This is a genomic window from Streptomyces parvus (assembly GCF_014648875.1).
GTDB classification, from domain to species: domain Bacteria; phylum Actinomycetota; class Actinomycetes; order Streptomycetales; family Streptomycetaceae; genus Streptomyces; species Streptomyces parvus.
On the sequence record NZ_BMRY01000012.1, the window covers coordinates 57114 to 114784 of the forward strand.

At 71.3% G+C, this 57671-nt stretch carries 53 protein-coding genes (1 of these 53 only partly in view); 27 read left to right on the plus strand and 26 right to left on the minus strand.

Features of this window, described 5'->3' with window-relative positions:
- Positions 1-68 precede the first annotated feature (68 nt).
- From IE140_RS29945 to IE140_RS36700, 6 genes are all read right to left on the minus strand, one after another.
- The gene (locus IE140_RS29945) at positions 69-818 is read right to left on the minus strand and encodes a thioesterase II family protein (protein ID WP_141720310.1); all 750 of its coding nucleotides are present in this window, start codon (positions 816-818) and stop codon (positions 69-71) included.
- Positions 819-880: 62 nt separating this feature from the next.
- Entirely contained in the window at positions 881-2002 is a 1122-nt protein-coding gene (locus IE140_RS29950; protein WP_229826948.1) for an amidinotransferase, read from the minus strand.
- Between the two features lie 171 nt (positions 2003-2173).
- Positions 2174-3493: a carbamoyltransferase C-terminal domain-containing protein gene (locus tag IE140_RS29955; RefSeq protein ID WP_141720309.1), complete on the minus strand. Its 1320-nt coding sequence runs from the start codon at positions 3491-3493 to the stop codon at positions 2174-2176.
- A 10-nt stretch (positions 3494-3503) separates the two neighbouring features.
- Positions 3504-7949 (minus strand): non-ribosomal peptide synthetase, encoded by a 4446-nt coding sequence (locus IE140_RS29960; RefSeq protein WP_189460865.1) that lies wholly within the window; start codon positions 7947-7949, stop codon positions 3504-3506.
- Positions 7950-8324: 375 nt separating this feature from the next.
- A complete protein-coding gene (locus tag IE140_RS36270; protein WP_229826950.1) occupies positions 8325-8732 on the minus strand; it encodes a hypothetical protein in 408 nt (135 codons plus the stop codon).
- A gap of 254 nt (positions 8733-8986) precedes the next feature.
- Positions 8987-9106: a hypothetical protein gene (locus IE140_RS36700; protein ID WP_351767774.1), complete on the minus strand. Its 120-nt coding sequence runs from the start codon at positions 9104-9106 to the stop codon at positions 8987-8989.
- A gap of 211 nt (positions 9107-9317) precedes the next feature.
- Between IE140_RS36700 and IE140_RS29970 the strand changes: the two genes are divergently transcribed.
- The gene (locus IE140_RS29970) at positions 9318-10583 is read left to right on the plus strand and encodes an MFS transporter (protein WP_268252797.1); all 1266 of its coding nucleotides are present in this window, start codon (positions 9318-9320) and stop codon (positions 10581-10583) included.
- 744 nt (positions 10584-11327) lie between these two features.
- On the opposite strand, the gene IE140_RS29975 is transcribed toward IE140_RS29970, so the two are convergent.
- Positions 11328-11924 carry a transposase family protein gene (locus IE140_RS29975; RefSeq protein WP_189460867.1) on the minus strand — a complete coding sequence of 199 codons (597 nt, stop codon included), beginning with the start codon at positions 11922-11924 and terminating at the stop codon, positions 11328-11330.
- Positions 11925-12295: 371 nt separating this feature from the next.
- Between IE140_RS29975 and IE140_RS29980 the strand changes: the two genes are divergently transcribed.
- The 8 genes from IE140_RS29980 to IE140_RS30020 all read left to right on the plus strand — a co-directional run bounded on the left by IE140_RS29980 (position 12296) and on the right by IE140_RS30020 (position 20310).
- Positions 12296-13231 (plus strand): polyprenyl synthetase family protein, encoded by a 936-nt coding sequence (locus IE140_RS29980; protein WP_229826951.1) that lies wholly within the window; start codon positions 12296-12298, stop codon positions 13229-13231.
- A 952-nt stretch (positions 13232-14183) separates the two neighbouring features.
- Positions 14184-15065, plus strand: coding sequence for a HipA family kinase (locus IE140_RS29990; RefSeq protein ID WP_189460869.1), 882 nt, complete (start codon positions 14184-14186; stop codon positions 15063-15065).
- Entirely contained in the window at positions 15062-15445 is a 384-nt protein-coding gene (locus IE140_RS29995; RefSeq protein ID WP_150197898.1) for a DUF3037 domain-containing protein, read from the plus strand. Before IE140_RS29990 ends, IE140_RS29995 begins: the two co-directional genes overlap by 4 nt.
- 238 nt (positions 15446-15683) lie before the next feature.
- The gene (fabG, locus tag IE140_RS30000; protein ID WP_006122981.1) at positions 15684-16445 is read left to right on the plus strand and encodes a 3-oxoacyl-ACP reductase FabG; all 762 of its coding nucleotides are present in this window, start codon (positions 15684-15686) and stop codon (positions 16443-16445) included.
- A 20-nt stretch (positions 16446-16465) separates the two neighbouring features.
- Positions 16466-17221, plus strand: coding sequence for an SDR family oxidoreductase (locus IE140_RS30005; RefSeq protein ID WP_006122980.1), 756 nt, complete (start codon positions 16466-16468; stop codon positions 17219-17221).
- Positions 17222-17339: 118 nt separating this feature from the next.
- Positions 17340-18920: an ABC transporter substrate-binding protein gene (locus tag IE140_RS30010; protein WP_150197900.1), complete on the plus strand. Its 1581-nt coding sequence runs from the start codon at positions 17340-17342 to the stop codon at positions 18918-18920.
- A gap of 118 nt (positions 18921-19038) precedes the next feature.
- Positions 19039-19722 (plus strand): uracil-DNA glycosylase, encoded by a 684-nt coding sequence (locus IE140_RS30015; RefSeq protein ID WP_150197902.1) that lies wholly within the window; start codon positions 19039-19041, stop codon positions 19720-19722.
- Positions 19723-19836: 114 nt separating this feature from the next.
- Positions 19837-20310 carry a hypothetical protein gene (locus IE140_RS30020; protein WP_032765778.1) on the plus strand — a complete coding sequence of 158 codons (474 nt, stop codon included), beginning with the start codon at positions 19837-19839 and terminating at the stop codon, positions 20308-20310.
- Between the two features lie 36 nt (positions 20311-20346).
- Here the strand turns inward: IE140_RS30020 and IE140_RS30025 are convergent, their stop codons facing one another.
- Positions 20347-20841 carry a hypothetical protein gene (locus IE140_RS30025; protein WP_189460871.1) on the minus strand — a complete coding sequence of 165 codons (495 nt, stop codon included), beginning with the start codon at positions 20839-20841 and terminating at the stop codon, positions 20347-20349.
- A gap of 152 nt (positions 20842-20993) precedes the next feature.
- Positions 20994-21515 (minus strand): DinB family protein, encoded by a 522-nt coding sequence (locus tag IE140_RS30030; RefSeq protein WP_373296202.1) that lies wholly within the window; start codon positions 21513-21515, stop codon positions 20994-20996.
- A gap of 135 nt (positions 21516-21650) precedes the next feature.
- On the opposite strand from IE140_RS30030, the gene IE140_RS30035 reads away from it, so the two are divergent.
- Positions 21651-22556 carry a Gfo/Idh/MocA family protein gene (locus IE140_RS30035; protein WP_093441555.1) on the plus strand — a complete coding sequence of 302 codons (906 nt, stop codon included), beginning with the start codon at positions 21651-21653 and terminating at the stop codon, positions 22554-22556.
- Here IE140_RS30035 and lnt read toward each other — a convergent pair.
- The 4 genes from lnt to IE140_RS30055 all read right to left on the minus strand — a co-directional run bounded on the left by lnt (position 22480) and on the right by IE140_RS30055 (position 26864).
- The gene (lnt, locus tag IE140_RS30040) at positions 22480-24192 is read right to left on the minus strand and encodes an apolipoprotein N-acyltransferase (protein ID WP_150198181.1); all 1713 of its coding nucleotides are present in this window, start codon (positions 24190-24192) and stop codon (positions 22480-22482) included. The two genes, IE140_RS30035 and lnt, sit on opposite strands and share 77 nt — an antisense overlap.
- A gap of 128 nt (positions 24193-24320) precedes the next feature.
- Entirely contained in the window at positions 24321-24812 is a 492-nt protein-coding gene (locus IE140_RS30045) for a nuclear transport factor 2 family protein (RefSeq protein ID WP_093441550.1), read from the minus strand.
- A 94-nt stretch (positions 24813-24906) separates the two neighbouring features.
- Entirely contained in the window at positions 24907-25776 is an 870-nt protein-coding gene (locus tag IE140_RS30050) for a universal stress protein (RefSeq protein ID WP_150198184.1), read from the minus strand.
- A 74-nt stretch (positions 25777-25850) separates the two neighbouring features.
- Positions 25851-26864 carry a ferric reductase-like transmembrane domain-containing protein gene (locus IE140_RS30055; RefSeq protein ID WP_150198186.1) on the minus strand — a complete coding sequence of 338 codons (1014 nt, stop codon included), beginning with the start codon at positions 26862-26864 and terminating at the stop codon, positions 25851-25853.
- 231 nt (positions 26865-27095) lie between these two features.
- On the opposite strand from IE140_RS30055, the gene IE140_RS30060 reads away from it, so the two are divergent.
- Together IE140_RS30060 and IE140_RS30065 are read left to right on the plus strand one after the other, a co-directional pair.
- On the plus strand, positions 27096-27770 hold the full coding sequence (locus IE140_RS30060; protein ID WP_150198853.1) for a hypothetical protein: 675 nt from the start codon (positions 27096-27098) through the stop codon (positions 27768-27770).
- Between the two features lie 319 nt (positions 27771-28089).
- The gene (locus tag IE140_RS30065) at positions 28090-28719 is read left to right on the plus strand and encodes a sigma-70 family RNA polymerase sigma factor (protein WP_189460873.1); all 630 of its coding nucleotides are present in this window, start codon (positions 28090-28092) and stop codon (positions 28717-28719) included.
- 126 nt (positions 28720-28845) lie between these two features.
- On the opposite strand, the gene IE140_RS30070 is transcribed toward IE140_RS30065, so the two are convergent.
- Together IE140_RS30070 and IE140_RS30075 are read right to left on the minus strand one after the other, a co-directional pair.
- Positions 28846-29922 carry a pyridoxal-phosphate dependent enzyme gene (locus IE140_RS30070; RefSeq protein ID WP_150195452.1) on the minus strand — a complete coding sequence of 359 codons (1077 nt, stop codon included), beginning with the start codon at positions 29920-29922 and terminating at the stop codon, positions 28846-28848.
- Positions 29919-30245, minus strand: coding sequence for a hypothetical protein (locus tag IE140_RS30075; protein ID WP_229826952.1), 327 nt, complete (start codon positions 30243-30245; stop codon positions 29919-29921). Before IE140_RS30075 ends, IE140_RS30070 begins: the two co-directional genes overlap by 4 nt.
- A gap of 411 nt (positions 30246-30656) precedes the next feature.
- On the opposite strand from IE140_RS30075, the gene IE140_RS30080 reads away from it, so the two are divergent.
- Entirely contained in the window at positions 30657-34844 is a 4188-nt protein-coding gene (locus tag IE140_RS30080; protein ID WP_150195450.1) for a bifunctional nitrate reductase/sulfite reductase flavoprotein subunit alpha, read from the plus strand.
- A gap of 28 nt (positions 34845-34872) precedes the next feature.
- Positions 34873-35439 (plus strand): AAA family ATPase, encoded by a 567-nt coding sequence (locus IE140_RS30085; protein WP_150195447.1) that lies wholly within the window; start codon positions 34873-34875, stop codon positions 35437-35439.
- A 119-nt stretch (positions 35440-35558) separates the two neighbouring features.
- Here the strand turns inward: IE140_RS30085 and IE140_RS30090 are convergent, their stop codons facing one another.
- From IE140_RS30090 to IE140_RS30100, 3 genes are all read right to left on the minus strand, one after another.
- The gene (locus IE140_RS30090) at positions 35559-36146 is read right to left on the minus strand and encodes a DUF4352 domain-containing protein (RefSeq protein WP_150195445.1); all 588 of its coding nucleotides are present in this window, start codon (positions 36144-36146) and stop codon (positions 35559-35561) included.
- 172 nt (positions 36147-36318) lie between these two features.
- Entirely contained in the window at positions 36319-37191 is an 873-nt protein-coding gene (locus IE140_RS30095) for an undecaprenyl-diphosphate phosphatase (RefSeq protein WP_150195443.1), read from the minus strand.
- Between the two features lie 169 nt (positions 37192-37360).
- Positions 37361-38083, minus strand: coding sequence for a TVP38/TMEM64 family protein (locus IE140_RS30100; protein ID WP_032778538.1), 723 nt, complete (start codon positions 38081-38083; stop codon positions 37361-37363).
- 49 nt (positions 38084-38132) lie between these two features.
- On the opposite strand from IE140_RS30100, the gene IE140_RS30105 reads away from it, so the two are divergent.
- The 4 genes from IE140_RS30105 to IE140_RS30120 all read left to right on the plus strand — a co-directional run bounded on the left by IE140_RS30105 (position 38133) and on the right by IE140_RS30120 (position 41276).
- A complete protein-coding gene (locus IE140_RS30105; RefSeq protein WP_150195441.1) occupies positions 38133-38858 on the plus strand; it encodes a DNA alkylation repair protein in 726 nt (241 codons plus the stop codon).
- 68 nt (positions 38859-38926) lie between these two features.
- The gene (locus IE140_RS30110; RefSeq protein ID WP_167533503.1) at positions 38927-39091 is read left to right on the plus strand and encodes a hypothetical protein; all 165 of its coding nucleotides are present in this window, start codon (positions 38927-38929) and stop codon (positions 39089-39091) included.
- Between the two features lie 100 nt (positions 39092-39191).
- Entirely contained in the window at positions 39192-40367 is a 1176-nt protein-coding gene (gene tuf, locus IE140_RS30115; protein WP_006122947.1) for an elongation factor Tu, read from the plus strand.
- Between the two features lie 63 nt (positions 40368-40430).
- Complete coding sequence (locus tag IE140_RS30120) at positions 40431-41276, plus strand: spermidine synthase (protein ID WP_093437016.1); 846 nt, start codon at positions 40431-40433, stop codon at positions 41274-41276.
- Positions 41277-41333: 57 nt separating this feature from the next.
- Here the strand turns inward: IE140_RS30120 and IE140_RS30125 are convergent, their stop codons facing one another.
- On the minus strand, positions 41334-42431 hold the full coding sequence (locus IE140_RS30125) for a DUF8017 domain-containing protein (protein ID WP_093437013.1): 1098 nt from the start codon (positions 42429-42431) through the stop codon (positions 41334-41336).
- A gap of 121 nt (positions 42432-42552) precedes the next feature.
- Here IE140_RS30125 and IE140_RS30130 point away from each other — a divergent pair, with 121 nt between their 5' ends.
- Entirely contained in the window at positions 42553-42990 is a 438-nt protein-coding gene (locus IE140_RS30130; RefSeq protein WP_006122944.1) for a DUF4442 domain-containing protein, read from the plus strand.
- Between the two features lie 111 nt (positions 42991-43101).
- Here the strand turns inward: IE140_RS30130 and IE140_RS30135 are convergent, their stop codons facing one another.
- On the minus strand, positions 43102-43632 hold the full coding sequence (locus IE140_RS30135) for a gamma carbonic anhydrase family protein (protein WP_032765873.1): 531 nt from the start codon (positions 43630-43632) through the stop codon (positions 43102-43104).
- A 160-nt stretch (positions 43633-43792) separates the two neighbouring features.
- On the opposite strand from IE140_RS30135, the gene IE140_RS30140 reads away from it, so the two are divergent.
- From IE140_RS30140 to IE140_RS30150, 3 genes are all read left to right on the plus strand, one after another.
- Positions 43793-44551, plus strand: coding sequence for an acyltransferase (locus tag IE140_RS30140; RefSeq protein ID WP_150195439.1), 759 nt, complete (start codon positions 43793-43795; stop codon positions 44549-44551).
- Positions 44552-44676: 125 nt separating this feature from the next.
- Positions 44677-45249, plus strand: coding sequence for a helix-turn-helix domain-containing protein (locus IE140_RS30145; protein ID WP_075267463.1), 573 nt, complete (start codon positions 44677-44679; stop codon positions 45247-45249).
- An 88-nt stretch (positions 45250-45337) separates the two neighbouring features.
- A complete protein-coding gene (locus IE140_RS30150; protein ID WP_032778545.1) occupies positions 45338-45892 on the plus strand; it encodes a YbaK/EbsC family protein in 555 nt (184 codons plus the stop codon).
- A 37-nt stretch (positions 45893-45929) separates the two neighbouring features.
- On the opposite strand, the gene IE140_RS30155 is transcribed toward IE140_RS30150, so the two are convergent.
- Positions 45930-46748 carry an AAC(3) family N-acetyltransferase gene (locus tag IE140_RS30155; RefSeq protein ID WP_093437008.1) on the minus strand — a complete coding sequence of 273 codons (819 nt, stop codon included), beginning with the start codon at positions 46746-46748 and terminating at the stop codon, positions 45930-45932.
- A gap of 46 nt (positions 46749-46794) precedes the next feature.
- Positions 46795-47211: a CoA-binding protein gene (locus IE140_RS30160; protein ID WP_093437006.1), complete on the minus strand. Its 417-nt coding sequence runs from the start codon at positions 47209-47211 to the stop codon at positions 46795-46797.
- Positions 47212-47285: 74 nt separating this feature from the next.
- Here IE140_RS30160 and IE140_RS30165 point away from each other — a divergent pair, with 74 nt between their 5' ends.
- The 3 genes from IE140_RS30165 (at position 47286) to IE140_RS30175 (ending at position 52335) form a co-directional block, all read left to right on the plus strand.
- The gene (locus IE140_RS30165; protein WP_093437004.1) at positions 47286-47918 is read left to right on the plus strand and encodes a YigZ family protein; all 633 of its coding nucleotides are present in this window, start codon (positions 47286-47288) and stop codon (positions 47916-47918) included.
- A 206-nt stretch (positions 47919-48124) separates the two neighbouring features.
- Entirely contained in the window at positions 48125-49294 is a 1170-nt protein-coding gene (locus tag IE140_RS30170) for an exonuclease SbcCD subunit D (RefSeq protein WP_150195437.1), read from the plus strand.
- On the plus strand, positions 49291-52335 hold the full coding sequence (locus tag IE140_RS30175; RefSeq protein WP_150195435.1) for an AAA family ATPase: 3045 nt from the start codon (positions 49291-49293) through the stop codon (positions 52333-52335). Before IE140_RS30170 ends, IE140_RS30175 begins: the two co-directional genes overlap by 4 nt.
- 21 nt (positions 52336-52356) lie before the next feature.
- Here the strand turns inward: IE140_RS30175 and IE140_RS30180 are convergent, their stop codons facing one another.
- Positions 52357-52803 carry an Lrp/AsnC family transcriptional regulator gene (locus IE140_RS30180; protein WP_010070037.1) on the minus strand — a complete coding sequence of 149 codons (447 nt, stop codon included), beginning with the start codon at positions 52801-52803 and terminating at the stop codon, positions 52357-52359.
- Between the two features lie 88 nt (positions 52804-52891).
- Between IE140_RS30180 and IE140_RS30185 the strand changes: the two genes are divergently transcribed.
- Positions 52892-53386 (plus strand): rhodanese-like domain-containing protein, encoded by a 495-nt coding sequence (locus IE140_RS30185; protein ID WP_093436996.1) that lies wholly within the window; start codon positions 52892-52894, stop codon positions 53384-53386.
- A gap of 32 nt (positions 53387-53418) precedes the next feature.
- Here IE140_RS30185 and IE140_RS30190 read toward each other — a convergent pair whose 3' ends face one another.
- The 3 genes from IE140_RS30190 to IE140_RS30200 all read right to left on the minus strand — a co-directional run bounded on the left by IE140_RS30190 (position 53419) and on the right by IE140_RS30200 (position 56623).
- Complete coding sequence (locus tag IE140_RS30190; protein WP_150195433.1) at positions 53419-54300, minus strand: ATP-grasp domain-containing protein; 882 nt, start codon at positions 54298-54300, stop codon at positions 53419-53421.
- Between the two features lie 84 nt (positions 54301-54384).
- Positions 54385-56073, minus strand: a complete 1689-nt coding sequence (locus IE140_RS30195; RefSeq protein ID WP_150195431.1) for a DUF885 domain-containing protein — start codon at positions 56071-56073, stop codon at positions 54385-54387.
- Between the two features lie 70 nt (positions 56074-56143).
- Positions 56144-56623, minus strand: coding sequence for an Lrp/AsnC family transcriptional regulator (locus IE140_RS30200; protein ID WP_006122929.1), 480 nt, complete (start codon positions 56621-56623; stop codon positions 56144-56146).
- A gap of 59 nt (positions 56624-56682) precedes the next feature.
- On the opposite strand from IE140_RS30200, the gene IE140_RS30205 reads away from it, so the two are divergent.
- Positions 56683-57671, plus strand: the 5' portion of a protein-coding gene (locus IE140_RS30205) for a trans-sulfuration enzyme family protein (RefSeq protein ID WP_150195429.1). It continues 226 nt past the right edge of the window; 989 of the gene's 1215 nt are visible here — the first part of the coding sequence; it begins with the start codon at positions 56683-56685; the stop codon falls past the right edge of the window.

Here is a 57671-nt window from a genome sequence, read left to right on the forward strand (position 1 = left end):
GAACGGATTGCCCGATTCCAAGGTCACGCCAGCCCACTTTCCCGTTATGTGACATCGCAATGAGTAAGTCACAGCCCCATCAGGCTGCGCGCCGCCGTATCGACGATTGCCGTCACGCGTTTGACATTCGGTTCTAGAAAGAAATGATCGCCGTCGATCTCGACGCTCCGGAATCTCCCCGTCGTGAAGCGGGACCATTGCCGGACGTAACTCAGCGGAGTTCCCTCGTCCTGGCTCCCGTAGAGGCCGATCACCGGGATCGGCACTCCTCGCTCACGGATTCCCTGTGCCGCGTCCGACAGGTGCAGATCCGCCTTCAGCGCAGGCAGCATCATCTGTGCGAATGCCGGATCGGCCGCCAACTGCGCATGGAGGCCGCTCACGGATGCGAGCCGGCTGAGGAGTTCCGCGTCCGATAGGCCACGAGCGCTCGACCTCAGCGGGCCGCTCCACGGGGATCGCCGTCCGGAGACGAAGAGCACGGCATCGGATTCGCTCCGGTCGCCGAACAGTTCCTGCCCCACGCGGGCCGCCAGTGTCGCCCCGAGGCTGTGCCCGAACAGGACGGTCTTCTCGTCGGCCAGTGGTGCGATCGCCTCGACGAGTGCGCTCACCACCCGCTCGGCGTCCGCCTCGGCCGGCTCCGCGACGCGGTCCTCCCGGCCCGGAAGCTGGACCGCGTAGACATTGACCAGCCGCGACAGGTGGCGGGGCCAGTCCCGGAAGACCCTGGCCCCGCCACCCGCATAGGGAAGACAGATGAGATTGCACAGGGTCACGTGGCGATCCGGCGTAAGATTCTTGAGAATCTCACCCATCCTCCCCACCTCGCTCCGTGCGGTCGTTCCCTTTCGCGCGTGCAGTGTCCGGGATGTGCTGCTCAGTCAAGGTAGGACTCAAGCGTGCCCGTCCGGCGAACGTCCAAGGTGGCGCAGTGGAAAGAGCCGCCGAAGCTGTTGAAGTTCCGGAAGTTGCACGGAATCGGAGTGAATCCCCAGTTCTTGAACATCTGAATCATCGGTTCGTCCTGGGCTTCGACGATCACCCGCTTTTCGTCCAGCATGAGGATGTTCATGTTGATCCACTTGCTCGTCATGTACAGCGGGTGCGAGTCGGGGATCACCGGAGCCGGAGCGGCCATCACGTCCCAGCCCTTGAACATGGAGGGAACGTCGGGCACGCGCTCGGGGTTGATGAGCAGCTTGCCGGGCGCCAACGGCGCGATGGTTGCGTCGATGTGCATGGGGTGCGGGTCGTCGAACTCCACCACCCTGACGCGGTAATCGTCCCCCAGGCAGCGGCGGACCCACTCGATGCCGAACTCATTGGTGACGTTGCTCTTCTGCACGACGATGTCGCGCCCGAAGCGGAGGAAGTCGGCGGCGTCGAAGGTGGGCTCGAACTCGGTCACCACCAGACGCGTCGGCTCGCCTTCTGCCGGCTCGGTCCAGTCGAGGTCGTACTGGGCGTCCGTGAGCTCCGGCTTGGGGCCGGCGGTCCACCCCGCTCCGCTGTGGAAGTACTCCTTGAGCAGTGGCCGGTACGCCAGGGTCTCGTAGTAGCGCGACCGCCAGGCCATCGGGCACTCGATGATCTGGTCGCCCACGACCAGCAGGGCGTCGCGCGGCATCGCGGCGTACAACCCGGTGCTCGTCCACGCGCCGGTCGAGTAGGGCTGGGACTGCGGGATCGGCTCTGGGCGGCGCACGGTGACGCCCTCGCCCTCCAATATGCGGACGAACTCCTCCAGCTCCTCGCTGGCGGCCTTCACCTGGTCGGCCGGGAACGCGTGTCCCGCGTACTTCTGGAACGTGCCGTGCTGATTGGTGGGGAGAACCGGCGCCAGCGACGAGTGCCACGGCGGGAAATGAGCATCGTCCATGATGCCCACGATGACTTCTTCGAGCGGATCCCACTCCGTGTGGGACGAGACCTTGCTGCTCCTGGAGACATGCGGTGTGTACTCGTCGGGGCGGAGGGTTTCAGACATCAGGATGTTCATCCGTCCTAGTTACGTGTGCGGGATGTTCGCTGGTGGACCCGTGGACGACGACGGGAGCGTCAGTCGTAGATGTACGAGTCTTTCTTGGAGAGCCGCTTTGCTCGCCGCCGCCAGGCGAGGTACCGGCCCAGTGAGCGAAACGGGCTCGTCAATTTGCCTATAACGCTGAATCTAGAAGACATTGATCCCATATTTCTTCGTGAACATCTGAGCATCGTGGGCATTGTCGACCATCGGCTCGTCCTTGATGTTCAATGAGGTGTTGAGCAGCATCGGAACGCCAGTCTTTTCGTACCACTCCTCCAGTACCTGGCGAAGTACCGACGAGCTGTCTTTCCTGACTACCTGGACGCGTGCGGTGCCGTCCACGTGCGTGACGCTTGAATAGTCGTGCAGGGCCCGGCTGGTGAACTGCATGTACTCGTTCATGGGGCCTTCGAAGTACTCGCCTGCGAACTCTTCCAAGATCGCGGGCGCGAACGGGCGGAAGAGCTGCCGCCGCTTGATGCGGTTCACCGTGTCCTTGAGGTCGTACCGGCAGTCCGCCAGGAGGCTGCGGTTCCCCAGCGCGCGCGGCCCGAACTCCGCCCGCTCCGATGCCACGCCGCAGACCTTCTCGGCCAGGAGCTCCTCCACGATCGCAGACGGGTTGGCCCGTGGGAGCTCCGTCCCGAGATACGGATCTACCCACGTCAGCTTGGCGCGTCGAACCAGGGCCGCGGCACCGAGCGCGCTGCCCGCGTCACCGGGGTTGGGCATGATCCACAGGTTCTTGCCCTCGATGCGCGAGTTGGCGACGCAGTTGAGGGCGCATCCGCCCATGAGGACGAGGTTGACCTTCGGGCAGAGCTTGACGAGCTCCAGCAGCTTCTCCTCGAAGAGCAGCTGGACGGATGCGGCCAGGTCCTCGTTGCGCGCGTCGGGGTAGATGTCGTCGCAGCCCAGGTGCAGATTCCTTTCCAGTAGCGGGCTCAGGTCATAGCGGGGCTCCCCATAGGCGGCCATGCCCATCGTGATGTACTCGTCGGAATTCGGCTTGAGCCCGATGCGCTTGGTGATCGCGGAATAGAGCAGACCCAGCGAGTAGGGATAGCGCCAGCTGCGCACCTTCTTCATGTTGTCCCATATGGAAATGGTGTCCCATTCGCCGATCGCATCGACGACGAGGATGTTGCAGTCGTCAAAGGGCGCCGTGTAGTAGCCGGCTGCGGCATGAGACTCATGATGAGAGAAGGAAACGTCTGCACGGGTGCGCCGACGCGCCAGCTTCTGCCCCGAGTAGAGCCGCCGCGTGGCCTTGAGCCAGGGGCGCTCGTAATACGCGACGGTATCGGCCTTGCGCATCATCTCAAGCTGTGTGGGATGCAGCCAGCGGTCTCCCTTCTCCCGGGAGTAGCGCTCGCTGTGTGAGGCGTGAACGATGTTCGTGTCGTCCAGAAGACACAGTGCAGCGTCGTGAAAGCCTTCCGAAAACCCCGCAATGAGTGCCAATGTGAACTCCTTAGTCGGTGACTGCTTCACGTATCGGCCGGTCCGGAGCGGCCAACCCGCTGGCAAGGATGTTGTTCCACATGGCCAACATGTCGGCGATCTCCGCCTTCGAGTACAGCCCGTCACGACACAGGATCGACACCTCAAGGCCGTCCCCGACCGCGGTCACCTCCAACGAGAAGTCGTGGCGCACGCTGTCGCGGTCCTCCGCGTACTCGTCGACCGCAATCAAGGTGTCGCCCGCCACGCGGTCCGTGCTCTCTCCCTGGTTGAGCACGAACCAGACCTCCATGTACGGGGTTTGGTTGGGGCGGCGTGGGGGGCGGGTGGCGGCGATGAGGAGGTCGAAGGGGAGGTCTTGGTGGTCTTGTGCGTCGAGGACGGTTTCGCGTGTGCGGTGGGCGACGTCGCGGAAGGTGGGGTTTGCGCCGAGGTCGGTGCGCAGCACGAGGTTGTTGACGAAGAACCCGATGAGGTGGTCGAGGTGGGGGTGGTTGCGGCCTGCGACGGGGGTGGCGATGACGATGTCGGTCTGGCCGGTGAGTTGGTGCAGGAGGATGTTGTAGGCGGCGAGGAGGACCATGAAGGGGGTGAGGCCTTCGTCGCGTGCCAGGGTGCGCAGGTCGGTGGTGAGTTGGGGGTCGAGGGTGAAGCTGTGGGTGTCGCCTTCCCACCGCGGATCGGCCAGTGGCTGCCTGTCGTAGGGCAGTTGCATGTAGGCGGGGGCTCCGTCGAGCTTGTCGCGCCAGTACGTCTCCAGCGCCTGCCTGCGATCCGTGGTCAGCAGCACCTCCTGCTGCACCGCGTAGTCCGCGTACTGGAGGGGCAGCTCGGGAAGCGGCGAGGGCTCGCCCGCGCACAGCGCCGGGTAGATCGCCGCCAGTTCGTCCTGCAGGACGATGGCTGACCAGCCGTCGGTCACGATGTGGTGCATGTTGAGCACCAGGACGCTCTCCTGAACGCTGGTCACGATCAGCCGCGCGCGGAACAACGGGCCCCGGGCCAGGTGGAAGGGCGTGGTGAGCTCTTCCCGTATTGCAGCGTCCACGTCGTCCGGGCTGCCGTCGCGGCAGTCCACCACGGGCAGGGCGACCTCGTACGCCGGTCCGATCACCTGGACCGGGACCCCGCGCTCCGCCTCGAACACCGTCCGCAGCACCTCGTGCCGCGCAACGATGGCACTCAGAGACGCCTGCACCACGTCGGGGCGCACCGGACCGCGGAGCCGCAGGATCAGGGGCGTGGTGTACGCCAAGTTTCCCGGCGTCACCTGGTCGGCGAGCCACAGCCTGCGCTGGCCGTACGACAGCGGTACCCGGTCCGAGCCCGCAGGCCGCGGCACGGGCACGGGCCGCGGGCTCACTCCCCGCAGGCCTTCGATGTGAGAGACGAGGTCATGGACGGTCGCGTGGCGCAGGAACTCGGAGAAGTCGATCTGCACCGCGAAGTTCTGCTCCAGGCGCGCGATGATGCGCGTCGCGCCGAGGGAGTCGCCGCCGAGCTCGAAGTAGTTGTCCGACACTGAGATCGGGTTGATCCCCAGGACGTCCTCCCAGGTGTCGGCGACGATGCTCATGGCCTCGGACATCGCCTCCCGGTTGCCGCGCTCCACCTGCGGCGGATCGATCTCCAGGAGCTTGCGCCGGTCGACCTTTCCGTTGGTGGTCAGTGGGAAGGCATCGACGTACGTGATGGTGCGCGGGATCATGCTCTCCGGCAGGACTTTCCTGAGCTGCGAGCGCAGCAGCGCCTCGTCAGCCGGAGCAGCTGTCGAAGCCCTCACGTAGGCACGCAGGAGCGAGGCGCCGTGCTTGTCCTTGTCGGCGACGACGGAGCATTCGGCGACCCCTTCGACCGAGCTGATGGCCGTCTCGACCTCGGCCGGCTCCACGCGGACGCCGTGGATCTTCACCATGTCGTCGCAGCGCCCGACGAATTCCAACTCGCCGTTCGGCGTGATGCGACCCAGGTCGCGCGTGCGGTACAACCGATGACCGCGCCGGTCCGTGAACGGATTCGGCACGAAGCTCTCCGCCGTCAGGGCGGGCCGGCCCAAGTACTCCTGGCCGACGCCGACACCGCCGATGTAGATCTCGCCGACCTCCCCCTGCGGCACCGGCTGCATCGACTCCGACAGCAGGTAGATGTCCGTGTTCGGCAGCGGACGCCCCGCGAGGTTCGAGGGCGAGTCGGCGCCGAGGACGCCGATCGTCGAGGAGATGGACCCCTCGCTCGCCCCGTACACCTGGCCCACGTCGGCGTGCGGCAGCCACTTCTCGACCAGCGCGTCCTGGAGGGCGTCGCCGCCCAGGACCAGCTGGGTGATCAGCGGGACGTCCTCGGGCTCGATCACCGCGAGGGGCCCGGGCGTTCCCATGTACAGCGTGACCGCATCGCGCCGCAGCGCTGCACTGATGACCCGCGCACCGCGCCGCTCCTGCCGGGGGACGACGCTCAGCTGCGCGCCGTTCAGCAGCGCCATCCACACCTCGGCGGACATCACGTCGAAGGAGGTGGTGGCGAGCTGGGCGATGTTGGTCGCGGTGCCGATGTCCATGGCCGCGCCCATCCCGAGCGCCCAGTTGCACAGTCCGTCGTGCGTGATGACGACGCCCTTCGGATGCCCCGTGGACCCCGAGGTGTAGACGACGTACGCGGGCTGTTTGGCCGCGGGGGCGCCCGCGGCGGCCCACTGCGACGACTCCTCCACGGGCGTCAGCCGCTCATAGTCCAGGGACGACCAGTCGTTCGGAGCCGTGTCGTCCTTGTGGGAGACCAGGATGGAGCAGCGGGCGTCACGCGACAGCCAAGCATTGCGCTCGGCGGGCGCGGCCGTGTCCAGGCACAGGTAGACCGCACCGATCCGGACGGTGGCGACGATCGCTACGACCAGGGCGATTCCGGGCTCCAGCGACAGCCCCACGACATCGCCCGTGCCGACTCCCGCGGCGGTCAGCGCTGCGGACACCGCCTGGCTCGACGTGTCCAGCTCGGCGTACGTCAGGAGCTCGCCCATGCACAGGAGTGCCGGCGCATCTGCATGCCGGCTGACGACGCCGGCGATCTCGTCGACCAGATTGAGGTCCAGCAGGTCCCCTCGCTCGGGGCCGGCGAGCGACTCGCCCTCCTTGAGCTCGGGCAGGCTGTTGTGACCGGCGGTGATCGGAGTGCCGCCCCGGGACGTGCCGCGCCGCAGTACGTCGACGAACCGCTCGCTCAGCGACGCGATCGTGTTCGCGTCGAACAGGTCGCTGCGGTAGTTGACTTGGATCTGCATACTGCTGCCCTCGAAAACCTGGAAGGTCAGGTCCAGCGACGAGCCGGGCAGCGGCGCCTGCGTCGGGGTCGCCATGAGGTCACCGATGGCGTACTCGGAGACGGACTCCGGCTGGTAGACCAGCGACGTCTGCAAGTACGGGGTTTGGTTGGGGCGGCGTGGGGGGCGGGTGGCGGCGATGAGGAGGTCGAAGGGGAGGTCTTGGTGGTCTTGTGCGTCGAGGACGGTTTCGCGTGTGCGGTGGGTGACGTCGCGGAAGGTGGGGTTTGCGCCGAGGTCGGTGCGCAGCACGAGGTTGTTGACGAAGAACCCGATGAGGTGGTCGAGGTGGGGGTGGTTGCGGCCTGCGACGGGGGTGGCGATGACGATGTCGGTCTGGCCGGTGAGTTGGTGCAGGAGGATGTTGTAGGCGGCGAGGAGGACCATGAAGGGGGTGAGGCCTTCGTCGCGTGCCAGGGTGCGCAGGTCGGTGGTGAGTTGGGGGTCGAGGGTGAAGCTGTGGGTGTCGCCTTCCCATCGCGGATCGGCCAGTGGCTGCCTGTCGTAGGGCAGTTGCATGTAGGCGGGGGCTCCGTCGAGCTTGTCGCGCCAGTACGTCTCCAGCGCCTGCCTGCGATCCGTGGTCAGCAGCACCTCCTGCTGCACCGCGTAGTCCGCGTACTGGAGGGGTAGCTCGGGAAGCGGCGAGGGCTCGCCCGCGCACAGTGCCGGGTAGATCGCCGCCAGTTCGTCCTGCAGGACGATGGCTGACCAGCCGTCGGTCACGATGTGGTGCATGTTGAGCACCAGGACGCTCTCCTGAACGCTGGTCACGATCAGCCGCGCGCGGAACAACGGGCCCCGGGCCAGGTGGAAGGGCGTGGTGAGCTCTTCCCGTATTGCAGCGTCCACGTCGTCCGGGCTGCCGTCGCGGCAGTCCACCACGGGCAGGGCGACCTCGTACGCCGGTCCGATCACCTGGACCGGGACCCCGCGCTCCGCCGCGAACACCGTCCGCAGCACCTCGTGCCGCGCAACGATGGCGCTCAGAGACGCCTGCACCACGTCGGGGCGCACCGGACCGCGGAGCCGCAGGATCAGGGGCGTGGTGTACGCCAAGCTTCCGGGTGCCGCTTGCTCAGCAAGCCATAATCTCCGCTGCCCGTAGGACAAAGCTTCCCTGCGGATTCCCGAGTTCAACGTGCGGCCCTCTCGGAGTTGTCTGTGCCTACTGCATCTCAGCCAGTGGATCTTAACGGTGAGGTGAGTGGTGTCAACAGAATTTAAGGCGGGCGGAGATGTGCTCGCAGGAAGCGTAAGTCACCCTGCAGTGAAAGAAGTCGGAGGTCACCGTAGAACAACCCGGCCCGCGACTTGACGCGTTGGCTGGGCGCTCAACGGGACCGGGCAGGCAGGGTCCCAAGCGCATGGAGTATGCATCGGTCATGGTATGACGGGCCGTGGCGGAGTGCCACAGGTCTCCAGATCATTTGCAGGTTCCTGTCGCCGCGAGCAGGAGATTCGCCTGCTCTGTAGGGCTAGTGCGTTGTCCACGAAAACGTTTGCCGGGGTTGATCAGGCGGCTTGAGGCCGTGGCCGTCCCCAGCGTTGTTGGCGTTCGCTTCGGACATTGGCGTGTTCGCGGCGTTGGGCGGCCAGAACGTCCGGGTCGCGGGCATTGGCGTTGCGCCACCGCAGGTGAGTCCTGCAGCTTCCGGGCCAGTGCCGGGTGGTTGGGGTGGTTGGAACCGCCCATGACGAAGTTCCGTAGAGGGCCGTGCGGCGCCGGTTCACGCCCCACAGATGGTCGTCGCCGAGGGAGTAGCAGCCGTGGAAGTAGCGGATGCCGCGGGTGCGGTGGCAGGCGGCCGGCAGCCGGTCCGGCTTCTTCTTCCCGGCCCAGGAGGAGCCGTGGCAGGGGCGGATCGACAGCGGGCCGAACTGGTCGAAGGCGAAACAGCGATCCAGGAAATTCCTGGTCACGTGCTCAATGCGGTCGATCTTGGCGTCCTTGTAGGGATCTTTGGACTCCTTCCAGGTGCGCGTGCGCTGGAGGGAGATCCCGTGTTCGCGCAGGATCTGCCGCAGCCGTTCCCGGCCGATCCTGACCGTTCGGATCCGGTTGCGGGCCAGGTAGTCGGTGAGCTTGCGGAGACTCCAGTGCGTGAACGGCTGCCCCAGTCCGACGGAGCGTGTCCTGGCCGTCGTGATGATGAACTCGCGTTCGTCATCGCTGATCAGGGGACGGCCTCCCGCCCACCGAGGCCCAGCGCGGCCAGGCCTCTCTCGTTGAACGCGTTGATCACGTCCCGAACGGTGTCCTCATGGGCGGTGACCAGCCGGGCGATCGCTGTCACCGGGGTGCCCGACGTCGAGGCCGTGATGATCAGAGCTGTCCTATCAATCGGTAGTACCTTGACAGTCGTCAAGGCCGGGGGTTCAATGTGATCATCTTCAAGCGGGATATCCAAAACTCACGGTTGAATAATTCTGGATATCCGGGCAGGTCGCCCCATGAAGCGGACATTTTCTGCATCGAGGAGATACAGCAAGTGCGGGTCCCCTGATATGCGCGTCTCACGAGGTCCTCTGAAGAGTCGTAATTTCCGCTTGCTCGTGACCTGCAACGTCATTTCTGTTGCTGGCTCGTCGATTGCGAACGTCGCCATACCCTTCGCGGTTCTCGGGGTCGGCGGCTCGGCGGCCGACGTGGCATTCGTGGCGACCGCCAAGCTCATCCCCATCGTCGCGTTCCTGTTGATCGGCGGGGTGCTCGCGGACCGGTTGCCGCGTCATAGGGTCCTGGTGGCAGCGAATGGCCTGCAGGCCATCGCCGCAGGTGCGGCGGCTGCACTGATCCTCGGCGGGCACGCGCGAGTCTGGCAGTTGGCGGTGCTGGCCGCAGTGAGCGGCATCGGCGTGGCGATGAGCTATCCGGCGTCCCAGGGGCTGCTCCCACAAACGGTGCCGGCCGATCAAAGACCGTCGGCGGTATCCCTGGACCGCATGTCCAGGAACACGGCGTCCATTGGCGGAGCTGCGCTCGGCGGCGTTCTCATCGTGCTGTGGGGGCCGGGCTGGGGGCTCGTTTTCGACGCCGCGAGCTTTGCCATCGCCGGAGCGCTGAGATTCCGGATGCAATTCCCCGACCTGCCGCGGGTGCAGGTCTCCAGCATGCTGACCGACCTGCGGGCCGGCTGGCGCGCTTTCACTTCGCGTCGCTGGCTATGGATGATTGTTGCGCAGGCCGCGGTCATTACCACCTTGAGTTCGGCTCTGATCAGCGTGCTGGGGCCATTGGTCGCGCATTCCGATCTCGATGGCGCGAGCAGTTGGGGGTTCATCGTGGCCGCCTACGGTTTCGGCGCGGTCGTGGGCGGCTTCGTCTTGCTCAGGTTCCGGCCCAAGCGATTACTCCTCGCTGGAATCCTGTCGCTTCCCGCTCTCTCCCTTTTGTTCTTCGCGCTCGCTGTTCCTCTGTCGACCCCTCTCGGCGTCGCAGCGTCGTTCCTGGCTGGGGCATTCCTGGAAGTGTTCGAGGTGAGCTGGGTCATCACGCTGCAACAGGAAATACCGCCCGACGAGCTTTCCCGCATATCCTCCTATGACGCGCTGGGAAATTACGCGCTCGCCCCGGTGGGAATCGCCGCGGCCGGCGGGCTTGCCGGCTCCTTCGGGGCCTCGGTCATCCTGACGTTCAGCGGCGCCCTCATCGTGCTCCTCACCTGCGCTGTCCTCTTCGTGCCCGAAGTCCGGCACATGCGACGGCGGCTGCCCGCGCCTTCCGGCACCGGCAATGCAGTGACCGTTCCATCGGCGGCGGGCGACAACTGAAACGTAAGCATTCAGAAGGCCCGGTCGGGTGCTCGTCTCCTGACGATGCGACAGGTGGCGGGTGGGTGCAGCTGTATCTGTGGTCATGTTGTCGGGGCTGGAGTCCGCGTCGCGTGAGGATCTCCTCGTGGTGATCAGGACAGGTGGCGGTCGTGGAGGCTCCGGCGGCGGAACTGGCCGAGTCCAAAGAACGGTTGACGGCGCGGGTGGCGGAGTCGGAGCGTCGTTGGGGCGCAACTCCCAGAACTCCTCGATGCGGACGTCTTGGGACACCTTCGGTCGGCCGGAGAAGTAGCCGCAGATCAGTTGCGGGCGCAAGCGGGGACGTCAGCCGCCGCCGTCAGGTCCGTGATATCCCGTTGACCACGGTGTAGGTGAGCGAGTACCGGTACCGATGCCGATGCGCGTGCGGGACGGTGACCGCCGCGCGGATGTCCGATGAGATCGCCCGATCCCCCTCCCCCTTCCCCTCCTCCTACGGCCGAACCTGCGGGCGCTCGCTGTCTATCTGCTGGTCTTCCCGCGCATCCCCGGGGAGCGGACAGCGATCCTGATCCGGGATGTGACCGGAGCCGAGGCACCAACTACTGCAGCGAGCGAGCACTCCGCCCGGTCAAGACCCACTCGAGATCTCCGGATGTCACCAATCCGCTGACGGCGCCACGGCATGGCTTGCCTTGCGCTCCTGCCTCGACTCCGCCCGCAAACACGGGCTGAGCGCCTTCGTGGCCATCCGCAGCGCCTTCACCGGCGACCTCTGGATGCCACCCATCGAACAAGTTGCCTGATCAGGGCATTCGTGGTGCGTGTGTCGACATCCAGGGCCCGCTCCGGTTTGCCCTTTCGGGCGGCGGACCGGGATGCGTATGCCGATGCCGGCGCCGATGTAGCCCTTGTCGGCCAACGTGGGCATGCCGTCGGCGGCTGCCTCGTGCAGGGCGGGACATACAGCCGGGCTGCGGTGATGTCCGGGGTGGAGCCCGGTTCGGCGTCGGAGACCCACGGTGGGGTGCCGTCCGGGGCGGACAGGAACTGGATGTTCCCGCCGAAGCTCTTGTGCTTCTGGCTGAACCACAGATCGTTGCCGTTGTCCCGGGTACCCGTGACGCGATCGCTCTCGACGAGCATGCCGTCGAGGATCACATGGCTCATCTCCTCACCGCGGCAGCGGTCCAACAGACCGTGCAGGTCTGGTGCTTGAGCGGCGAGGACGTCGACACCCTCGTGGGGGTAGCGGTAGCCGGTGGCCTGCGAGACGCCTGCATCGCGGGCCAGGCAGTGCACGCAACTGCGCTCGCGGAACCAGCGCAGGACCAGGACCGCTTGGCGGAACGTGCCCAAGGCCCGCGACCCGCGTGGGGTGTTGAGTCGGCGACGGTGCCCGGCGAGTAGCCGGGAGCGGTGGACCACGATGTGGCGTGGGACGTCGAGCGTGGCAGCACAGGTGACCAACGTGCAGCCTCTGGTTGCGCGGACGATCTTGTGGTGAGAACCGTCCTACCAGGGGCTTCGCCTCTGTCCGCGACGGGGCCCGCACAGCATTTCACTGAGAAAACCTCAACCAGTCGCATTCCTTCTGCATGCGTAGACTGAAACCCTGTCAAAGATCTTTGGCCCGGGTGCTGGCCCGCCCAGATGAGGAGTGCTCTGTGAACGCAGTCCTACCCTTGGACGTTGGCGATGCGGCGCTGTCCAGTGAACTCGCTGCTGGGATGGCGGAAGTGGAGAGACAACTGATCGAGTCCGTGGCAACGGACAACGACGTTCTCGCCGCGGCGGCACGTCACTTGATCAGTGCCGGCGGGAAGCGCCTGCGACCGTTCCTGGTCCTCCTGGGAGCCCAGTTCGGCAACGAGCGTGACGAGCGTCTGGTGTCGGCGGCGGTCGCCGTGGAGCTGACGCACATCGGCACCCTCTACCACGACGACGTCATGGACGAGGCGACCATCCGACGCGGCGTGCCCAGCGCGCACCTGCTGTGGGGCACGCCGCTCGCCGTCTTCACCGGGGACTTCCTCTTCTCCCGCGCGTCCCTACTGATAGCGGGTCTGGGCGACGAGGCGATCCAGCTCCACGCGAAGGCGTTCATGCGCCTCGTCGACGGCCAGTCGGCCGAGACGGCCGGACCACCGCAGAGCGAGGACGACGGCCTGGGCCACCACCTCGGTGTGCTGGGCAACAAGACCGCGTCGCTGTTTGCCGCCTCCGGTGAGCTGGGCAGCCTGCTGTCCGGCGCCTCCGCGGAGGTCACCGCGCGCATCGGCAGGGCCTGCGAGGCCTGGGGGATGGCCTTCCAGTTGTCGGACGACGTGCTCGACGTGACCAGCGAGTCAGAGGAGTCCGGCAAGGCTCCGGGAGCCGACCTCCGGGAGGGCGTTCCCACCCTGCCGATGATCTACGCGCTGCGCTCGTCGCACCCCTCGGACGCACGGCTCGTGGAACTGCTGCGTGCCGGCCAGCTGACGGACCCGGCACAGCACGCGGAAGCCCTGGCGCTCCTCCAGAAGCATCCGGCCATCGACATGGCCCGGGCCGAGGTGCGGGAGTGGGCTGAGGTCGCCCGACGGGAGATCCGGGGGCTGCCCGACGCACCGGCACGCGCGGTGTTTGAGGCGCTGTGCGATTTCGTCGTGGAGAAGACCCGCTGAACCCTCCGAATTCTTTGCCCCCTCTGCTTGGCGGCCGCCGATCCGGACCGGGCCCTGGCCATGGTCCTGCGGGCGGCCGGCCCGCTGGCGGAAGTCGCCGTACGGGGACCGGTCCGTTCGCACGCGTCACAACGACCAGGCAGTAGGACCGGGAGCCGAGGCTGGGCCTGCGGGCCGACGGTCTGAGGTTCCCCAACACTGTTACGGCACGGACTGCCGGGCGAGGCTGGTGTGCAGGGCGGCGAGGTAGGCGAGCCGGTTCTCCCGCAGGCAGGGACAAGCGCCTTGCGCGCAACTTTATGCACGCGAATCTGTGCGGTGGCCCAAGTCGCCACGGGAGCGGCGCGACGCGTGGCCGATGACTACGGCACTGCGGGTCCGCGATGTCATCAACGGGCGGAACAGGATCGCCGTCGTAGTCGGTCTGGGCTGCGGACTCCGCCAGGGCGAGGTGTTCGGACTGAGTCCGGAGGGCATCGACCATGAACGCGGCATGCTTCAGGTTCGGCGCCAAGTGCAGGTGATTCACGGAAAACACATGGAACACCTACACCTGGAGGCCGGCCTTGGCCAAGGCCGGTGTCATCCCGCCACGTGCCGAGGGGGCGAAAGCCTGGCAGTGGGCGGCGGCCCCGAAGGACGGTTTCCACGTGCTTCGGCACACTTACGCCTCGATCATGCCGGAAGCCGGAGAGTCCGTCGTGACCTTGGCGCGGTGGCTCGGACATTCCTCGCCAGCGGTCACTCTCGGTTACTATGCTCACTTCATGCCGGAGGCCGGCAGCAAGGGGCGCGGCACCATCGACGGTCTGCTTGGGAAGGGCGGGGCATCGGCTTGCCGGCCGAAACTCCCCAGATTCTCCCCAGCGCCGTCGACCGGCGATTCCCGCCTCTGCGCCCGGCGGCAGCCCTCCGTTGATTGCAAGGCTGAAAAGATGGGTGGCCTGGGAAAGTGTTGCAAGAAGTCGTGGCGACTCGCTATGTCACGCCCCTGCGTGAAGGCGGCTCGCTCCCCGGCATCGTCGAGGCCGACGATCTCGGTACGTACGTCATGAAGTTCACCGGGGCCGGACAGGGCCGCAAGACGCTCGTCGCCGAGATCATCTGCGGGGAGCTCGGCCGCCGGCTCGGGCTGCGGGTGCCGGAGCTGGTGACCATCGAGCTGGACCCGGTCATCGGGCTGGCGGAGCCGGACCAGGAGGTGCAGGAGCTGCTCAAGGCGAGCGGCGGCCTGAACCTCGGCATGGACTACCTGCCGGGCTCGTTCGGGTTCGATCCGCTCGCCTACGAGGTCGGGGCGGCCGAGGCCGGGCGGATCGTCTGGTTCGACGCGCTGATCAACAACGTGGACCGTTCCTGGCGCAACCCCAACCTGCTCGTCTGGCACGGCGACCTCTGGCTCATCGACCACGGCGCGACCATGATCTGGCACCACAACTGGCCGGGCGCCCAGGCCTCCGCAGCCAAGCCGTACAACGCCTCGGACCACGTCCTGGCCCCGTTCGGGCCGGACATCGCGGCCGCGGCCGCCGAGCTCGCCCCCCTGGTCACCGAGGAGCTGCTCACCGAGGTCGCCGCCGACGTGCCGGACGTCTGGCTGGCCGACGAGCCCGGCTTCGACTCCGCCGACGAGGTGCGTCGTGCCTACGTCGCCCCGCTGCTCGCGCGGGCCGCGACCGTCCACGAGCGGATCACGCTGGACGCGCCCACCGCGACCCGGCCCTCCCAGGCCCCGGGCTGGCTCACCGACCGGCTGCCACCGAGGCGGAAGCAGGCCGCGGGCGACGGCCGCGCCGCGGCGGCCGCCCGCACCGGCGAGGAGGGCGGCCGATGACGCGGCGCGATGTCTTCGAGTACGCGCTCCTGCGCGTCGTGCCCCGGGTCGAGCGGGGGGAGTGCTTCAACGCCGGGGTGCTCGTCTACTGCCGGGCCCACTCGTTCGTGGCCGCCCGGACGTATCTCGACGAGGCGAAGCTGAAGGCGCTGGCCCCGGACGCCGACGTCGTCGGGGTGCGGGCCGCCCTGCGCGCCGTCGAAGGGGTCTGCGGCGGCGGTGCGGAGGCCGGTCAGGCGGCGGACGACGACGCCGGGCGGCGGTTCCGCTGGCTGATCGCCCCGCGTTCCACGGTCGTCCAGCCCGGAGCGGTGCACACCGGGCTGACCACCGACCCGGCCGGCGAGGTGGACCGGCTGCTCGACCTCCTCGTGCGCTGATCCACGCCCCGGTGGGACCACGACGGCACAGCGGCGGACGCTCCCGCCCGGTGTGACGTACGGCCCGCCGGGGCGTGCGCCGTTGACACCGGGTGCCAGGGCTTCTAGCGTCTCGTCTGCTGAAGGTACTAAGCGGTTGCTCAGCAATCGAGGGTCTTGCCGCCAGGGAGTGTCAGGGACTGGCGGGAAGCGTCCCGGTGTCCGCTGAGCCGCTATCCAAGGGCGAGGAGAACCAAGCATGTCCACCACCGAGCAGCGCGTCGCCATCGTGACGGGAGCGGCGCGGGGCATCGGCGCCGCCACCGCCGTACGCCTCGCGGCCGAGGGCCGCGCCGTCGCCGTACTCGATCTCGACGAGGCGGCCTGCAAGGACACGGTCGAGAAGATCACCGCCGCCGGGGGCACCGCGCTGGCCGTCGGCTGCGACGTGTCGGACGCCGGTCAGGTGGAAGCCGCCGTCGCGCGGGTCGCCGCCGAGCTGGGCGCGCCGACGATCCTCGTGAACAACGCGGGCGTGCTCCGCGACAACCTGCTGTTCAAGATGAGCGAGTCCGACTGGGACATCGTGATGAACGTGCACCTCAAGGGCGCGTTCCTGATGGCCAAGGCCGTCCAGGCCCACATGGTCGAGGCCAAGTTCGGCCGGATCGTCTCGCTTTCTTCCTCCTCGGCTCTCGGAAACCGGGGCCAGGCCAACTACTCCGCGGTCAAGGCGGGCCTCCAGGGCCTCACCAAAACGCTCGCCAAGGAGCTCGGCAAGTTCGGCGTCACCGCCAACGCCGTCGCGCCCGGCTTCATCGTCACCGAGATGACCGCGCAGACCGCCGAGCGCGTCGGCATGGGCTTCGAGGAGTTCCAGGCGGCGGCGGCCACCCAGATCCCCGTCCAGCGCGTCGGCCGTCCCGAGGACGTCGCGAACGCCATCGCCTTCTTCGCGGGCGACGACGCGGGCTTCGTCTCCGGCCAGGTCATGTACGTGGCCGGCGGCCCCCTCAACTGATCCGAAGGGCAGCGGACATCATGACGGTGCAGGACAGCGGAAAGGTCGCCCTCGTCACGGGCGCCAGCCGGGGCATCGGCTACGGGATCGCCGAGGCGCTCGTCGCCCGCGGCGACCGGGTCGCCATCACCGGGCGGGGCGAGGACGCCCTCAAGGAGGCCGTGGAGCGGCTCGGCGCCGACCGGGTCATCGCCATCCCCGGAAAGGCGCACGACGTGGCCCACCAGGCCGCGGCGGTCGAGCGCACGATGGAGGCGTTCGGCCGGGTCGACTACCTGATCAACAACGCCGGGACGAATCCGGTCTTCGGGCCCATGGCCGAGCTCGACCTCAATGTGGCCCGCAAGGTCTACGAGACCAACGTGATCTCGGCGCTCGGCTTCGCCCAGCAGACCTGGAAGGCGTGGCAGAAGGAGAACGGCGGGGCGATCGTCAACATCGCCTCCGTCGCCGGCGTCGCCCCCTCGCCGTTCATCGGCGCGTACGGGATGTCGAAGGCGGCCATGATCAACCTGACCGCCCAGCTGGCGCACGAGTTCGCCCCGGTCGTCCGGGTCAACGCGATCGCCCCGGCCGTGGTCAAGACGAAGTTCGCCGAGGCGCTCTACGAGGGCCGTGAAGCGGAGGCCGCGGCCGCCTATCCGCTGGGCCGGCTCGGTGTGCCCGAGGACATCGGAGGTGCGGCGGCCTTCCTCACCTCCGCGCAGTCAGACTGGATCACCGGACAGACCCTCGTGGTCGACGGAGGAATTTTCCTCAACGCGGGCGTTGGCTGAGAGTAGCCTGGCCCGATTTGGCCCTGATTGAGTCAAGTGCCCCGCCGGGCCTGCGGATTGACCTGGTGGGGCGCTGCGGTATGGTCTGCCGACCCATGGCTGATCGAGGAGCGTGCACGTGTTCTACCGGGCCAGTCTGCAGGCTTCTGCAGCCCTAGCTTCCCTTTCTCTGCTGGCCGGCTGCGGTCTCCTTTCCGACAGCGGATCGGAAACGGACCAGAAGATAACCGTCGGGACGACCAGCTCCCCGTCCACGCTCGATCCGGCGGCGGCCTGGGACGGTTCCTGGGAATTGATGCGGAACGTTTACCAGACCCTGGTGAGCTTCCCCACCGGCAGTACGAGCCCGGAGCCGGACGCGGCGGAATCCTGCAAGTTCACCGACGCCACGAGCATGGCGTACCGGTGCACGCTGAAGAAGAACCTCAAGTTCTCCAACGGCGAGAAGCTCGACGCCAAGGCCGTGAAGTACTCCATCGACCGCATCAGGGACATCCACTTCAAGGGCGGCCCGGTCGGGATGCTCGGCTCGCTGGACCGGGTCGAGACCAAGGGTGACGACACGGTCGTCTTCCACCTGAACAAGTCCGACGCCACGTTCCCGTTCATCCTGGCCACGCCCGCCATGTCGCTCGTCGCTCCCGGCGACTACCGCCAGGACAAGATCCGCGACGACGGCAAGGTCACCGGTTCCGGCCCGTACCTCCTGGAGTCCTACGAGGGCCGGAAGACCGCCGAGCTGAAGAAGAACCCGGACTACAAGGGCTTCGCCAACCGGAAGAACGACGCGGTCACCATCCGCTACTTCGAGAAGTCCGCCGACATGGTGAGCGCGCTCAAGGCCGACGAGATCGACGCCACCTACCGGGGTCTGACCGCCGAGGAGGTCGTCAGCCTGGAGGACAACAAGGACGACAACGCGGGCCTCCAGATCGTCGAGAGCACGGGGGCGGACATCCGCTTCCTGGTCTTCAACCCGAAGGACCCGGCCGCCGCGAACCCCGCCGTCCGCAAGGCCATCGCCCATGTCGTGGACCGCGACGCCCTGGTCGCCAAGGTCTACCGGGGCACCGCCGAGCCCCTCTACTCCATGATCCCCAAGGGCATCGCCGGACACACCACGAGTTTCTTCGACACCTACGGCGACCCGGATGTGGCCAAGGCGAAGAGCATCCTCTCCGAGGCCGGCATCACCGAGCCCGTGAAGATGACCTTCTGGTACACCACCGACCGCTACGGCTCCGCCACGGAGCCCGAGTTCGAGGAGCTCAAGCGGCAGCTGGAGGCCTCCGGGCTGTTCAAGATCACGCTGCGCGGCGAGCCCTGGCAGAAGTTCCAGGAAGGCTTCAACCAGGGGGAGTACCCGGTCTTCGGCCGCGGCTGGTTCCCCGACTTCCCGGACCCCGACAACTTCGTCGCCCCGTTCGTGGGCCAGGAGCCCGTCACGGGCAGCCCGTACATCAACAAGGAGATCACCCAGCAGCTGCTTCCCGCCTCGCGGCAGGAGAGCGACCGGGGCGCGGTCAGCAAGCAGTTCGAGCGGGCCCAGGAGATCCTCGTCAATGACGTCCGCCTGCTGCCGCTGTGGCAGGGCAAGCTGTACGTCGCCGCGGGCGAGGACATCGGCGGCGGCGAGCGGGCACTCGACCCGCAGACCGTCATGCAGATGTGGGAGCTGTACCGCAAGGCCAGCTGGTAGCAGCCCGGCGGTGAGGGGACGACGGTGACGTGACGACGGGCCTCCTCGGGGGCCCGTTGTCAGTGGTGACCGGTAGGTTCTGGGATCAAGAACCTGTTGCTCACCGGAGGTTGTGGACGTGACCGATATCGACCTGCTGCCCGAGTCCTGGCGCGGCGTCCTCGGCGAAGAACTGCAGAAGCCGTACGTCAAGGAGCTGGCGGACTTCGTCGAGGAGGAGCGGGCCAAGGGCCCCGTGTATCCGCCCCGCGAGCAGGTCTTCGCCGCCCTGGACGCCACGCCCTACGACCAGGTGAAGGTCCTCGTCCTCGGCCAGGACCCGTATCACGGCGACGGCCAGGGGCACGGGCTCTGCTTCTCCGTGCGGCCCGGCGTCAGGACGCCTCCGTCGCTGCGCAACATCTACAAGGAGATGCAGCAGGAGCTGGGCCTGCCCATCCCGGACAACGGCTATCTGATGCCCTGGGCCGAACAGGGCGTTCTCCTGCTCAACGCCGTGCTGACCGTCCGGGGCGGCGAGGCCAACTCCCACAAGAACAAGGGGTGGGAGAAGATCACCGACGCCGTGATCCGGGCTGTCGCCGACCGGCCCGACCCGGCGGTCTTCGTGCTCTGGGGCAACTACGCGCAGAAGAAGCTGCCCCTGATCGACGAGGAGCGCCACATCGTGGTGAAGGGCGCGCACCCCTCGCCGCTGTCCGCCAAGAAGTTCTTCGGCTCCCGCCCCTTCACGCAGATCAACGAGGCCGTGGCCGCCCAGGGGCACCAGCCGATCGACTGGCGGATCCCCGACCTCGGCTGACGGGCTCGTCCGGCGAGGACACCCTCCGAGCCCGTGTCTGACCGGTTCTGCGGAAGCCCGGCGTTAGCGTCGGACGGAGGGGTGACCGGCCGTACGGGCGATGAGGAGAGCGCAGTGGTGGAGCAGCAGGAGGCGTCGGAGGACGCCGTCATGACCAGGATCGGCCAGGCGATCATGCTGCTCCACGGAGGTGACCGGGAGGAGGCCCGCAACCGGTTCGGCGCTCTCTGGTCGGAGCTCGGGGCGGACGGCGACGCCCTCCACCGCTGCACCCTCGCGCACTACATGGCCGACACCCAGGACGACCCCGGCGACGAGCTGGCCTGGGACCTGCGCGCCCTGACGGCCGCCGAGGGGGCGGGCGGCGGGTGGTCGGCGGAGCACCGGGACCTTCCGGCCGTCCGGGCGTTCTACCCCTCGCTGCATCTCAACCTCGCGGCGGACTACCTCAAGCTCCAGCGCCCCGACTCCGCCCGCATCCACCTCCAGCGAGCCCGCGCCGCCGCCGAGTCCCTCGCGGACGACGGGTACGGCGACGGGGTCCGCGCCGCCATCGACCGCCTGGAGCTCCGCCTGCGGGAGCAGTGACCCGGGGACCCTGCAGGGCCCCCGGGGGCAGGCGCGTCAGCGACCGTACGTCTCCGAGCAGATGCGGGCCTGCGGGCTCCCCGCGGGCCAGCCGCCGTACCCCCGGCCGAGCGCACAGACGTCCGCCCCGCCGCCGGGGACGCGTGGCAGGGCGGGCACGGTGACGGACGGGACCCTCGGGGCCCGGTCGGGGGCCCGCCGCTGCGGCGGATCCGCGCGCTCGGGCGGCCGGGCGACGCCTGCCGGTCCGCCGCGCCGGGCCTCCGCGGGGGAGTCGGCGGCCGGAGGCGCGGGGGAGGAGGAGGGCCGAGCGGGCGGGCGGCTCGGATCCGGCATGACCTCCAGCCCCTCACGGGCGGGAGGCTGCACGATCTGCGGAGCCACGTCCTCCCCCGGTCCGGTGGCTCCCGCACCGGGGGAGGAGGGGGAGGAGTGGGAGGAAACGGTCCCGGGCGTCACCGAGACGCATCCGGAGACGGCGGTGACCGCTAACCCGACCAGGAGTTTCGCGGTGATTCTGGTTCTCTGCACCCGGCCAACTCTGCGGTGCGGTCCCACTCTCCGGGGCCCGGTGGGCGGGGAATGGCCCGCACGAGTGACCCGGTCAGCACGGCGTCCCGCACCGCGTCGACCGGGGCCACCGGCGTCCGGCAGCGCTCGCCGAGCTCACCCCCAAGGGGCGGTCAGACCCCGGTGGCGCCGTCCACGCGCTCGCGCACCAGGTCGGCGTGGCCGTTGTGGCGGGCGTACTCCTCGATCATGTGCGTGTAGATCCAGCGCAGATTGAACGGCTTGCCCGACGAGCCGAGGCCCTTGGAGAAGTCGTCCAGGCCGAACGCGGCGGCGCTTTTTCGCGCCGCCGCCGTCTCCGCCCGCCAGACGGCCTCCGTCTCGGCCCAGGTGGTCGTCTCCGACACCTTGAAGTCCGCGTCCGGGTCCTCCTCGGTGGAGTAGAGGTCCGGCAGTGCCTCGCCCGCCAGGATCTCGCGGAACCAGAAGCGCTCCACCTCGGCCAGATGCTGGACGAGGCCGAGCAGGGTCAACGCGGAGGGCGGCACGGACGCCTCGCGCAGTTGCGCGTCCGTGAGACCCGCGCACTTCGCGACGAGCGTCTCGCGGTGGTATTCCAGCCAGCCCTCCAGCATGGGGCGTTCGGCTGCGTCGATGGCGGGTTCGGGGCGTTCGGCGAAAGTCATGAGGGCCATGGTGACCCATGATCATGGGGCCGGCCAGGGGTTTCGCGAACGGACCGGCAGCCGGGCCCAGGGCGGCCGCGACGTATGCTGCCGGGGCGCGAACAGCCGCGCACAGCGGCCCGGCACGGTGACAGGGAGACCCTCGTGAAGATCGGTTGCATCGGACTCGGCGATATCGCGCAGAAGGCGTACCTGCCGGTGCTCACCGCCGTACCGGGGGTCGAACCGCACCTGCAGACCCGCACCCCCGCCACCCTCCAGGCGGTCGGTGACGCCCACCGCGTTCCGGCCGAAGGCCGTCACGAGACCCTGGACTCCCTTCTCGACGCGGGGCTGGACGCGGCGTTCGTGCACGCCCCGACCGCCGTGCACCCGCAGATCGTGGAACGGCTCCTCGACGCCGGCGTCGCCACCTATGTCGACAAGCCGATCGCCTACGAGTACGCCGAGTCCGAGCGGCTGGTGAACCTCGCCGAGGAGCGCGGTGTCAGCCTCGCCGTCGGTTTCAACCGCCGTTTCGCCCCGGGCTACGCACAGTGCGCGGAGCACCCGCGCGAGCTGATCCTCATGCAGAAGAACCGCGTCGGGCTGCCCGAGGACCCCCGGACGATGATCCTCGACGACTTCATCCACGTCGTCGACACCTTGCGCTTCCTGGCCCCGGGCACTGTCGACCACACCACCGTGCGGGCCCGGATCGTGGACGGCCTGATGCACCACGTGGTGCTCCAGCTGTCCGGCGACGGATTCACCGCGATCGGCATGATGAACCGGCTGAACGGATCGACCGAGGAGATCCTCGAAGTCTCCGGCCAGGACACCAAGCGCCAGGTCCTCAACCTCGCGGACATCGTCGACCACAAGGGCCAGCCCTCGGTGCGGCGGCGCGGCGACTGGGTCCCCGTGGCCCGGCAGCGCGGCATCGAGGCCTGTGTGCACGCCTTCCTGGACGCCGTACGCCGGGGCGAGACGCTCAGCGCCCGGGACGCCCTGGCGACCCATGAGCTGTGCGAGCGGGTGGTCCGGGAGGCCGTGGAGCAGGCCGCCTGAGCGCCCGCAGCCCCTCGACCGCGCACAGCGCGGCGAGCGCCGCGAACGCCCCGTACACCGGCCAGTCGCCGAACCGGCCGTAGAGCGTCTCCCCACGGGCCAGCGGCAGGTCGAACACCTCCGCCGCGCTCGCGTCCGTGCCGAGCGGGTGACCCACCCGCTCGCCCCGGGGCCCGTACGCCGCACTGATCCCGGTGAGCGTGGCGTGGACCGTCGGGCGGCCGTTCTCGGCGGCCCGCAGCGCCCCCAGCGACGCGTGCTGGGCCGGGGCCCAGCTCTCCTGGAACGTCGAGGTGGCGGACTGGGCCACGAGCACCTGCGCACCGTCGCGCACCAGCCTGCGGCTCATGTCGGGGAACGCCGTCTCGAAGCAGACCAGCGGGCCGATCCGCAGCCCCCGTGCCCCGTCCGGCAGGGTCATCACCACCTGCCGGTCGCCGCGCAGCCGGTCCTCGCCCGCCGCCCTGCCCACGGAGGTCGCCCACCCCAGCAGGGAGCGGGCCGGGACGTACTCACCGAACGGGACCAGACGCATCTTGTCGTAGCGGTCCCCGGTCGGCCCGCCGGGACCGACGAGCACCGCAGACTTGAAGATCCCCGACCGCCCCGAACCGTCCGTCTGCCGGGCGTCCACATTGACCAGCAGATCCGCGCCGACCAGCCGGGACAGCTCCGCCAGCCGCCGCGCGGTCTCCGGGTTCTCCCACGCCCCCGCCCCGATGCTGCTCTCGCCCCACACCACCAGGTCCACGCCCCGGCCCGCCAGCGAACGGGTCAGCTCCTCGCCCCGGTCGAGACGGCGCTCGACGCTCCCCGGGCCCTCCACGATCCCCGGCTGCACGACGGCGATCCTGACCGTGCCCGCGCTCGTGGGCCGGGGCGCCCAGGCCCACATCGCGGTCACGGACAGGGCGCACACCAGGAGCGCGACCCCGACGGCCGTACGGGCGGCGGGAGCGGCGATCAGCAGAGCCACACCGGTGTTCACCGCCAGCACCAGCAGGCTCACCAGCCACACCCCGCCCACCGAGGCGACCCGCAGGGCGGGGGAGACCTCCCACTGACTCGCGCCCAGGAGCCCCCAGGGCCCGCCGAGCCCCTCCCAGGACCGGACCAGCTCGATCAGCAGCCACCCGGAGGGCACGAGGACCACGGCGGCCACGGCACGCCGCGCCGAGGGGGAGCCGCCGAGCAGCCGGGACACCAGCAGGCCCCAGGGTGCCCAGAGCAGCCCGAGCAGGGCGGCCAGCAGCACGATGAAGACATGGAGGCTCGGCATCAGCCAGTGGTGCACGGCGATGACGAACCCGATCCCGCCGATCCACCCGTCCAGCGCCGCCCGGCGCGGCGAGCGCGCCGTGCGGATCAGCAACAGCCAGGGGACCAGCGCCACATAGGCGAACCACCAGAGTCCGGGCGCGGGAAAGGTGAGCGCGGGCAGCGCCCCGGCGAGCAGAAGCGCGGCGGCCCGGGTCCAGGGGGACGCGAGCCGTCCGGCGCCGGTGAAGTCCGGGCCGCCTGCCGCGGACCCGCCGCCGGAGGCGCCGCCGTCAGGCGGGCGTCCTGCGGATGCGCCGCTTCCGGAGGGGTCGGCCGCGTTCCGGCCGACCGGGAGACGCCCGCCCCGGATTCGCATGCCGTGCCCTCCTCGGTCCTGCGCGGGCGGGCGATCGCCCCGCCGCGTCGACCCCTGGATACCCAGTGTGGGGGAGGTGATCCCCGCAGGACACAGGACGCGGACCGAGCGGGGCACGGCGGACGGTTCTACGGGGCCCGGCGCCACTTCTCGTGGACGGTGACCGCGCGGATCAGCCAGCCCGCCTCGGCGCGGTCCAGCGCGAAGGTGTAGCGGCCGCCGGTGACGAAGTCGGGCGTGGCGGTGCCCGACCGCCCGGGAGGGCTCCCGTCCGAACCGCTCGCCGCCTGACGGGCCAGGCACATCGGATTGAGGTAGTCGGCCCGCACCTCGGCCCGGTCGCCCGTGTAGCCGCCCAGGTCCTCCAGGTCGATCCGGCGGTTGACGATCAGATGCTGGCGCACGGGGAAGAGGCGCATCGTCTCCTCCAGCCACCGTGCGACCTCCACGGCCGGGCCCTCCACGCCGCCCGCCCCCCGGTAGTCCGCGCGGCCGTCCGGGGTGAACAGGGCGCCGTAGTCCGCCCAGGCCCCGTCGTCGACGGCCACCGCGTACCCGGTGATCACCGCATCGATGGCAAGCCGGTCCATTACGGTCGCGAGCGCCACACGCTGTGTCATCGGTCAAGTCTCGGTCAAGCCGCCTGCCGGGCCAAGAGGCCTGCGCCTACCCGACGCGCGGACGATCCCCCGGCGCGCGCCGGGGGAATCAGTCTCAGCACGGGACGACGGCCACCGGTCCCAGCGCGTGCGTGACCGCCGTCTGCGCCACCGGGGACAGCCCGAGCCCGAGCGACTCGCCGCCCTTGCGGCGGCCGATCACCGTCAGGGCCGCCGTCGCCGACGCGGTCACCAGGGTGCGCGAGGCGGAACCGTTGACCGGCTCCCGGACGATCTCCACCTGCGGATACTTCTCGTGCCAGCCGGAGGTCAGCTCGGCGAGCGTCCGGGCGGCGGACCCCGCGGCCTCCTGCCGGTCGAGGACGGGGCCGCCCGCGAGCATCGAGGAGAACATCGTCCAGCCGTGGACGATCCGCAGCCGGGCGCCCGGCCGGGAGGCCGCGGTGGCGAAGGCGAACTCCAGGACCGCATCACTGCTCTCGTCGGCGGCCACCCCCGCCACGATGTCGGTGAAGGCGTCCGCGTCCGCGCCCCGGTCGTCGGTCCCCTCGGGGCGGTCGTCCTGCACCACGACGACGGGGCAGCCCGCCATCGACGCGGTGGCGAGGCTGTTGGAACCGATCATCAGCGAGCGGAAGCCGCCGAGTCCGCGCGATCCGACCACGATCATCGAGGCGTCCCGGCCGAGCGAGACCAGGGCCGCCGACGGGAAGTCCAGCGGGGCCAGCGTGGAGGGCCGCAGCTCCGGGGCGATGAGCGCGCTCCGGCGTGCGGACTCGGCCAGCAGTGCCTCGGCCTCGCGCCGCCCGGTCTCCTCGTCGACCTGCCGGGTGAGCGGGCGGACGTGGACGATCAGCAGCGGCAGTCCGCGCCGCACGGCTTCGCGGGTGGCCCAGTCCAGCGCCTGCCGGCTGTGCGTGGAACCGTCGACTGCGGCGATCACGGGAAGATCGTTGGTGGTCATGCCCCCGAGCGTACGTCGCGGGCCGACGGCGCTCGTACGGGGCGGCGGACGGCCGCTCGGTCGTGTCAGCGGGGTCAGTCGTGGTTGTGGGTGGAGGAGGTGTCCTCCGGGGGCACGCTGCGCCCACCGTCCCTGCCGCTGGCCACGACGGCGACCAGGGCCACCAGGACCGCCGCCACCGCGAGCCGGCCGCCCAGCCGCAGCGCCCACCCCGTACGGGCCCCGGCACTCGCCCCGGGGCTGCCGGACAGCTTCTCGGAGCGACGGGCGGGCCGCAGGAGCCGCAGGAGCAGCAGGGCGGCGATCGGGAGCTGGAGCAGCCAGACGCCGGTGCGGAACCAGCCGTCGTACCAGACGTTGGTCCCGTACAGCAGGGTGTGCCAGACGCTGAGGACGTACACGACGATCACGCAGCGGTGCAGGACCCGCCAGGTCTTGGGGCCGATGCGGTGGCGTACGTAGAAGAGCAGGCCGAGCGGGATCGCGAGGTAGAGCGCCGCCTGGCCGACGGGGATGGCGATCCGCCCGGTCCCGGAGTCGTAGCCGCCGGGGACGAAGACTTCCACGAAGGCGGTGGCCACCGCGGAGTTCCAGGCTGCCGTGTCGAACCGGATCAGTTCGGCCCCGAAGAACAGCGCGTGGGCCGCGATCAGGGCGATGGTGTTGAGACTGGTGGTGCGGTGCAGGCGTTCCAGCCGGGGGCCCGACAGCGGCAGGCGGGAGGGGCGCGGCCCGGACAGCAGCAGCCCGAGGATGACCGTGCCCCACGCCCAGAGCAGGGCGGACCAGCCGAACGCCTGGCTGAGGAAGTACAGCCAGAAGGCGTCCGCGTCGGCCATGAACGGCATCACGGTGACCGTGGAGGAGGTCTCGTTCCGGATGCGTATGTAGAGCAGGACGAAGACCGCCGCGGTGATGACGAGTGCCGCCAGCCCGTCGGGCCACGAGGCCCGGAGGTCGGAGCGGAGTGTCGGCCGTCTCGGCTCTCCCGACCGCCGGGGTCCGGGGACCTGAGGGCCGTCGGATGTGGTGCTTCCGGGCGTCTCGGCGGCCGCTCCCGGTCCGGGGGCGGGGTGCGGGTTCGTCATGCGGCCTCTCCGGGGCGGGGGGGTGGGGGTGGCGGATGCTGCGGCCCCGGGCCACGAGGCGTACGCAGACGCGTTGTTGGAGCAGTCGGGTGAAGGGAGGAGAAAGTTCCCGGCCGTGTAATGTGATATGGATCACGCGGTGGTGCCGGTGGGCAAACGAGGTGAACTCCCGTTGTTTCGGCATCTGGTGCTCTTCTCGCCGGGGTGGGTACGGCTGGCACCATGACTGCCATGGGAGCCGGAACCGCACTCCGACTCGGACGCACCGCGCTGTTCGCGGTCGTGTGCGTCGCCGTGTCCGGACTCGGCCACGCGCTGATGTCCGGCGCGCCCCTGCCCCTGCTCGTCCAGGCCGCGGCCCTGCTGCCGGCGTGCGGGGCGGGATGGTGGCTCGCCGCACGGGAGCGGAGCGCTCCGGCGACCGTCGCCGCCCATGTCCTGGGCCAGTTGGGGCTGCACGCCTTCTTCTCCGGCGCCGGAGGCTGGCTGCCGTCCGGCGCCGGCGGGCACCACGCGGGCGGCGGGCATCACGCGTCGGGTGCCATGGACCACTCCGCCCACGAGGTCCCGATCGGCGGCTCGTCGGACCTGATGGGGCTTCTGGCCGCCTTCGACGGCACGGTGTTCACCCTCGGCATGGCCGCCGCCCACGCGCTGGCCGGGCTGGTCTGCGGCTGGTGGCTGTGGCGCGGCGAGGTCGCCCTCGCCCGGCTGGGCCGCTGCCTGGTGCTGTTCGTCCGCGCCCCGCTGCGGACCGCCTGGCGGCTGTGGGCCGCGACGCCGCCCGCCCCGGTGCCGCCCGCCCGGCGGCGCACCCGACGCGGGGCCGGCCGCCGCCCCCAGGACCTTCTCGCCCTGCACACCCTCTCCCGGCGCGGTCCGCCGCTCTCCCTCCGCTTCCTCTGACCTCCATCCGCCCTCCGGCCTCTGTGCGCCGGAGGCGACACGGGTGTGCGCCCTCGCGCGCACCCGTGACAGGCATGCCGGTTCCCCGGGGCCGCCCCCAGAGGCGTGTCCGGAACGGAACCGGTCACCGGAGCCGGGCGACCGCTGCCCCGGCTCCGCAAGGACGCGAAGGACTGCTGTGACACTTCCTGCTCCCGCACTGCCGACCGCCGTGCAACCCGCCGCCGTGCCCCTGACCGCCGTATCACCGCCCGCCGCCGTATCACCGGCTGCCGCGCCACCCGCCCGGCCCACTGTTACCCGGCCGCCGGTCCTCCGGGTGTCCGCCACCCGTCCTCCCCACCCCCGGGTCCCCGCCTCCCGGAAGAACGACGGGCAGATCACCGACTGGGCCCTGGCCGCGGGCGGCGGAGACCGGGAGGCCGCCGACCGGTTCGTCCGGGCGACCTACGAGGACGTCCGCCGGTTCGTCGCCTACCTCAGCTCCGACGCCCCGGGCGCCGACGACCTGGCCCAGGAGACCTACCTGCGGGCGATGAGCGGACTGGCCCGGTTCGCGGGGCGGTCCTGCGCCCGGACCTGGCTGATGTCGATCGCGCGGCGCGTCGTCATCGACCGGCACCGGGCGGCCGCCGTACGCCCCCGGACCGCCGACTGGCAGACCGCCGCGGAGCGCGCCCAGCCCCGCCACCTGCCCGGGTTCGAGGAGTCCGCGGCGGTGCTGGACGCCCTGCGCCGACTGGACCCGGGCCGCCGCCAGGCCTTCGTCCTCACCCAACTCCTGGGCGCGTCCTACGAGGAGGCCGCGGCCCTCGCCGGCTGCCCGATCGGTACGGTCCGCTCCCGCGTGGCGCGCGCCCGCCGCGAACTCGCCGGACAGTGGCGCGCGGAACCGGCCGACCCGGCCGGCCTCGTCCGCGCGGGCCAGGGGGTGTCCGGCGGATCCTGACCGGGTCCACGGTGTCCGGTGCCTCCCCTGCTCGGCTTCGCTCGTCGAGCAGGGGAGGCACCGTCCCTCGCGGCGTTGCCGAAACGCCCTGATCACGCCGCGATGAGGACGTTCCAGCGCCTGGCGCTAGGAGGCGCCGCCCTCCGCGGTCCTGGCGGCCTCCGGCGCGGCGCGCCCGGCCCACTCCATCACCGACCACGGCGGCCGCAGTTCGTCCGGCGAGACGATGGTCCGGGGCCGCAGCCCGGCCGGGTCCAGAGCCTCGGCGTGCCGGGCGAACACCCGGTCCGCGTACCGGTGTCCGGTGTCGGCGCCCAGCACCAGATGCAGCCGCCCGGGATCGCGGGCCGCCTCCCAGGAGGCCGTGAGGTGGGCCGCTCCGGTGGAGAGACCCGCGAACACCGCGTGCTGCCGGAGCAGTCCGACCGCCCCGGCCATGGCATGGCGGAAGTCCAGCCAGTGGACCGTGTCGTACAGCTCGTGGCGGACGTTGCCGAACGGGATCGAGCTGCCGATGCCCGCGATGATCGCCTCCGGGTCCTCGAACCGCTCGCTCCCGAAGGTCACACTGCCGAACGGCTGGATGCCCACCAGCCGCACCGACCGCCCCGACTCCCGCAGCGCACGCGCCAGTCCACCGGTCGACGCACCCGTGCCCACCGCGCCGACCACGGTCAGCGGGCCCTCCGGCAGTGCCCCGGTCAGCAGCTCCGCGAACTCCCGGTAGCCCTCGTGGTGCACCCCGTCGTGGTACTGCCGCATCCAGTGGAAGTCGGGCCGCTCGGCCAGCAGCCGGCGCACATGGCGTACGCGCAGCTCCTGGTCCAGGCGCAGGCTCTGCGAGGGCGGCATCGCGTCGACCGTCGCGCCGAGGATCTCCAACTGCGCCCGCATGGTGGCGTCCACGGTGGTGGAGGCGACGATGTGGCAGCGCAGTCCGTAGCGGTGGCAGGCCATGGCGAGGGCCAGCGCGTAGATGCCGCTGGAGCTGTCGACCAGGGTCTGCCCGGGCACCACCCGGCCCCGGCGCAGCAGCGAGCGGACCGCGCCGAGCGCCGCGTACACCTTCATCGTCTCGAAACGGGCGAGGACCACGTCGTCGGTCAGCCGGATCAGGTCCGGGGTCTTCACCGCGTCGGTGATGTGGTCGTGGACCGTGGTGGCGGGGGTGTTGCGCGGACGGGCGTCCGCCCCGGCCCTCACTTGCGCCGCCCGCGCACGACGAGCCGGCCCCGGCTGCCGAGGACGGTGTCGCGCTGTACGACGTGGGCGCCGTCGGACAGGTCGACCGCCTTCGGCCGCCCGAGCCGGCCCGTCGGCACCTCCTCGCCCATCCCGTCCACCAGGAGCCGCCCGCCAGGCGCGAGGCTCTCGTGGGCGTCACGCGGCACCTGGACTCCGGTGCCGGGCGGGAAGTCCGGCAGCCGGGATGACGCGACCAGGGCGGCGGCGGACTCGGCCCGTTCCGGTGGGAACATCGTCGCGGCGAAAGCGGACCAGAGCGCGTCGTCCTCGTACCAGTGCATGCCTCGCGGTCTCCTCCCGGGCCCCGGGCCCCGTGGGTGTACTGCGGCGGTCACCCCGGCGGCCGTCCCCTCGTACCGGCCGCCGCCTTCATCACCGGGAGGGTCATCCGCACCCGGCGTCTCACCAGTAGTCGGCCGCCCCGGCCGGGAAGTTCCCGGGTGCGTACCGGCCGGGGCCGGGGTCCCCCGTCGGGCCCCCGGACGCGGACCCGGCGGTCACAGAGCATCGCGAGGTGGCACAGATGGTCACGGGCGAAGCCTCACCGGCGCTTCCCGGCCGGTGTGCAGGCGACGTAACCGGTGTTGTTCGCCCGGTGTCATCCCTGGGTAACGGGCCTTTCCTAGATTCGGGAGCGACCGCCGCCCGTCCCGCGTCCCTCCGGGAACGCCCGCCCCCGAAGGGCCTCGCACATGACCGTGCCGACCCCGCCGCCGGACGCCCCCGCCACCGACCGGGTGCGTACGGTCTGCTCGTACTGCGGTGTCGGCTGCGGGATCGTCCTCGACATCGCCGCCGGGCCCGACGGCCGCCGCACCGTCGTGAAGGCGTCCGGCGACAAGGAGCACCCGTCGAACGCCGGACGGCTGTGCACCAAGGGCGCGACCGGGGCGGACCTCCTCGCCGCCCCCGGCCGGCTGACCACCGCCCTGGCCCGCGCCGACCGCAGCGAGCAGCCCGCCCCGCTCGGCCGCGACGCGGCCATCGCGGAGACCGCGCGCCGGCTGCGGTCCGTGCTGGACACCCACGGCCCCGACGCGGTGGCCCTCTACGTCTCCGGCCAGATGACGCTGGAGGCGCAGTACCTCGCCAACAAGCTGGCCAAGGGGTTCCTGCGCACCAACACCATCGAGTCGAACTCCCGGCTCTGCATGGCGAGCGCGGGCAGCGGCTACAAGCTGTCCCTCGGCGCGGACGGCCCGCCCGGTTCCTACGAGGACTTCGCCCACGCCGACGTCTTCCTCGTCACCGGCGCCAACATGGCCGACTGCCACCCGATCCTCTTCCTGCGCATGATGGAGCGCGTCAAGGCGGGCGCGAAGCTGATCGTCGTCGACCCCCGGCGCAACGCCACCGCCGCCAAGGCGGACCTGTACCTCCGGATCCGGCCCGGTACCGACCTGGCCCTCCTCAACGGCCTGCTGCACCTCCTCGTCGAGAACGGGCACACCGACCCCGCGTTCATCGCCGAGCACACCGAGGGCTGGGAGCGGATGCCCGCCTTCCTCCGCGACTACCCGCCCGCCGCGGTCGCGGAGATCACCGGCATCCCCGAGGACGACATCCGGCAGGCGGCCCGCTGGATCGGCGAGGCGGGCGAGTGGATGAGCTGCTGGACGATGGGGCTCAACCAGTCCACCCACGGCACCTGGAACACCAACGCGCTGATCAACCTGCACCTGGCGACCGGCGCGATCTGCCGCCCCGGCAGCGGACCGTTCTCGCTCACCGGCCAGCCCAACGCCATGGGCGGCCGCGAGATGGGCTACATGGGCCCCGGGCTGCCCGGCCAGCGGTCGGTCCTGTCCGACGAGGACCGCGCCTTCACCGAGGAGCTGTGGGGCGTCCCGCCCGGCACCCTGCGCGCGGACGGCTCGGGCAGCGGCACGGTCGACATGTTCCGGCGCATGGCCGAGGGGGAGATCAAGGCCTGCTGGATCATCTGCACCAACCCGGTCGCCTCGGTCGCCAACCGCCGGACCGTCATCGAGGGCCTGGAAGCCGCCGAATTCGTCGTCACCCAGGACGTGTTCGCCGACACCGAGACCAACGCGTACGCCGATGTCGTCCTGCCCGCCGCCCTGTGGGCCGAGTCCGAGGGCGTGATGATCAACTCGGAGCGCACCCTCACCCTCTCCCGCCGCGCCACCGACCCGCCCGGCGAGGCGTGGCCGGACTGGCGGATCATCGCGGAGGTCGCCTGCGCCCTGGGGTACGAGGACGCCTTCGGCTACACGAGCGCCGAGGAGATCTTCGCCGAGATCACCCGGGCCTGGAACCCGCACACCGGCTACGACCTGCGCGGTGTGACGTACGAGCGACTGCGCGAGACGCCCGTCCAGTGGCCGAGCGCGGACGCCGAAGGACCCGCCCGCAATCCCGTGCGCTACCTCAACAACGGCGTCAGCCAGGAGCTGACCGTACGGCCCGACGGAACGGTCCCGAGGCTCGCCTTCCCCCTGCCCGGCGGGCGGGCCGTCTTCCACGCCCGCCCGCACCTGCCGCCGGCCGAAATGCCCGATGAGGACTTCCCTTTCGTGCTCAACACCGGGCGGCTCCAGCACCAGTGGCACACCCTCACCAAGACGGCGAAGATCACCAGACTGAACCGGCTGGACCCGGCGCCCTTCGTGGAGATCCACCCCGACGACGCGGGCGCCCTGGGACTGGCCGAGGGCGACGGCGTCGAGGTCGCCTCGCGGCGCGGGCGTGCGGTGCTCCCGGCCCGGATCACCGACCGGGTCGCGGCGGGGGAGTGCTTCGCGCCGTTCCACTGGAACGACCTGTTCGGCGAGTACCTCGGTGTGAACGCGGTGACGAACGACGCGGTCGACCCGATCTCGTTCCAGCCGGAGCTGAAGGTGTGCGCGGTCCGGCTGGCGAAGGTCGCGGCCCCGGCGGTGCGCCTCGCTCCCGCCACGGCGGACCGGATGAGACTGGTGGACCCCGCGGGGCCGGCGGACCTGACGGGGCTGGCGGGTGCCCTGGGTCTGCCGGAGGCCGCCCCGCCGGTCCTGACGGACGCGGAACGCCGCTATCTGGCCGGATTCCTGGCGGGCCTCGGCGCCCGCCCGGCGGGCACCCCGGTGCTTCCGGCAGGAGCCCCCTTCGCCCCGGACCACGCCCTGTGGGTCAACGGAATGCTGGCCGGCGCCTACTCCCGGCTCCCGGAGCCGCCGGAGCCCGGGACCGCGCCCGCACCACCGGAGAGCGCCCCGGAGGAACAGGTCGGCCGCCCCGTCGTCGTGCTGTGGGCCTCGCAGACCGGCAACGCGGAGGAGGTCGCCGCGACGGCCGCCCGGACGCTGGCCGACGAGGGGTACCGCACCACGCTCCTCGGCATGGACGACGGCACGCCCGACGCCCTGCCGAGCCCGGCCGACCTCCTCGTCGTCACCAGCACCTTCGGCGACGGCGACGCCCCCGACAACGGTTCCGGCTTCTGGGAGTCGCTGAACGCCCCCGAAACCCCGCGCCTGGAAGGCATCCGCTACGCCGTACTCGCGCTCGGCGACTCCACGTACGACGACTTCTGCGGCCACGGCCGCCGCCTGGACGAACGCTTCGGCGAACTGGGCGCGGAACGGCTGATCCCGCGCACCGACTGCGAACCGGAGTACGAGCAGCCCTTCGGCCAGTGGCTCAAGGAGGTCCGGGCGGCGCTGGAGGCGACGGCACCGGAAGGAACCACGGGGTGGGAAGCCGCACCGCCAACGAGGCCGTCGGCGTCACCGGACGGGAAGCAGCCCGCCCGTCCCTCCAGGGCCGAGCCCGTGACCGGCCTCCTCACCGGGAACCGCCTCCTGAGCCTGCCCGGCGCGACGAAGGAGGTCCGCGCGTTCACGATCGACACGCGGCACGCCGACACCCCCCTGACCTACACGGCCGGGGACGCCCTCGGCGTACGGCCGCTCAACTGCCCGGACCTGGTGGCCGAGTGGCTCGCCGTCACCGGGCTCGACCCGGCGGCCGAGGTGGACATCGACGGGCACGGCCCGGTCGCGCTGGGGACGGCGCTGCACCGCCACCTCGACATCACCCGCATCACCCCGGACCTGCTGCGCCTGGTCGCCGACCACACGGGGGACCGGTCCCTGAAGAAGCTGCTCCGCCCCGACAACAAGGGCGAGCGGGACCGGTGGATATGGGGGCGGCAGGCCGTCGACGTGCTGGCCGAGCACCCGGTGCGGGCCACGGCCGCCACATGGGCCGAGGTGCTGGGACCGCTGCGCCCGCGGCTGTACTCCATAGCCTCCAGCCCCCTTGAGGACCCTCACCGGATGCGCCTCACGGTCTCCGTGATCCGTTACGAGAGCGACCTCGGCCGGATGCGTAAGGGCGTCGCCTCCACGTTCCTCGCGGACGCCGAACCGGACAGCCCCGTCCCGGTGTTCGTCCAGCGCAACGACCGCTTCCGCCCGCCCGCCGACCCGGCCACTCCGATGATCATGGTCGGTCCCGGTACGGGAGTCGCCCCGTTCCTGGGCTTCCTGGAGGAGCGCCGCGCGCTCGGCCACTCCGGCGCCAACTGGCTGTTCTTCGGCGAGCAGCACCGCGCCACGGACTTCTACTACCGCGAGGAGCTCGACGCGATGAGCCGCTCGGGCACCCTCACCCGCCTGGACACCGCCTTCTCCCGCGACCAGCGGGCCAAGGTCTACGTCCAGGACCGGATGCGCGAGCACGGGGCCCAGCTCTGGTCCTGGCTCCGCGACGGCGCCCACCTCTACGTCTGCGGCGACGCCTCCCGCATGGCCAAGGACGTCGACCGGGCGCTGCGTGACATCGCCGTCGCCCACGGGGGACTCGAACCCGACGCCGCGGCCGCCCAGGTCAAGCAGCTAGCCTCGGACCGCAGATACGTACGGGACGTGTACTGAGGGACCGTCCGACCGAGGGAGTACGGGAATGGCCTGGGCGGAAGTACCGGTGGACACCGCGGAACCGGCGGCGGGCGCGGTCCTCCTGACCGGCATCCCCGGCAGCGGCAAGAGCACGGTGGCCGCGGCGCTCGCCGCCCGGTTCGCCGCCTCCGCCCACATCGAGGTGGACGCTCTCCAGGAACTCATCGTCTCCGGCGGCCGATGGCCCTCGCCCGACCGGGACGAGGAGGCGGACCGCCAGATCTTCCTCCGGGCCCGCAACGCCTGCCTGCTGGCGGACAGTTTCATCGCCGCGGGCTTTCTCCCGGTCATCGACGACGTCGTCGTACGCCGCGCCCACCTCGACTTCTACCGCACCACGCTCACCGGCGGACCGCTGCACCGCGTCGTCCTGGCCCCGGGCGCGGCGAAGGCCCGGGAACGCAATCTGGCCCGGGACAAGACGCTCACGACGGACTGGTCGTTCCTGGAGACGGCGATGCGCGACGAACTGGCCGAGGAGAACATCTGGATCGACAGCGCGGAACTGACGGTGGCCGAAACGGTCGACGCGGTCCTGTCCGCCACCGGCCTGACGCCCACGGGCCCCTGACCCCACGGGCATTGTCAGACCCCCGCCGTACGGTGGGACCATCTATCCGCGCTGCTGGCTGCTGCGCTGCTGGATCGCCCCGCCCGGCTGCTCCCGGGCGGGGTGCACCTTCTTCTGGGTCAGGAGACGTCGCCGCGGACGCTGTCGCCGAGGAGCCCATCGGTGTACGTCACGTACTTGGCGTCGAACGTGCCCTTGGCGGTGACGGTTCCGGTGGCGTTCTCGCCGGGGGAGAGCGTCATGGCGTCCAGCTGGTCTTCGTCGACGCCGAGTTCGACGGTGTGCTTGCTGCCGTCGGTGTCGGTGATGGTGACGTACAGCGGGTTGACCTCGATGTCGCTCTTGCTGTTGTTCGTGATGGTGACCTGGACGCTGGTGTAGTCGTCGCCCTGGGCGAGGACGCTCTTCTTGAACGCGACGGCCTTCGCAGTGACGGTCACGGGAGCCTTCTCGGCCGACTCCTCTTCCTTGGGCTCGTCCTTCTTGGCTTCCCCCTGGGTGGCCGACGGCTTCGTGGTCGACGATTCGTTGCCGTCGTCTCCGCCACTGGCGACCATGGCGATGACGGCGATGAGGACGATCAGGCCGACGATCCCGAGGCACCCGAACCCGATGATCCTTCCGGTCTTCCTCTTCCGCGGCGGGGGCGGCTGCTGCCCCCATCCGGGCTGCTGCGGCTGACCGGGCTGCGGCTGCTGGTACGTCATACGTCCCCCTTGTGCGGTTCGTGGAGGCATGACCGTAGCGACCCGTGGGCAACTGGAGAGGCTGGTTGTCCGGTTGGTGACGGATATGTGACCGAAAGATGGAGGAAGCGTGGATCGTCCGTTCTGTTCTCGAACTGAACGCCGACTTCCGGTGCCCCGGTCGGCGACCGGATCAGCCCGCCGACTCGCCCGCGTGCGGGCTCAGCGCGCCCGACCAGACCAGCGCGAAGATGAGGATGCCGAGCAGGATGCGGTAGATGACGAAGGGCATGAAGCTCTTGGTGGTGATGAACTTCATGAACCACGCGATGACGGCGTAGCCGACGAAGAAGGCCACCAGGGTCGCGAAGATCGTCGGGCCCCAGGAGACATGCCCCTCGCCCACGTCCTTCAGTTCGTACGCGCCCGAGGCCAGCACCGCGGGGATCGCCAGCAGGAACGAGTAGCGGGCGGCCGATTCCCGGGTGTAGCCCATCAGCAGGCCGCCGCTGATCGTCGCGCCCGAGCGGGAGACGCCGGGGATCAGCGCCATCGCCTGGCAGAACCCGTAGACGAGGCCGTCCTTGACGCCCAGGTCCTTGAGCGTCTTGCGCTCCTTCACCACCCGGTGCTTGCCGCCCGTCTCGTCGCGCGCGGCCAGCCGGTCGGCGACGCCGAGCACGATGCCCATGACGATCAGCGTCGTCGCGATCAGCCGCAGATCGCGGAACGGGCCCTCGATCTGGTCCTTGAGGGTGAGGCCCAGCACGCCGATGGGGATCGAGCCGACGATGACCAGCCAGCCCATCTGGGCGTCGTGGTCGCTGCGCATCGCACGGTCCGTCAGGGAACGGAACCAGGCCGACAGGATGCGCGCGATGTCCTTGCGGAAGTAGATGAGCACCGCCGTCTCGGTGCCGATCTGGGTGATCGCGGTGAACGCCGCCCCGGGGTCGTGCCAGCCGGCGAACGCGGCCGTCAGCCGCAGATGCGCGCTGGAGGAGATCGGCAGGAACTCGGTGAGTCCCTGAACAAGTCCCAGGACGAATGATTCGAACCAGCTCATGGGGCTTAGGCCATCCCGGAGGTGATCGTGCATCGGCCACGGGCGGCTGGGCCCGTCGGCGGCGTGCAAAGTGCGGAGTGCGGTCAAGGACTTCGAGGTCGCGGGCAGCGTATCGCCTGAAAGTGAACGTCAGGCCGACTGCACTGGTCATCCACGTGCCGCCGGACGCTCAGTCCTTCGGCGTGTCGCGGCCCAGCCGGTGGCGTCTGCGCCAGGCCACCAGCGCCCCGCCGAGACCGGACAGCACGATGAAGCCCATGGCGGCCAGGAACACCGGCGAGGTCGGCGACGCGGCCTCGCTGCCGGCTATCACGTACGCCGCCGTGTTCGGGATCGACCCGAGACCGGTGGCCAGCAGGAACGGCGGAGCGCCCATCCGGGAGGTCGCCGCGCAGTAGTTGGCGGCGGCGAACGGCACCCCGGGAAAGAGCCGCAGCGCCAGCACCGACCGGAAGCCGTGCCGGCTCAGCACCCCGTCCGCCGCGGTGAGCAGCCTCCCGCGCAGCAGGGTCCGCAACGCGTCCTGCCCCAGCACCCGGCCCAGCATGAACGACACGCCCGCACCCAGCACCGTGCCCGCCAGCGCCGCCGCCAGACCCGTCTGGGCGCCGAACAACGCGCCCGCGGCGATGTTCAGCAGCGGCCGCGGCACGAACGCCACCGTCAGCGCCCCGTACGCGAGGCCGAAGACCATCGCCGCCGCGCCCCCGGTCAGCTCGGGCGGCCAGCCCGACGCCAGCAGCCGCTGTGGTTCGAACAGCAGCATCGTCGACGCGGCCCCGAGCAGGACGACGACGAGCAGCGAGAGGCGGGACCACGGAGACAGCAGCGCCCGGGAGAGGCGCGGTGCCGGACCGGAGGCGGGCCGGACAGCGGGGACGGGGTCGAACATTCGGGGAGAGTAACCGAAAAGGATGTGTGATCGCCGTAATGTGCGTCGCGTGAACCCCGCCGCCGACGCCCCTGCCGACGCTCCCGACCCGCCGGCCAGCGCCCTCGCCGACACCGTCCTGGAGCGGCTCGTCGCCGTCTACGCCCCCGCCGCCGACCCCGTACGGGCCGAGGGGGCCGCCGCGTACATGAAGCACGTCGCACCCTTCCTCGGGATCCCCACCCCCGAGCGCCGGGCCCTGTCACGAACCGTGCTGGCGGGCACCGGGCGGCCGGACGAGCGGGACTGCACGGCGATCGCACTGCGCTGCTGGCGGCTGCCCGAGCGCGAGTACCACTACTTCGCCGTCGACTATCTGCGCCGCCACGCGGGTCGCTGCACCTCCGGCTTCCTGCCCGTCCTGCACCACCTGGTGACCACCGTCCCCTGGTGGGACACGGTCGACCTGCTCGCCGCGCATGTCGCGGGCCCCCTGGTCGCCGCCGACCCGGCGCTCGTCCGGGAGATGGACCGGTGGATCGACGACCCCAGCCTCTGGGCCGCCAGGACCGCCCTTCTCCACCAGCTGCGCTACAAGGAAGCCACCGACGCCGACCGGCTGTTCGGCTACTGCCTGCGCCGCGCGGACCACCCCGACTTCTTCATCCGCAAGGCGATCGGCTGGGCCCTGCGCGAGTACGCCAAGACCGACCCCGCCGCCGTACGCGACTTCGTCGAGGGCGCGCGGACCCGGCTGTCGCCGCTCTCCGTACGCGAGGCGCTCAAGAACCTCTGAGCCCCAACACCCCGTGGGAGTCGGAAAACCATTCGACGCGGCCGCCGCGCCCGGCCATGATCAGGGGCATGTTCCGGTACGCCTTCCACGCAGCGCCGTCCGCAGTCGCGGACGCGCCGAAGGCTGCCGTGAACGACGCGGTCGCCGAGGCACTCGCCCCGACCGCAGCCGCGGCAGCAGTCGCCGCGGCGTTCGCCGTTGCCGCAGCTCCCATCGGCGGCGCCCGAAGCTGACCCTCCCCCGACAGTCCGGCGGACCCCGCAAGGGGAGGGTCGGCGGGGCCCTGGGGTCTTCATCTTTTCTCAGCTTCGAGTGCTTCAGAAGGAACGAGCCATGTCCAAGACGGCTTACGTGCGCACCAAGCCGCACCTCAACATCGGCACCATGGGCCACGTCGACCACGGCAAGACCACCCTCACCGCCGCCATCACCAAGGTCCTCAGCGAGCGCGGCGGCAGCTCCACCTCCTACGTGTCCTTCGACCGGATCGACCGGGCCCCCGAGGAGGCCCAGCGCGGCATCACCATCAACATCGCGCACGTCGAGTACGAGACCGACACCCGCCACTACGCGCACGTCGACATGCCCGGCCACGCCGACTACATCAAGAACATGGTCACCGGAGCGGCGCAGCTCGACGGGGCGATCCTCGTCGTCTCCGCGCTCGACGGGATCATGCCGCAGACCGCCGAGCACGTCCTGCTGGCCCGTCAAGTGGGCGTCGACCACATCGTCGTCGCCCTCAACAAGGCCGACGCGGGCGACCCCGAGCTGACCGACCTGGTCGAGCTGGAGGTCCGTGAGCTGCTCTCCGCGCACGGGTACGGCGGCGACACCGTCCCCGTGGTCCGGGTCTCCGGGCTCAAGGCCCTGGAGGGCGACCCGCGGTGGACGGCGGCGATCGAAGGACTGCTGGACGCCGTCGACACGTACGTACCGATGCCGGTGCGCTACACCGACGCCCCGTTCCTGCTGTCCGTCGAGAACGTCCTGACCATCACCGGCCGGGGCACCGTCGTCACCGGCGCCGTCGAGCGCGGCACCGTCCGCGTCGGCGACAGGGTCCAGGTGCTGGGCGCGGAGGTCGAGACGGTCGTCACCGGCCTGGAGACCTTCGGCAAGCCGATGGAGTCCGCCGAGGCCGGGGACAACGTCGCGCTGCTGCTGCGCGGGGTGGAGCGGGACCGGGTCCGGCGCGGTCATGTCGTGGCCGCGCCCGGCAGCGTCACGCCCAGCCGCCGGTTCACCGCGCAGGTGTACGTGCTGTCGGCGAAGGAGGGCGGCCGGACCACCCCGGTCGCCACCGGCTACCGGCCGCAGTTCTACATCCGTACGGCGGACGTCGTCGGCGACGTCGACCTCGGCGAGGCGGCGGTCGCGCGCCCCGGCGACACGGTCACCATGACCGTGGAGCTGGGCCGTGACGTGCCGCTGGAGTCCGGCCTCGGCTTCGCGATCCGCGAGGGCGGCCGCACGGTCGGCGCGGGAACGGTCACCGAGCTGCTCTGATACCGCCCGCCGCCCGCCACCCCTCGGTTCGGGGTGGCGGGCGGCGGCGGCGACAATGGAGAGGTGAACGAGCCGATACCCGTCATCCGCGAGGTCGACTGCGGCACCGCCCGGCTGCTGCCCGACGTGGACCGCGACCGGGCCTGGCTGCTCACGGTCGACGACGCGCCCCAGTCCTACGTCGACCTCGACGATCCGTCCCACCTGGAGTTCGAGTACGTGCGGCGGCTCGCCCACGTCGTGGACGGCGCGGCGGAGCCGGGTGCGCCCCTGGACGTCCTGCATCTGGGCGGTGGCGCGCTGACCCTGCCCCGCTACGTGGCCGCGACCCGCCCCGGCTCACGGCAGGACGTGGTCGACGCGGACCGGGGGCTGCTGGGGCTGGTCCGGGAGCATCTGCCGCTGCCCGACGAGTGCGGCATCACCCTGCACGCGGCCGACGCCAGGGCGTGGCTGGAAGCGGCCGCCCCCGCGTCCGTCGACCTTCTGATCGCGGACGTCTTCGGCGGCTCCCGGGTTCCGGCGCACCTCACGTCCGTCGAGTACGCGCGGGCGGCCGGGCGGGCCCTGCGCGCGGACGGGATCTACGCGGCCAACCTGGCCGACAGCGCGCCGTTCGCCTTCCTCCGCTCGCAGTCGGCGAACTTCGCCGCCGTCTTCCCGGAACTGGCGCTGGTAGGGGAACCCGCGGTGCTGCGCGGCCGGCGTTTCGGCAACGTCGTGCTTCTCGCCTCGTACACGCCCATCGACGTGGATCCGCTCGTCCGCCGCTGCGCCGCGGACGCCTTCCCCGCGCGGGTCACCCACGGTGCCGCGCTGGCCCGGTTCAGCGGCGGGGCCCGCCCGGTGGCGGACGCGGACGCGGTCGCCTCGCCCGAACCGCCCGACGGGGCCTTCAGCGTGGGCTGAGACTCCCGGCGGGCGGGGCGGGGCGGCAGGGTGGTGCGGGAACGCGCTGTGCGGATGTCAGCCGGTGGGCTCACCCGCGAGGCGGACCGTGCTCAGAATCTGCTGGATGGTGGTGTCCGGCAGCTCGTCCTTGACGCCGGTGGCGGCGTAGAGGACCCAGGTGGAGAAGTCGCCCTTGGAGTTCTTGAAGGAGAACGCGATCGACTTCCCGTCGCTGTCGCACTTCTCCTTGTTGGCCAGCTCCAGGGCGGTGGCCTGCGCGACGCTGCCGGAGAGACCCGACTTGGTGGTGAAGGGCTTGGCCTTGCCGATCTTGACCTTGGACTTCGGGTCGAGCTGGGCGTAGGCGGCCCACACCCAGTTGGCGGCCTCGTTCCGGGCTGCCTCGTCGGTGTTCTTGGCGCCCTGGGCGCCCTTCGTCCCGACGCCGGCGAGCCCGGTGTCCTCCTCGCGGCCGTCCCCGTCGGAGTCGTCGACGCACCACTTGCTCTTGTAGTAGGCGGGTGCGGAGAAGCCGGCGACCGGCGACCCGTCCTCCTTCTTGGCGTCCTCGAAGCCGGAGAACATTCCCGAGCTCGCGACCTCCCAGTCACCGGGAACGTCGAACTGCGTGCCCCACTTGGGATTGGTGACGACCTTCCAGCCCGGAATGAGCGGCTTGGGGTCGTTCTCGGAGCCCCGCGGGTTCTCCGCGGGCGGCGCGGAGCCGGTGGCCGTCTCGCTGGGCTTGGCACTCGGCGACGCGGTCTTCTCCTTGCCGGCGACGTTCTTGCTGTCGTCGTCGTCCTTGCCGAGCACGAGGAATCCGGTGACGCCCGCAGCGACCACGACGGCCAGCGCCGCGACGATCGCCACGATCGTCGTCTTCTTCTTGTCGTCGCCGGGCTTCGGCCCGCCGGGCGGACCCGGGACGGCGTACTGCGGCACCGTCGGCTGCTGGTAGGGATTGGGCTGCTGATAGCCCGGCTGCCCGCCGGGCGGCTGGCCCTGCGGGTACCCGTAGCCCGGTTCGGTGGGCTGCCCCGGCTGGCCCTGCGGCGGATATCCCGGTTGCTGATAGGGATTCGGCTGCTGGTACCCCGGCTGCTGGTACGGGTTCTGGTTCTGGTCCTGCGGGTTCTGCTCGCCCCCGGGCGGCTGCGTTCCTGGCCACATGGCCAGTAACCATAGATGGGCCGTGCGCCCACTTCTACGTCAGCCCTGTACCGGAGCCGTCACAAGGGGATGGCCAAACGGTGCTACTGGTGAGTAACCTTCGGGCATGAGCGCTGAACAGATGACCGTGGGCGAGATGCTCGTCGCGACGGTTCCGATGGCCCGGACCCTCAACCTCGAATTCCTGGAGACCACCCCGGAGCGTGCCGTCGTCCGGCTGCCCGACCAGGCGGATTACCACAACCACGTCGGCGGCCCGCACGCCGGAGCGATGTTCACGCTTGCCGAGTCCGCCAGTGGCGCGATCGTCATCGCCGCCTTCGGCGACCAGATGTCGCGGGCCGTGCCGCTCGCCGTGAAGGCCGAGATCGGCTACAAGAAGCTCGCCATGGGCGAGGTCACCGCCACCGCGACCCTCGGCCGCCCGATCGCCGACGTGGTCGCCGAGCTGGACGCCGGACAGCGGCCGGAATTCCCCGTCGCCATCGAGATCACGCGCGCCGACGGCGCGGTCACCGGCGAGATGACCGTCGTGTGGACCCTGCGCCCCAACGGCTGACCACCGCCGTACCCGCGCGAGACGCCGTACGCACATGAGACCGGGCCGCCGCCCTCCTGGAACGGGAGGGCGGCGGCCCGGCCGCTGTTCGTCGGGTGCCGCGGGCGGGCGTCAGCCCTCGTGCGCCGCGCGGTGCGCCTTCGCCAGCTCCACGTACCCCGCCGCGTTGAAGCGGATGCTCTCCAGCTCCTCGGCGGTCAGCGGCCGCTTCACCTTCGCGGGCACCCCCGCGACGAGCGAGCCCGGCGGCACCTGCATCCCCTGCGGGACCAGAGCCTGCGCCGCGACCAGCGAACCCGCGCCGATGTGCGCGCCGTTGAGCACCGTGGCGCCCATCCCGACCAGCACGTCGTCCTCGATCACACAGCCGTGCAGCACGGCGTTGTGGCCGACCGAGACCCGCGCGCCCACGGTGAGCGGGAAACCGGGGTCGGTGTGCACGCTGCAGTTGTCCTGGATGTTGCTGTCGGGCCCGAGCGTGATGGGACCGCAGTCGGCGCGCAGCACGGCCTGGTACCAGACGCTGGAGCCCGGGGCGAGCGTCACCTCACCGATCACCACGGAGGTCGGGGCCACGAACGCGTCCACATCGATGTCCGGCTCCTTGCCGCCCATGCCCGTGATCAACGCCTGCTCCGCCATCGCCTGCTCCTTCGCGCCGGTGTGGTGCTCCTGGGCCCTCTCCACCGGATCAGGCCGACTCTCACGGTAGGCGACGGCCCCCGGCGGGCGCCGCGCAGTGGGGCGAACATCACAGGTCACCGCGGGGATCGCCCACCGCGCCGCCGACTACCGTGAGCGCGTGCCGAAGAACCGAAACACGTTCTCCTTCCTCGCCCGCTGGCCGCGCCGCGCCGCCTCCCGGGCGGTCCACCTCGGCTGGGCCTGGGCACAGCGGGCGGGTGCGGTCACCGCCGAGCACCCCGGGCGCCTGCGGTTCGGCGCGATCGGCGAGGGCACCCGGCTCGCCTTCCCGCAGGGCACCGTGTTCGGGGAGCGGTGGATCGAGCTGGGCGCGCACTGCATCATCGGCGAGCAGGTCACCCTCACCGCCGGGATGATGCCCGACCTGGACCTGGGGCCCGACCCGATCCTCACTCTGGGCGACGGGGTGGTGCTGGGGCGTGGCAGCCATGTGATCGCCGACACGACGGTGACCGTCGGCTCGGACACGTACTGCGGTCCGTACGTCTACATCACCTCGACCAACCACAGCTACGACGACCCGCACGAGCCCGTGGGCAGGCAGTGGCCCCGGATGGAACCGGTGGCGATCGGCCCCGGCTGCTGGATCGGCACCGGCGCGGTGATCCTGCCCGGGGCCCGGCTCGGCCGGAACGTGGTGGTCGCGGCGGGCGCCGTCGTCCGGGGCGAGGTCCCCGACCACGCGGTGGTCGCCGGAGCACCCGCCCGCGTCGTCCGCAGCTGGGACCCGGAGAAGGGCTGGCAGCCGCCGCTGCGCACGCCTGCCCCCGTGCCGATCCCCCAGGGCGTCACGCCCGAGCAGCTGCTGGCCCTCGCCGAGCTGGACGAGGTGCGGGAAACCCCGTCAACCCCGTAGGTCCCGTGTGGCGCCGCCACGGTCCGGTGGACGGGGGAGTGCGGCGGGGGGAAAGTGCACCGTACGGCAGTCGGCAGTGCAATATTCTTGACCGCGTTCTCGATCATCCACCGCAGGGACGGTACGTGTCCGACCTCGACCAGCTCACCCAGTCGCTGGCCCGCAACCTCAAGCGCTGGCGGGGCGAGCGCGGCTTCACCCTGGACGCCCTCGCGGCCCGCGCCGGAGTCAGCCGGGGAATGATCATCCAGATCGAGCAGGCGCGGACGAACCCGAGCGTCGGCACCACGGTGAAGCTGGCCGACGCGCTCGGCGTCGCCATCACCACCCTCCTCGACCACGAGCAGGGGCCCCAGGTCCGGCTGGTCCCGGAGAGCCGGGCCGTCCGTATGTGGTCGACCGAGGCGGGCAGCTCCACCACGCTGCTGGTAGGAGCGGAGGCCCGCGGCCCGCTCGAACTGTGGACCTGCCGCCTGATGCCCGGGGAGGGCACCACGTCCGACCCGCACCCCGAGGGCACCGTCGAACTCCTCCACGTCACCGAGGGCGAACTGACCCTCCAGGTCGACGGTCTCGACCATGCCGTCCCCGCCGGGACCTCCGCCACCTTCGAGGCGCACGTGCCGCACGGCTACCGCAACGAGGGCGGCGAACCGACGGTCTTCACCATGGCCGTCGCCATCCCGCCCGTCCGCTGAGACGCCTCCGCTGAGACGCCTTCGCCGGAACGCCCGTTCGCCGAGACGCCAGGCCAGCCCTGCCCCCGACGCTGTTAGCGTGAGCGCCATGCGCGCACCCATCGGCACCTTCGAGGACGCCGCTCCCGCTGCGGAACGGCTCGACCTGCTCCCCGCCCCCGTCGTCGCGGCGCTGACCGCGGGCTGGGGCGAGTTCACCGCCGAGCAGCTCGTCCACGTCGACAGCGACCCGGCCGTCGCCGACACCGCCGTCTTCGCCGAGCACCACGGCGTCGAACTCCTCGACACCTCGGCCAACTGCGTCGTCGTGGCGGGCAAGCGCGGCCAGGACGTCACCCTCGCCGCCTGCGTGGTGCTCTCCCGCACCCGGGTCGACGTCAACGGCGCGGTCCGCAAGCACCTCGGCGCCCGCAAGGCCTCCTTCGCCCCGATGGACACGGCGGTCGGCGAGAGCGGCATGGAGTACGGCGGCATCACCCCGATCGGCCTGCCCGCCGCCTGGCCCCTCCTGCTGGACCCCGCCGTCGTGGACGAGGAATGGGTCCTGATCGGCAGCGGCAGCCGGCGCGGCAAGCTCATCGTCCCCGGCAAGGCGCTCGCCGCCCTCCCGGGTGCGGTCGTCGTCGAGGGCCTCGGCGTCTGAGCCGCTCGAACGGCCGGAGGGGACGGCCGGGGCGACGTCAGGCTGTCCGGTGCTCCTTGAGCCAGATCGTGGCGAAGTCGACGGCCGACCGCAGCCGGACGAGCCGGCACTCCGCCGCGCCCACGCGCCCCGCCCGTACGTCACCCTCGGCGGCGGCCTCCTCGAACGCGGCGCCCAGGGCGGCGAAGTCCCCGTCGTCCAGGGCGACATCCTCGTACTCCCACCATCGGCGCACCCCCCGTGACGCCACCACACAGCGGTAGCTCCGGCGCGGCGGGCCGGGCATCCGGTACTCGCCCAGGTGGAACGCCGTACACGTGGCGTAGCCGGTGCCGAGCAGCAGGATCCGGGCATCCGCCTCGTACAGCCGGGCCAGCGGCGAGTCCTCCCCGAGGTGGCAGTCGGGGCGGTGCCCGGCGAGCAGCCGCGCAGCCCCGGGGCCGAGCCCGGCGAACGAGGTCTGCGGATGCGCGCTGCGCCCGGCCCCCGGCGCCGTCCGTACGGTCTCGGCCAGCGCGCCCATCGACGGCGCGGGCGTCACCGCCGGGTCGTACGCGGGCATCGCGGCGCGCACCGCGTCGACCGCCCCGGCGTCAAGGCCCCGCACCCGCTCGCGGTAGTGCGGGGAGGTGTCGGAGTTCTCCGTGGTGAAGGCGGGGACCACCACCGTCCCCGACGGTCCGACGGCCCGGCGCAACGCGCCCAGCACCTCCCGCGCCCCGCCCGCCACCGGCCCCAGCGCGCGCAGCGAGGCATGCACCAGGAGCACATCACCGGGCCGGACGCCGAGCGCGGTCAGCGCGGCCGTCGTCCGGGCCCTGCCGTCGGTCACGTCGATTACGTCCACGTCGTCCACGGCGGGAATTCTGCCCACCCGGGGGCGCCCCGCACACCCGGCGGGCTCAGGCGCGAGCGCCCAGCCGGGGGATCTCGATCGCGGGGCACCGGTCCATGACCATGTCGAGGCCCGCCGCGCGCGTCCGCCCGTAGGCGTCCCGGTCCACGACACCGAGCTGGAACCACACCGCCTTCGCGCCGACCGCCACCGCCTCGTCCGCGACGGCGCCCGCCAGCTCGCTGTTGACGAACACGTCCACCACGTCGACCGGGAAGGGGATGTCCGCGAGCGAGGCGTACCCCTGTTCGCCGTGGACCGTCTCGGCCTTCGGGTGGACCGGCACCACCCGCTTGCCGAACCGCTGGAGGACCTCCGCCACCCCGTACGCCGCCCGGGAACGGTTGCCGGACAGGCCCACCACCGCCCAGGTGTCGCCCGTGTCCTGGAGAATCCGCCTGATCGTCACGTCGTCTGCGTCCATGCCGGGACAACCCACGGACCCCACTCCCCATTCCCGCCGGGATCCGCCCTCGCGGCGGCGCATAGGGTGGACGGATGCAGGAGCAGTACCGGACCGTCGCCCGCGCGGGTGTGCACGAGAGCGAGATCAACCGATCCCGTTTCCTCTGCTCGCTCGCCCCAGCCGCCACCGAGGAGGAGGCGCAGGACTTCGTCGCCCGCGTCCGCAAGGAGCACCCGACCGCCACCCACAACTGCTTCGCGTACGTGATCGGCGCCGACGCCTCCGTGCAGAAGGCGAGCGACGACGGCGAACCCGGCGGCACGGCGGGCGTTCCCATGCTCCAGATGCTGATGCGGCGGGAGACGCGGTACGTCGTCGCGGTCGTCACCCGCTACTACGGCGGGGTCAAACTCGGCGCGGGCGGACTGATCCGGGCGTACGGGGGAGTGGTCGGCGAAGCCCTCGACGCGCTCGGCACGATCACCCGGCAGCGCTTCCGGCTCGCCACGATCCGGGTCGACCACCAGCGGGCCGGGAAGCTGGAGAACGACCTGCGGGCCACCGGGCGGGACGTCCGCGAGGTGCGGTACGCCGAGGCCGTCACCATCGGGATCGGGCTGCCGGACGCCGACGTCGAGGCGTTCACCGCCTGGCTGGCCGACGTGACCGCGGGGACCGCGGCACTGGAGCTGGGCGGCGAGGCGTACGGGGACGTGACCGCGTGAACCGTGTGAACCCCGTGAGGTGAGGGCAATCCCACGGGGCCACGGGTGCCCACGGGTGCCTACGGGGGGAAAATCATGATCGATGCGGGTCCGGCGGCCCGGCGGCGTTAGCGTGGTCGGTGCCGAGCGGGATCACGGGCCGCCGGTGCGCGGCCCACGGGGTGGAGGATGACGACGATGCAGGCCAAGACCGGCGGAGTGATGGCGTGAGGCTCCTGCACACCTCGGACTGGCATCTGGGCCGGTCTTTCCACCGCGTCTCCCTGCTGGACGCCCAGTCCGCCTACCTCGACCACCTCGTGGCGACGGTCCGGGAGCGCGAGGTGGACGTGGTCCTCGTCGCCGGCGACGTCTACGACCGGGCCGTACCCCCGCTCACCGCCGTCGAGCTGTTCGACCGGGCGCTGCACCGGCTCGCCGCCGCCGGCGTCCCCACCGTCATGATCTCCGGCAACCACGACTCGGCCCGCCGGCTCGGCGTCGGCGCGGGGCTCTTCGAACGCGCCGGGATCCATCTGCGGACCGATCCCGAGGGCTGCGCCACCCCCGTCGTGCTCGCCGACGACCACGGCGACGTCGCGTTCTACGGGCTGCCCTACCTGGAACCCGCCCTGGTCAAGGACGCCCTGGGGGCGGCCAAGGCCGGTCACGAGGCGGTCCTCACCGCCGCCATGGACCGGGTGCGCGCCGACCTCGCCAGCCGCCCCGCCGGAACCCGCTCCGTCGTCCTCGCGCACGCCTTCGTGGCGGGCGGCGAGCCCAGCGACAGCGAACGCGACATCACCGTCGGCGGGGTCGCCGCCGTCCCCGCCGGGGTCTTCGACGGCGTCGACTACGCGGCCCTCGGCCATCTCCACGGCTCCCAGCGGGTCACGGAACGGGTCCGCTACTCCGGCTCGCCGCTCGCCTACTCCTTCTCCGAGGCCGACCACCGCAAGACCATGTGGCTCGTCGACCTCGACGCCCACGGGAACATCGCCGCCGAGGAACGCGTCGACTGCCCCGTCGAGCGGCCCCTCGCCCGGCTCAGGGGCCGCCTCGACACCCTCCTGGAGGACCCCGCCCTGGACCGCCACGAGCACGCCTGGGTCGAGGCCACCCTCACCGACCCGGTACGCCCCGCCGAGCCCATGGCCCGCCTCGCCCGGCGCTTCCCGCACACCCTCAGCCTCGTCTTCGACCCCGAACGGCCCCCCGAGGATCCGCTCGCCTCCTACGCCCAGCGCCTCAAGGGCCGCGACGACCACCAGATCGCCGAGGACTTCGTCGCCCACGTCCGCGGCGGCAGCGGCCCGAGCGACCTCGAACGCACCGTGCTGCGGGGCGCGTTCGACGACGTCCGGGTGGACGAGACCGTGCGCGAGGTGTCCCGGTGAGACTGCACCGCCTGAGCATCACCGCCTTCGGCCCGTTCGGCACCACCCAGGAAGTCGACTTCGACGCCCTGTCCTCCGCCGGGCTCTTCCTGCTCCACGGACCCACCGGCGCGGGCAAGACCTCCGTCCTGGACGCCGTCTGCTTCGCCTTGTACGGGGCCGTCCCCGGCGCCCGGCAGAGCCCCGGGGCCTCCCTGCGCAGCGACCACGCGCCCGTGGACCTGCCCACCGAGATCCAGCTGGAGCTGACCGTCGGCGGCCGCCGCCTCGAAGTCACCCGCAGCCCCGCCCAGCCGCGCCCGAAGAAGCGGGGCGACGGCTTCACCGTGGAGAAGGCCCAGAGCAGGCTGCGCGGTTACGACCCCGAGCGCGGCTGGCACGCCCTCAGCAAGTCGCACCAGGAGATCGGCGAGGAGCTGACCCAGCTCATCGGCATGAGCCGGGACCAGTTCTGCCAGGTCGTGCTGTTGCCGCAGGGCGACTTCGCCCGCTTCCTGCGCTCGGACGCCGAGGCCCGCGGCAAGCTGCTGGGCCGGCTCTTCGACACCTCCCGCTTCGCCGCCGTCGAGGAGCGCCTCGCCGAACTGCGCCGGGGCGCCGAGGCCAAGGTCACCGCCGCCGACGAACGGATCCTCGCCCTCGCCCAGCGCATCGCCCAGGCGGCCGGACCCGCCGGGGCCGAGGCCACGCCGATCGCCGCCCGGCCCGGCGAACCGGGCCTCGCCGAAGCCGTGCTGGAGTGGGCCGCGATCGCCCGCTCCACGGCCCGCGAACGGCTCGACATCGCCCACCGCGTCGTCGCCTGGGCCGAGGGCCGACAGCGCGAGGCCCGCCACGCACTGGACGCCGTACGTGAACTCGCCCGCCTCCAGCAGCGGTACGAGGAGACCCGTCGGCGCTCCGCGGCGCTGGAGGAGCGGCGACCCGAACACGACCGCTGCCAGGAGGAGCTGGACCGCGCCCGCAAGGCCGACCGGGTCGCCCCGGCGCTGGAGCTGCGCGAGGAGGCGGAGCGCGCCCACCGCCGTGCGTCCGACGCCCTCGGCCGGGCGAGGGTGCACCTGCCGCCCGACCTCGCCGACGCGGGCCCCGACCAACTCGCCGAGCTGGAGCGCCGGTTCCGGCAGGAGCTGGGCGGCCTGGAATCCGCCCGCCGGGCCGAGGCACGCAGTACCGGGATCGACGAGGAGCGGGACCGGCTGGAGCGCGAATCCCGGGCCGACGACGCGACCGTCCGGGACACGGAGGTCTGGCTCGCCGGCTGGGACACCGTCCACGCCGGGCTCCGGGAGTCCATCGCGACCGCGCAGGAGGCCGCGACCCACGCCGAACAGCTCGCCGGACTGCTCGCCCCGGCCCGCCGTCGACTGGAGGCCGCCCGCCGCCGCGACACTCTGGCCGCCGAGCTCCGGACCGCCCGGGAGGAGCTCGCCGGGGCCCGCGAGCGCGCCCTCGCCGCCCACGAGACCTGGCTCGGGCTGCGGGAGCGGCGGCTGCGGGACATCGCGGCGGAGCTGGCCGCCGGGCTCGTCGACGGCGCGCCCTGCACCGTCTGCGGCTCCGCCGAGCACCCGGCCCCCGCCACCGAGGGCGACGGCCATGTCGACCGGGCCACCGAGGAGGCCGCCCTCGCCGCCCACCGTGACGCCGAGGAGACCCGTACCCGCGCGGAACAGGCCCTCGGGCTCGTCCGCGAACGCCACGCCACCGCGGACGCGGAGGCGCGTGACGAGCAGGCCCGCGATGCGGAAGCCGGTGATCCTGCGGTGCCGGACCCCGGCCCGTCCGTCGATGAACTCCGTGACGCCGTCGACCGGTTGACCGCCGAGCACGCCGAGGCGCACCGCCTTGCCGCCGGGACGCACGCCGCCCGCGAGGCTCTCGACGCCGCCGAGCGCGAGCACGCCGGCCGCCTCGAACTCCGGCAGGAGGCCGAGCGCCGGGCCGCCGCCCGCACCTCCCGGCGTGAGGCCCTCGACCGCGAGCAGGCCGCACTGTACGACGAACTCACCGCCGTCCGGGGCGAGTCCGGGTCCGTCGCCGCCTACGCGGACCGCCTGACCCGCCGGGTGGAGCTGCTGGCCGACGCCGCCGATGCCGTACGCGCCGAGCAGGATGCGGCGCAGCGCCGCAAGGAGGCCGACGACCGGCTCTCCGACGCGGCGTTCCGGGCCGGCTTCGACACCCCGGAGGCCGCGGCCGCGACGCTCCTCGACGCCTCGGCCCAACGCGACCTCCAGCACCGCATCGACGCCTGGCAGGCCGAGGCCGCCGCGGTGGCCGACCGCCGTGCCGAGCGCGACGCCCGCGAGGCCGCCGAGCAGCCCGCTGCCCGACCATCAGCGGCACAGAGTGAGTTCGAGACGGCGGAATGGCTGCTGCGCGAGGCGTCGTCCGCGCTCGCCGCCGCCGACGAGCGCTGCGACGAGCTGACCCGGCTCTCCCGGCAGGCCGCCGAAGAGGTACGGCGGCTGGGGCCCGTACGCCAGGAGTACGAGCGGATCGCCCGGCTCGCGGGTCTGGCGGCGGGCACCTCCGCCGACAACGAGCGCAAGATGCGCCTGGAGGCGTACGTCCTGGCCGCCCGCCTCGAACAGGTGGCGGCCGCCGCCACCGCGCGGCTCCAGCGGATGTCCTCCGGCCGCTACACGCTGGTCCACTCCGACGCCCGTACCGGTGGCCGCCGCGCCGGACTCGGTCTGCATGTGGTCGACGCCTGGACCGGCAGCGAACGCGACACCGCGACACTCTCCGGAGGGGAGACGTTCTTCGCCTCGCTGGCCCTCGCGCTGGGCCTCGCCGACGTCGTGACCGAGGAGGCCGGCGGCGTACGCCTGGACACCCTCTTCATCGACGAGGGGTTCGGCAGCCTGGACGACCAGACGCTGGACGAGGTGCTCGACGTACTGGACTCCCTGCGGGAGCGGGACCGCAGCGTCGGCATCGTCAGCCATGTGGCCGACCTGCGCCGCCGGATCCCGGCCCGGCTCGAAGTGGTGAAGGAGCGGCAGGGCTCGTCCGTGCGGCATCGCCTCGTGTGAGCCGAGCTCCCTCCGGGAGGTTCAGCGGCCGATCGCGCGGCGGGGGAGCGGTGAGGAGTACACGATGCTCGTGGTGACCGAGCCGAGCGCTCCGATCCGCCCGGTGGTCTCCTCCAGGTGTTTCATGGAACGGGCCGTGACCTTGAGGACGAAGCAGTCGTCGCCGGTGACGTGGTGGGCCTCGATGATCTCCGGCGTCGTGTCCAGCAGGTCGTGGAAGGGCTTGTAGTTCCCGTTCGGGTAGCGCAGGCGCACCAGGGCGAGGATCGGCAGCCCGAGCCGCTCGGCGTCGACCACCGCCGCGTATCCGCTGATCACCCCCACTTCCTCCAGTCGCCGCACCCGCTCCGTCACGGCGCTCGGGGACATGGCGACGGCACGGGCGAGCTCGGCGAAGGTGGCGCGGCCGTCGCGCTGGAGGACGTCGAGGATGCGCCAGTCGGTGGCGTCCGGGGAATAGTCGGTCACCTCCCCGAGGCAACAGGGAAATCCCCGGCGAATCAAGAGCTGTGCCGGGGAATCTCACTTCCCGGGCCGGTTTCGCGGCCATAGATTCATGGTCATGACCTCGCACTCCGCGGCCACGGCCGCCAACCCCGTCCTGCGCGTCCCGCCCGCCTCGCCTGCCGCCGCGGCCGCCTACTTCGGCGCCTCGCTCGCCTTCCACGCGGACGTCTCGGATGTCGCCGCCGCGCTCGCCGCCGACGGCGACCCCGGGTTCGTCGTCCTGGACAGCCGCTCCACCGCCTCCTGGGATCAGGGGCACATCCCCGGAGCGGTCCACCTGCCCACCGCCCTGATCTCCGAGCAGGCGGCCGCGCTGCTGGACCCGGCCGTCCCCGTGGTCACGTACTGCTGGGGGCCGGGCTGCGACGGCGCGACCCGGGCGGCTCTGGCCCTCGCCCAACTGGGTTTCCAGGTCAAGGAGATGCTCGGCGGGTTCGAGTACTGGGTGCGCGAGGGGTTCGCCTACGAGACCTGGGAGGGCGGCGAGCGGCGCGCGGCCGATCCGCTGACCGCTCCGGTCGACGCGGCCGACTGCGGCTGCTGAGCCCCAATGAGTCCAGGCGCAGGCTCAGGGGCTCAGCGCGCCCCGGCCGCCGCGAGCGCGGCGAACAGCTCGCCCGTCTCCGCCCCTGCGGGAACTCCGCTGACCTGGCCGTCGCCGACCTCCACCACCCGCCACACCCCGTCCTCGCGCAGTGCCAGGTCGGTGGTGACCCAGCGGAGCCCGAGACGGCCCACCGCCTCCCGCACGGAGGGGAGTTCGGGGACGGGGTGCCGGTCGGGGGTGTCCGGGTGGGCCGTGACGAGCACCGCCTCCCCGTCCACCCACCACACCCGCGCCTCGCCACCCGCGACGAACGGCTCGAAGGCGCGCAGCACCAGACCGCCCGCGAGGAAGTCCCCCTGGAGTTCGACGAACCGGCCTACCACGGAAGCCAGTTGCTTCCGGTCCGCGAGCTCCGGCACGTAACAGGCCTCGTCCCACTCGTGCTTGCGGGACTTCACGAAGTCCTTCACGATGCCGGGCCCCGGCCCCAGCGGCGCCGCGATCCCGGCCAGCTCGTCGGCGGAGGGCGGCGGACCCCCCGGAACCGCCGCCCGCCAGACGCTGTGCGGCGTCAGCCCGTCGAACTCCGCGTACCAGCATGGGAGTTCATGCGCCCGCCGGTAGCCGACGGCGTCGGTGAGCAGGGAGCAGCCCCGCGCACCGAGCGCCGTCTCCAGCTCCGCGTACCGGGCGGAGGGGATCATCCAGCCGCGGTACCAGTACGGTCCGGAGTCCCGTGCGACCCGGGCCACCGCCCCGGCCGCGTCCCCGGCGAGCAGCGCGTCATGATCGAGCAGGGCGATCCGGCCACCCGCCGCCCGCGCCGCCGCGAGGTCATCGGCGAACTGCGGATCGGGCCTCGACGTCCTTAACGGGTCGGCGCAGAACAGGAATCCGCTGCGCTCGGTCATGACAGGCTGCCTTCCTTCACTTCCGTGTCCTCTGTCGGCGGGGACTGTCGAGGGGGCTTTTGACCGTGCGTCCCACCGGCCCGGTCAGAGCCGTGACAGCTCGTCCACCAGATCGTCCAGGCCCAGCGACCCCTGCGAGAGGGCCGCCATGTGCCACGCCTTCAGGTCGAACGCGTCGCCGTGCGCGGCGCGCGCGTTCTCCCGGCCGAGCAGCCAGGCGCGCTCGCCGAGCTTGTAGCCGATGGCCTGGCCGGGCATCGACAGATAGCGGGTCAGCTCGCTCTCCACGAAATCGGCGGGGCGGCCGCTGTGGTTGCCGAAGAACTCCTGGGCCAGGTCGGGGGTCCAGCGCTCGCCCGGGTGGAAGGGGGAGTCCGCCGGGATCTCCAGCTCCAGGTGCATACCGATGTCGACGATCACCCGGCAGGCGCGCATCATCTGGGCGTCCAGATAGCCGAGCCGCCGCTCCGGGTCGGGCAGGAACCCCAGCTCGTCCATCAGCCGCTCCGCGTACAGCGCCCAGCCCTCGGCGTTCGCGCTGACCATGCCGACCGAGGCCTGGTAGCGGGAGAGGGTGTCGGCGACGTGCGTCCACTGCGCGAGCTGCAAGTGGTGGCCGGGAACGCCCTCGTGGTACCAGGTGGAGACCAGGTCGTACACCGGGAAACGGGTCTCGCCCATGGTGGGCAGCCAGGTGCGCCCGGGGCGGGAGAAGTCCTCGGAGGGGCTGGTGTAGTACGGCGCGGCGGCCCCGCCGGGCGGGGCGATCCGGGACTCCACCTTCCGTACCCGCTCCGCGAGGTCGAAGTGCGTGCCGTCCAGCGCCTCGATCGCCTCGTCCATCAGGCCCTGGAGCCAGTCGCGGACCTCGTCCACCCCTTCGATGTGCTTGCCGTGAACGTCGAGGTGGGCGAGCGCCTCCCAGGGACCGGCCCCGGGCAGCACCTTCTCGGCCTCGGTCCTCATCTCGGCGAGCAGCCGGTGGTACTCCGACCAGCCGTACGCGTACGCCTCATCGAGATCCAGGTCGGTGCCGTTGTACAGCCGCGACCAGCGGGCGTACCGCTCCCGGCCGACCGGGTCCGGAGCGCCCTCGATCGCCGGGGCGTACACGTCGCGCATCCAGTCCCGCAGCGCGAGCACCGAGGCCGTCGCGAGCCGGGCCGCCTCGTCGAGCTCCGCCCGCAGGGAGGCGGGGCCCGGCGCGACGAACTCCGCGAAGAACCCGTCGCCCTCGCCTTCCCCGCCCCACTCCGTGAGCTGCCCGACGAACGTGGCGGTCGCGCGCGGGCCGCCGTACAGCTTGCGCTCCAGGCCGAGCGCGAGCGAGGCGCGGTACCCCTCGTACGCGGCGGGCACCGCGCGCAGGCGCTCCACGACCGCCGCCCAGTCCTCGTCCGTCGCGGTCGGCGTGAGGGTGAAGACCTCGGTGATGCTGTGGGCGGGCGACGACAGGTTGGAGACGGCTCGCAGGCCCTCCTCCGCCTCGTGCACGGCGAGTTCCGCCGTCAGGCGCTCCCGCAGGAGGCGTCCGCAGCGGCGCTCGGCGTCGCTGTCCGCACCGGGCAGCCGCTCGGCGGCGTCCAGCTTCCGCAGCGTTTCGCGGAGGAGGCCGGCGGACGCCTCCTGGCCGGCCGGTGAGAAGTCGGGCAGTCGGCGCGAGCTTTCGGGCACACCCAGATAGGTGCCCGTGATGGGGTCGAGTTCGATGAGTGCGTCGACGTAGGCGTCGGCGACCTGACGGGGCAGCGCGCTGCTCGAAGTGTCTGACATGCGGACATCCTCGTACGGCGGCGGCCCTTCCGTCATCACCGGGGGCCGCCCGGTGTCCGAACCCGGCTGGTCAGTTCGCGGCGGGCGGAAGCAGCGGACCGCACTCCCACTGCTGGAAGATCAGCCGGGTGTCCACCCGGGCCACCTCCCGGCGCGAGGTGAACTCGTCCAGGACCAGCCGTTGCAGATCCGCCGCGTCGGCCACCGCCACCTGCACCAGATAGTCGTCGGGGCCGGTGAGATGGAACAGCGCACGCGACTCCGGCAGCGACCTGATCCGGTCGACGAACGGCCCGATCAACTCCCGGCGGTGCGGCCTGACCTGCACCAGCAGCAGCGCCTGGAGCCCCCGGCCGAGCTTCGCCGGATCGAGGCGCAGCTGGTCCCCGAGGATCACCCCGCTGCGGCGCAGCCGGGCCACCCGGTCCAGACAGGTCGAAGCGGCCACGCCGACCTCGGCCGCCAGCTCGCGGTACGTGGTCCGCGCATCGTTCTGCAACAGCCGCAGAATCTGCAGATCCACCGGATCCAGAGCGACAGAATCGGACATGTGGCGAACATAGCACGGAGTACGGCCGCTACGAACCGGTAACTGTTCAGAGTGACGCCATGGACAACGAAGTCTCGATGACGCCCCCTGCTCCCACCCCGTCCAGGGCTCTCGCCACCGAAGCCGTGCACGCCGGACGCGACGACCTCGCCTCCCTCGGAGTGCACGCCCCGCCGATCGACCTGTCCACCACCTACCCCTCCTACGACTCGCGTGACGAGGCGATGCGTATCGACGCCTTCGCCACCACCGGCTCCCTCCCGGACGGGCCGCCGGTCTACGCCCGGCTCGACAACCCCACCACGGGCCGCTTCGAGACGGCGCTCGCCCGGCTGGAGGGGACCGACAGCGCGGTCGCCTTCGCCAGCGGGATGGCCGCGCTCACCGCCGTCCTGCTCGCCCGCGCGAGCCAGGGACTGCGCCACGTCGTCGCGGTCCGGCCGCTCTACGGGTGCAGCGACCATCTGCTCGGCGCCGGGCTGCTGGGCACCGAGGTGACCTGGACCGACCCTGCGGGCATCGCCGACGCCATCCGCCCGGACACCGGCCTGGTGATGGTCGAGACGCCGGCCAACCCGACCCTGGCCGAGGTCGACATCCGGGCCGTCGCCCACGCCTGCGGAACCGTGCCGCTGCTGGTCGACAACACCTTCGCCACCCCCGTCCTCCAGCGCCCCGTCGAACACGGCGCCCGCATCGTCCTGCACAGCGCCACCAAGTACCTCGGCGGCCACGGGGACGTCATGGGCGGCGTCGTCGCCTGCGACGAGGAGTTCGCCGCGACCCTGCGCCAGGTGCGGTTCGCCACCGGCGGGGTGCTGCACCCGCTGGCCGGCTATCTGCTGCTGCGCGGCCTGTCCACGCTGCCGGTACGCGTCCGGGCGGCCTCGACGAGCGCCGCCGAACTCGTCCGCAGGCTCACCGCCGACCCGCGGATCGCCCGGGTGCACTACCCGCGGATCGGCGGCGCGATGATCTCCTTCGAGGTGTACGGGGACCCGCACCGGGTGATCTCCGGGGTGCGGCTCATCACGCCCGCCGTCAGCCT

Excerpts from the sequence above, each read along its gene's own strand:
- IE140_RS30045 (WP_093441550.1), bottom strand. The coding sequence starts at position 24,812 with ATGACACAGCGTGTGGCGCTCGCGACCGTAATGGACCGGCTTGCCATC.
- IE140_RS30200 (WP_006122929.1), bottom strand. The coding sequence starts at position 56,623 with ATGTCCGATTCTGTCGCTCTGGATCCGGTGGATCTGCAGATTCTGCGG.
- IE140_RS30125 (WP_093437013.1), bottom strand. The coding sequence starts at position 42,431 with ATGTGGCCAGGAACGCAGCCGCCCGGGGGCGAGCAGAACCCGCAGGAC.
- IE140_RS30095 (WP_150195443.1), bottom strand. The coding sequence starts at position 37,191 with ATGAGCTGGTTCGAATCATTCGTCCTGGGACTTGTTCAGGGACTCACC.
- IE140_RS30160 (WP_093437006.1), bottom strand. The coding sequence starts at position 47,211 with ATGGACGCAGACGACGTGACGATCAGGCGGATTCTCCAGGACACGGGC.
- IE140_RS29995 (WP_150197898.1), top strand. The coding sequence starts at position 15,062 with ATGACGCGGCGCGATGTCTTCGAGTACGCGCTCCTGCGCGTCGTGCCC.
- IE140_RS30185 (WP_093436996.1), top strand. The coding sequence starts at position 52,892 with ATGGTCATGACCTCGCACTCCGCGGCCACGGCCGCCAACCCCGTCCTG.
- IE140_RS30050 (WP_150198184.1), bottom strand. The coding sequence starts at position 25,776 with ATGACCACCAACGATCTTCCCGTGATCGCCGCAGTCGACGGTTCCACG.
- IE140_RS30110 (WP_167533503.1), top strand. The coding sequence starts at position 38,927 with ATGTTCCGGTACGCCTTCCACGCAGCGCCGTCCGCAGTCGCGGACGCG.
- IE140_RS30130 (WP_006122944.1), top strand. The coding sequence starts at position 42,553 with ATGACCGTGGGCGAGATGCTCGTCGCGACGGTTCCGATGGCCCGGACC.
- IE140_RS29970 (WP_268252797.1), top strand. The coding sequence starts at position 9,318 with ATGCGCGTCTCACGAGGTCCTCTGAAGAGTCGTAATTTCCGCTTGCTC.
- IE140_RS29945 (WP_141720310.1), bottom strand. The coding sequence starts at position 818 with ATGGGTGAGATTCTCAAGAATCTTACGCCGGATCGCCACGTGACCCTG.
- IE140_RS30055 (WP_150198186.1), bottom strand. The coding sequence starts at position 26,864 with ATGACGAACCCGCACCCCGCCCCCGGACCGGGAGCGGCCGCCGAGACG.
- IE140_RS30195 (WP_150195431.1), bottom strand. The coding sequence starts at position 56,073 with ATGTCAGACACTTCGAGCAGCGCGCTGCCCCGTCAGGTCGCCGACGCC.
- IE140_RS30060 (WP_150198853.1), top strand. The coding sequence starts at position 27,096 with ATGGGAGCCGGAACCGCACTCCGACTCGGACGCACCGCGCTGTTCGCG.
- tuf (WP_006122947.1), top strand. The coding sequence starts at position 39,192 with ATGTCCAAGACGGCTTACGTGCGCACCAAGCCGCACCTCAACATCGGC.
- IE140_RS30080 (WP_150195450.1), top strand. The coding sequence starts at position 30,657 with ATGACCGTGCCGACCCCGCCGCCGGACGCCCCCGCCACCGACCGGGTG.
- IE140_RS30030 (WP_373296202.1), bottom strand. The coding sequence starts at position 21,515 with ATGGCCCTCATGACTTTCGCCGAACGCCCCGAACCCGCCATCGACGCA.
- IE140_RS30090 (WP_150195445.1), bottom strand. The coding sequence starts at position 36,146 with ATGACGTACCAGCAGCCGCAGCCCGGTCAGCCGCAGCAGCCCGGATGG.
- IE140_RS30085 (WP_150195447.1), top strand. The coding sequence starts at position 34,873 with ATGGCCTGGGCGGAAGTACCGGTGGACACCGCGGAACCGGCGGCGGGC.
- IE140_RS29950 (WP_229826948.1), bottom strand. The coding sequence starts at position 2,002 with ATGAACATCCTGATGTCTGAAACCCTCCGCCCCGACGAGTACACACCG.
- lnt (WP_150198181.1), bottom strand. The coding sequence starts at position 24,192 with ATGCGAATCCGGGGCGGGCGTCTCCCGGTCGGCCGGAACGCGGCCGAC.
- IE140_RS30135 (WP_032765873.1), bottom strand. The coding sequence starts at position 43,632 with ATGGCGGAGCAGGCGTTGATCACGGGCATGGGCGGCAAGGAGCCGGAC.
- IE140_RS30005 (WP_006122980.1), top strand. The coding sequence starts at position 16,466 with ATGACGGTGCAGGACAGCGGAAAGGTCGCCCTCGTCACGGGCGCCAGC.
- IE140_RS30190 (WP_150195433.1), bottom strand. The coding sequence starts at position 54,300 with ATGACCGAGCGCAGCGGATTCCTGTTCTGCGCCGACCCGTTAAGGACG.
- IE140_RS29980 (WP_229826951.1), top strand. The coding sequence starts at position 12,296 with ATGGCGGAAGTGGAGAGACAACTGATCGAGTCCGTGGCAACGGACAAC.
- IE140_RS30150 (WP_032778545.1), top strand. The coding sequence starts at position 45,338 with ATGCGCGCACCCATCGGCACCTTCGAGGACGCCGCTCCCGCTGCGGAA.
- IE140_RS30100 (WP_032778538.1), bottom strand. The coding sequence starts at position 38,083 with ATGTTCGACCCCGTCCCCGCTGTCCGGCCCGCCTCCGGTCCGGCACCG.
- IE140_RS30165 (WP_093437004.1), top strand. The coding sequence starts at position 47,286 with ATGCAGGAGCAGTACCGGACCGTCGCCCGCGCGGGTGTGCACGAGAGC.
- IE140_RS30075 (WP_229826952.1), bottom strand. The coding sequence starts at position 30,245 with ATGCACTGGTACGAGGACGACGCGCTCTGGTCCGCTTTCGCCGCGACG.
- fabG (WP_006122981.1), top strand. The coding sequence starts at position 15,684 with ATGTCCACCACCGAGCAGCGCGTCGCCATCGTGACGGGAGCGGCGCGG.